Source organism: Streptomyces rishiriensis, from assembly GCF_030815485.1.
Classification (GTDB): domain Bacteria; phylum Actinomycetota; class Actinomycetes; order Streptomycetales; family Streptomycetaceae; genus Streptomyces; species Streptomyces rishiriensis_A.
In genome coordinates this window covers 283,820-340,455 of the sequence record NZ_JAUSWV010000002.1, presented here as the reverse complement: position 1 = coordinate 340,455, position 56,636 = coordinate 283,820, and the positions used below count along the sequence as shown (strand labels likewise).

The 56,636-nt window shown below is 70.5% G+C and carries 53 protein-coding genes and 1 pseudogene (2 of these 54 running past the window's edge); 37 read left to right on the top strand and 17 right to left on the bottom strand.

Annotated elements, in window-relative coordinates; translation table 11 throughout:
- Positions 1-409, top strand: partial view of a bis-aminopropyl spermidine synthase family protein gene (locus QF030_RS03825; RefSeq protein ID WP_307161218.1) — the final stretch only. 749 nt of this gene lie to the left of the window's left edge; the window shows 409 of its 1,158 coding nt (coding positions 750-1,158); the start codon falls outside the window, past its left edge; the stop codon is at positions 407-409.
- 209 nt (positions 410-618) lie between these two features.
- Here QF030_RS03825 and QF030_RS03820 read toward each other — a convergent pair whose 3' ends face one another.
- On the bottom strand, positions 619-1,689 hold the full coding sequence (locus tag QF030_RS03820; RefSeq protein ID WP_307161217.1) for a BtrH N-terminal domain-containing protein: 1,071 nt from the start codon (positions 1,687-1,689) through the stop codon (positions 619-621).
- A 192-nt stretch (positions 1,690-1,881) separates the two neighbouring features.
- Here QF030_RS03820 and QF030_RS03815 point away from each other — a divergent pair, with 192 nt between their 5' ends.
- On the top strand, positions 1,882-2,283 hold the full coding sequence (locus tag QF030_RS03815) for an S-adenosylmethionine decarboxylase family protein (RefSeq protein WP_307161216.1): 402 nt from the start codon (positions 1,882-1,884) through the stop codon (positions 2,281-2,283).
- 10 nt (positions 2,284-2,293) lie between these two features.
- Here the strand turns inward: QF030_RS03815 and QF030_RS03810 are convergent, their stop codons facing one another.
- Both QF030_RS03810 and QF030_RS03805 read right to left on the bottom strand, forming a co-directional pair.
- Positions 2,294-2,989: an alpha/beta fold hydrolase gene (locus QF030_RS03810; protein ID WP_307161215.1), complete on the bottom strand. Its 696-nt coding sequence runs from the start codon at positions 2,987-2,989 to the stop codon at positions 2,294-2,296.
- Positions 2,990-3,002: 13 nt separating this feature from the next.
- On the bottom strand, positions 3,003-4,076 hold the full coding sequence (locus QF030_RS03805) for a hypothetical protein (protein WP_307161214.1): 1,074 nt from the start codon (positions 4,074-4,076) through the stop codon (positions 3,003-3,005).
- A 119-nt stretch (positions 4,077-4,195) separates the two neighbouring features.
- On the opposite strand from QF030_RS03805, the gene QF030_RS03800 reads away from it, so the two are divergent.
- The 4 genes from QF030_RS03800 to QF030_RS03785 all read left to right on the top strand — a co-directional run bounded on the left by QF030_RS03800 (position 4,196) and on the right by QF030_RS03785 (position 8,326).
- Positions 4,196-4,840 carry a hypothetical protein gene (locus QF030_RS03800; protein WP_307161213.1) on the top strand — a complete coding sequence of 215 codons (645 nt, stop codon included), beginning with the start codon at positions 4,196-4,198 and terminating at the stop codon, positions 4,838-4,840.
- Entirely contained in the window at positions 4,837-5,583 is a 747-nt protein-coding gene (locus QF030_RS03795; RefSeq protein WP_307161212.1) for a 4'-phosphopantetheinyl transferase family protein, read from the top strand. The genes QF030_RS03800 and QF030_RS03795 overlap by 4 nt, the downstream gene beginning before the upstream one ends.
- Before the next feature lie 125 nt (positions 5,584-5,708).
- Complete coding sequence (locus QF030_RS03790) at positions 5,709-7,382, top strand: B12-binding domain-containing radical SAM protein (RefSeq protein WP_307161211.1); 1,674 nt, start codon at positions 5,709-5,711, stop codon at positions 7,380-7,382.
- Positions 7,379-8,326 (top strand): Gfo/Idh/MocA family protein, encoded by a 948-nt coding sequence (locus QF030_RS03785; RefSeq protein WP_307161210.1) that lies wholly within the window; start codon positions 7,379-7,381, stop codon positions 8,324-8,326. Before QF030_RS03790 ends, QF030_RS03785 begins: the two co-directional genes overlap by 4 nt.
- Here QF030_RS03785 and QF030_RS03780 read toward each other — a convergent pair.
- The gene (locus tag QF030_RS03780; protein WP_307161209.1) at positions 8,308-9,477 is read right to left on the bottom strand and encodes a radical SAM protein; all 1,170 of its coding nucleotides are present in this window, start codon (positions 9,475-9,477) and stop codon (positions 8,308-8,310) included. The genes QF030_RS03785 and QF030_RS03780 overlap by 19 nt on opposite strands.
- Before the next feature lie 233 nt (positions 9,478-9,710).
- Here QF030_RS03780 and QF030_RS03775 point away from each other — a divergent pair, with 233 nt between their 5' ends.
- The 16 genes from QF030_RS03775 (at position 9,711) to QF030_RS03700 (ending at position 27,284) form a co-directional block, all read left to right on the top strand.
- On the top strand, positions 9,711-10,757 hold the full coding sequence (locus QF030_RS03775; protein WP_307161208.1) for a 3-dehydroquinate synthase family protein: 1,047 nt from the start codon (positions 9,711-9,713) through the stop codon (positions 10,755-10,757).
- A gap of 8 nt (positions 10,758-10,765) precedes the next feature.
- Positions 10,766-11,617 (top strand): shikimate dehydrogenase family protein, encoded by an 852-nt coding sequence (locus QF030_RS03770; RefSeq protein WP_307161207.1) that lies wholly within the window; start codon positions 10,766-10,768, stop codon positions 11,615-11,617.
- Positions 11,614-12,765 (top strand): aromatic ring-hydroxylating oxygenase subunit alpha, encoded by a 1,152-nt coding sequence (locus tag QF030_RS03765; protein WP_307161206.1) that lies wholly within the window; start codon positions 11,614-11,616, stop codon positions 12,763-12,765. Before QF030_RS03770 ends, QF030_RS03765 begins: the two co-directional genes overlap by 4 nt.
- A gap of 94 nt (positions 12,766-12,859) precedes the next feature.
- The gene (locus tag QF030_RS03760) at positions 12,860-13,111 is read left to right on the top strand and encodes a phosphopantetheine-binding protein (RefSeq protein WP_020129798.1); all 252 of its coding nucleotides are present in this window, start codon (positions 12,860-12,862) and stop codon (positions 13,109-13,111) included.
- Positions 13,112-13,172: 61 nt separating this feature from the next.
- Complete coding sequence (locus QF030_RS03755) at positions 13,173-13,877, top strand: FkbM family methyltransferase (protein ID WP_307161205.1); 705 nt, start codon at positions 13,173-13,175, stop codon at positions 13,875-13,877.
- Between the two features lie 40 nt (positions 13,878-13,917).
- The gene (locus QF030_RS03750) at positions 13,918-15,645 is read left to right on the top strand and encodes a carbamoyltransferase family protein (protein WP_307161204.1); all 1,728 of its coding nucleotides are present in this window, start codon (positions 13,918-13,920) and stop codon (positions 15,643-15,645) included.
- A 22-nt stretch (positions 15,646-15,667) separates the two neighbouring features.
- On the top strand, positions 15,668-16,876 hold the full coding sequence (locus tag QF030_RS03745) for a DegT/DnrJ/EryC1/StrS family aminotransferase (RefSeq protein ID WP_307161203.1): 1,209 nt from the start codon (positions 15,668-15,670) through the stop codon (positions 16,874-16,876).
- A complete protein-coding gene (locus tag QF030_RS03740; RefSeq protein ID WP_307161202.1) occupies positions 16,876-17,946 on the top strand; it encodes a Gfo/Idh/MocA family protein in 1,071 nt (356 codons plus the stop codon). The genes QF030_RS03745 and QF030_RS03740 overlap by 1 nt, the downstream gene beginning before the upstream one ends.
- Complete coding sequence (locus QF030_RS03735) at positions 17,943-19,163, top strand: DegT/DnrJ/EryC1/StrS family aminotransferase (RefSeq protein WP_307161201.1); 1,221 nt, start codon at positions 17,943-17,945, stop codon at positions 19,161-19,163. Before QF030_RS03740 ends, QF030_RS03735 begins: the two co-directional genes overlap by 4 nt.
- On the top strand, positions 19,156-19,815 hold the full coding sequence (locus QF030_RS03730) for an HAD-IA family hydrolase (protein WP_307161200.1): 660 nt from the start codon (positions 19,156-19,158) through the stop codon (positions 19,813-19,815). Before QF030_RS03735 ends, QF030_RS03730 begins: the two co-directional genes overlap by 8 nt.
- A complete protein-coding gene (locus tag QF030_RS03725) occupies positions 19,812-20,285 on the top strand; it encodes a type II 3-dehydroquinate dehydratase (RefSeq protein WP_307161199.1) in 474 nt (157 codons plus the stop codon). The genes QF030_RS03730 and QF030_RS03725 overlap by 4 nt, the downstream gene beginning before the upstream one ends.
- Complete coding sequence (locus tag QF030_RS03720) at positions 20,282-22,429, top strand: AMP-binding protein (RefSeq protein WP_307161198.1); 2,148 nt, start codon at positions 20,282-20,284, stop codon at positions 22,427-22,429. The genes QF030_RS03725 and QF030_RS03720 overlap by 4 nt, the downstream gene beginning before the upstream one ends.
- A complete protein-coding gene (locus tag QF030_RS03715) occupies positions 22,426-23,391 on the top strand; it encodes an ROK family protein (RefSeq protein ID WP_307161197.1) in 966 nt (321 codons plus the stop codon). Before QF030_RS03720 ends, QF030_RS03715 begins: the two co-directional genes overlap by 4 nt.
- Entirely contained in the window at positions 23,388-24,260 is an 873-nt protein-coding gene (locus tag QF030_RS03710) for a glycosyltransferase family 2 protein (protein ID WP_307161196.1), read from the top strand. The genes QF030_RS03715 and QF030_RS03710 overlap by 4 nt, the downstream gene beginning before the upstream one ends.
- Complete coding sequence (locus QF030_RS03705; RefSeq protein ID WP_307161195.1) at positions 24,257-25,657, top strand: condensation domain-containing protein; 1,401 nt, start codon at positions 24,257-24,259, stop codon at positions 25,655-25,657. The genes QF030_RS03710 and QF030_RS03705 overlap by 4 nt, the downstream gene beginning before the upstream one ends.
- A gap of 328 nt (positions 25,658-25,985) precedes the next feature.
- Complete coding sequence (locus tag QF030_RS03700; protein WP_307161194.1) at positions 25,986-27,284, top strand: condensation domain-containing protein; 1,299 nt, start codon at positions 25,986-25,988, stop codon at positions 27,282-27,284.
- Between the two features lie 35 nt (positions 27,285-27,319).
- Here QF030_RS03700 and QF030_RS03695 read toward each other — a convergent pair whose 3' ends face one another.
- Positions 27,320-27,625, bottom strand: coding sequence for a phosphopantetheine-binding protein (locus QF030_RS03695; RefSeq protein WP_307161193.1), 306 nt, complete (start codon positions 27,623-27,625; stop codon positions 27,320-27,322).
- A 135-nt stretch (positions 27,626-27,760) separates the two neighbouring features.
- Here QF030_RS03695 and QF030_RS03690 point away from each other — a divergent pair, with 135 nt between their 5' ends.
- The gene (locus QF030_RS03690) at positions 27,761-29,167 is read left to right on the top strand and encodes a condensation domain-containing protein (protein ID WP_307161192.1); all 1,407 of its coding nucleotides are present in this window, start codon (positions 27,761-27,763) and stop codon (positions 29,165-29,167) included.
- Positions 29,168-29,173: 6 nt separating this feature from the next.
- Here the strand turns inward: QF030_RS03690 and QF030_RS03685 are convergent, their stop codons facing one another.
- Positions 29,174-29,374 carry a hypothetical protein gene (locus QF030_RS03685; RefSeq protein ID WP_307161191.1) on the bottom strand — a complete coding sequence of 67 codons (201 nt, stop codon included), beginning with the start codon at positions 29,372-29,374 and terminating at the stop codon, positions 29,174-29,176.
- 274 nt (positions 29,375-29,648) lie between these two features.
- On the opposite strand from QF030_RS03685, the gene QF030_RS03680 reads away from it, so the two are divergent.
- Together QF030_RS03680 and QF030_RS03675 are read left to right on the top strand one after the other, a co-directional pair.
- Complete coding sequence (locus QF030_RS03680) at positions 29,649-30,941, top strand: MFS transporter (RefSeq protein ID WP_307161190.1); 1,293 nt, start codon at positions 29,649-29,651, stop codon at positions 30,939-30,941.
- Between the two features lie 108 nt (positions 30,942-31,049).
- On the top strand, positions 31,050-34,325 hold the full coding sequence (locus tag QF030_RS03675) for an AMP-binding protein (RefSeq protein ID WP_307161189.1): 3,276 nt from the start codon (positions 31,050-31,052) through the stop codon (positions 34,323-34,325).
- Positions 34,326-34,964: 639 nt separating this feature from the next.
- Here QF030_RS03675 and QF030_RS03670 read toward each other — a convergent pair.
- Both QF030_RS03670 and QF030_RS03665 read right to left on the bottom strand, forming a co-directional pair.
- Complete coding sequence (locus QF030_RS03670; protein WP_307161188.1) at positions 34,965-35,258, bottom strand: DUF1330 domain-containing protein; 294 nt, start codon at positions 35,256-35,258, stop codon at positions 34,965-34,967.
- 646 nt (positions 35,259-35,904) lie between these two features.
- A complete protein-coding gene (locus tag QF030_RS03665) occupies positions 35,905-36,471 on the bottom strand; it encodes a TetR/AcrR family transcriptional regulator (protein ID WP_444875786.1) in 567 nt (188 codons plus the stop codon).
- 166 nt (positions 36,472-36,637) lie between these two features.
- On the opposite strand from QF030_RS03665, the gene QF030_RS03660 reads away from it, so the two are divergent.
- Genes QF030_RS03660 through QF030_RS03650 form a run of 3 tightly spaced genes read left to right on the top strand, consistent with a single transcriptional unit; the run spans position 36,638 to position 38,636 of the window.
- Positions 36,638-37,330 carry an NAD(P)-dependent oxidoreductase gene (locus QF030_RS03660; RefSeq protein ID WP_307161186.1) on the top strand — a complete coding sequence of 231 codons (693 nt, stop codon included), beginning with the start codon at positions 36,638-36,640 and terminating at the stop codon, positions 37,328-37,330.
- On the top strand, positions 37,327-37,731 hold the full coding sequence (locus QF030_RS03655; protein WP_307161185.1) for a pyridoxamine 5'-phosphate oxidase family protein: 405 nt from the start codon (positions 37,327-37,329) through the stop codon (positions 37,729-37,731). Before QF030_RS03660 ends, QF030_RS03655 begins: the two co-directional genes overlap by 4 nt.
- 32 nt (positions 37,732-37,763) lie before the next feature.
- Positions 37,764-38,636, top strand: coding sequence for a haloalkane dehalogenase (locus tag QF030_RS03650; RefSeq protein ID WP_307161184.1), 873 nt, complete (start codon positions 37,764-37,766; stop codon positions 38,634-38,636).
- Positions 38,637-38,743: 107 nt separating this feature from the next.
- Here QF030_RS03650 and QF030_RS03645 read toward each other — a convergent pair whose 3' ends face one another.
- Both QF030_RS03645 and QF030_RS03640 read right to left on the bottom strand, forming a co-directional pair.
- Entirely contained in the window at positions 38,744-39,397 is a 654-nt protein-coding gene (locus QF030_RS03645; protein ID WP_307161183.1) for a sensor domain-containing protein, read from the bottom strand.
- Between the two features lie 518 nt (positions 39,398-39,915).
- On the bottom strand, positions 39,916-40,902 hold the full coding sequence (locus tag QF030_RS03640) for an alpha/beta fold hydrolase (protein ID WP_307161182.1): 987 nt from the start codon (positions 40,900-40,902) through the stop codon (positions 39,916-39,918).
- Between the two features lie 139 nt (positions 40,903-41,041).
- On the opposite strand from QF030_RS03640, the gene QF030_RS03635 reads away from it, so the two are divergent.
- A complete protein-coding gene (locus QF030_RS03635) occupies positions 41,042-41,653 on the top strand; it encodes a helix-turn-helix domain-containing protein (RefSeq protein ID WP_307161181.1) in 612 nt (203 codons plus the stop codon).
- A 153-nt stretch (positions 41,654-41,806) separates the two neighbouring features.
- Here the strand turns inward: QF030_RS03635 and QF030_RS03630 are convergent, their stop codons facing one another.
- The 4 genes from QF030_RS03630 to QF030_RS03615 all read right to left on the bottom strand — a co-directional run bounded on the left by QF030_RS03630 (position 41,807) and on the right by QF030_RS03615 (position 45,153).
- Complete coding sequence (locus QF030_RS03630; RefSeq protein ID WP_307161180.1) at positions 41,807-42,157, bottom strand: MerR family transcriptional regulator; 351 nt, start codon at positions 42,155-42,157, stop codon at positions 41,807-41,809.
- A gap of 22 nt (positions 42,158-42,179) precedes the next feature.
- A complete protein-coding gene (locus QF030_RS03625; RefSeq protein ID WP_373428727.1) occupies positions 42,180-43,124 on the bottom strand; it encodes an aldo/keto reductase in 945 nt (314 codons plus the stop codon).
- Positions 43,125-43,432: 308 nt separating this feature from the next.
- On the bottom strand, positions 43,433-44,326 hold the full coding sequence (locus QF030_RS03620; RefSeq protein ID WP_307161178.1) for an MmyB family transcriptional regulator: 894 nt from the start codon (positions 44,324-44,326) through the stop codon (positions 43,433-43,435).
- A gap of 20 nt (positions 44,327-44,346) precedes the next feature.
- A complete protein-coding gene (locus QF030_RS03615) occupies positions 44,347-45,153 on the bottom strand; it encodes an SDR family oxidoreductase (protein ID WP_307161177.1) in 807 nt (268 codons plus the stop codon).
- Between the two features lie 738 nt (positions 45,154-45,891).
- On the opposite strand from QF030_RS03615, the gene QF030_RS03610 reads away from it, so the two are divergent.
- Entirely contained in the window at positions 45,892-46,767 is an 876-nt protein-coding gene (locus QF030_RS03610; protein ID WP_307161176.1) for a hypothetical protein, read from the top strand.
- Between the two features lie 450 nt (positions 46,768-47,217).
- Here QF030_RS03610 and QF030_RS03605 read toward each other — a convergent pair whose 3' ends face one another.
- Positions 47,218-48,432: an IS110 family transposase gene (locus tag QF030_RS03605; RefSeq protein ID WP_307161175.1), complete on the bottom strand. Its 1,215-nt coding sequence runs from the start codon at positions 48,430-48,432 to the stop codon at positions 47,218-47,220.
- A gap of 275 nt (positions 48,433-48,707) precedes the next feature.
- Here QF030_RS03605 and QF030_RS03600 point away from each other — a divergent pair, with 275 nt between their 5' ends.
- On the top strand, positions 48,708-49,388 hold the full coding sequence (locus QF030_RS03600; protein WP_307161174.1) for a DUF4241 domain-containing protein: 681 nt from the start codon (positions 48,708-48,710) through the stop codon (positions 49,386-49,388).
- A gap of 738 nt (positions 49,389-50,126) precedes the next feature.
- Here QF030_RS03600 and QF030_RS03595 read toward each other — a convergent pair.
- On the bottom strand, positions 50,127-51,887 hold the full coding sequence (locus tag QF030_RS03595) for a S8 family peptidase (RefSeq protein ID WP_307167456.1): 1,761 nt from the start codon (positions 51,885-51,887) through the stop codon (positions 50,127-50,129).
- A 550-nt stretch (positions 51,888-52,437) separates the two neighbouring features.
- On the opposite strand from QF030_RS03595, the gene QF030_RS03590 reads away from it, so the two are divergent.
- From QF030_RS03590 to QF030_RS40515, 4 genes and pseudogenes are all read left to right on the top strand, one after another.
- Positions 52,438-53,457 (top strand): hypothetical protein, encoded by a 1,020-nt coding sequence (locus QF030_RS03590; protein ID WP_307161173.1) that lies wholly within the window; start codon positions 52,438-52,440, stop codon positions 53,455-53,457.
- 313 nt (positions 53,458-53,770) lie between these two features.
- On the top strand, positions 53,771-54,181 hold the full coding sequence (locus QF030_RS03585) for a RidA family protein (protein ID WP_307161172.1): 411 nt from the start codon (positions 53,771-53,773) through the stop codon (positions 54,179-54,181).
- A gap of 404 nt (positions 54,182-54,585) precedes the next feature.
- On the top strand, positions 54,586-54,819 hold the full coding sequence (locus QF030_RS03580; protein WP_307161171.1) for a hypothetical protein: 234 nt from the start codon (positions 54,586-54,588) through the stop codon (positions 54,817-54,819).
- Positions 54,820-55,149: 330 nt separating this feature from the next.
- Positions 55,150-55,389 (top strand): annotated as a pseudogene (locus QF030_RS40515) (NUDIX hydrolase); the annotation flags it as partial.
- A gap of 64 nt (positions 55,390-55,453) precedes the next feature.
- Here QF030_RS40515 and QF030_RS03575 read toward each other — a convergent pair.
- Positions 55,454-55,645, bottom strand: coding sequence for a hypothetical protein (locus tag QF030_RS03575; protein WP_307161170.1), 192 nt, complete (start codon positions 55,643-55,645; stop codon positions 55,454-55,456).
- A 187-nt stretch (positions 55,646-55,832) separates the two neighbouring features.
- Between QF030_RS03575 and QF030_RS03570 the strand changes: the two genes are divergently transcribed.
- Both QF030_RS03570 and QF030_RS03565 read left to right on the top strand, forming a co-directional pair.
- On the top strand, positions 55,833-56,276 hold the full coding sequence (locus tag QF030_RS03570; protein WP_307161169.1) for an ester cyclase: 444 nt from the start codon (positions 55,833-55,835) through the stop codon (positions 56,274-56,276).
- A gap of 10 nt (positions 56,277-56,286) precedes the next feature.
- Positions 56,287-56,636, top strand: partial view of a LuxR C-terminal-related transcriptional regulator gene (locus tag QF030_RS03565; protein ID WP_307161168.1) — the start only. The gene runs 754 nt beyond the window's last position; only the first 350 of its 1,104 coding nucleotides appear in the window; it begins with the start codon at positions 56,287-56,289; the stop codon falls past the right edge of the window.

Below are 56,636 nucleotides of genomic sequence, written 5' to 3'. Positions count from 1 at the left end.
CAGTTTCGATCTCGACGTGTACCGGGCCGGCAGCGGTTCCGGCCAGGGCGGGGAGCCGGCGCAGCGGGAGGTGCTGCGGATGTTCGACCGGCTCGACTGCACCGTCACCGCTCTCCTGCCCGGCGACGACGGGCTGCTGGAGGACTCCGTCCTGGCGGACCTGGGCGAGGCCACCCGGGGCGCGGCGCGACACGCCGCCTCCCCGACGGAACTCGGGGCACGGCTGCGGAGACTGCTCGCCCAGCGGCCCGCCGGCGCCGATCTGTTGCTCTACCAGCCCGGATTCCCGCACGCGCAGCTCAGGCCCATCTCGCTCGCCCGGATCGAGACCGGCCCGGCGAGCAGGCGGCTGGCGAGCCGCTACCTCGGGTTCCTGCAGAGCGCGGTGCCGGCCGTGAGCGGCGGCTGAAAGCCGGTCAGGGGATCCCGGGACGCGCCGCCGTGAAGCTGGCGAGCGTGACGAGTGAACCGCGGGGACTCACTCCCTTCCGAAGCCGGCCGGTCATCGGGTGAGCACGGATTCCGCGGTGGCCCGCCGACGGTGTCGAGACGCGTCTGTCACACGGCGACTCCCGGCGGACCGAGAACATCAGGACCGTTCGACGCGGGGTCGGCGGATTATCGGCCCGACTCGGCGAGGGATTCCCGTAGTCTCGCGTTCCACTCCTTTTCCAGGGTCACCGTCTCGGTGATGAGATCGGCTATGCGCTGTACCGCCACTGATCCCTTGCGGAAGCGCAGGAAGAAGTAGTTCCGGGTCATTTCCCAGCGCCGGGAGAGGGCTTCCGCGTCGGCGGCCCGATCGGCCAGCAGCGGGAGGGCGCAGGTCTCGGCGGCGGCCCGCAGGAAGCGCGCGTTCAGGGCGCGCTGGCTGGCCAACTCACCGAACCAGGCGCTGACCTCGATCGTTCCCACGGGACTGAGCGAAGCGAACGCGTCCGGGGTGGCGCGCAGTGCGTCGGCGCACGCGGTCACCAGATCCGCGCCGGTGGAAAAGAGCGCGTTCCCTGCGACGGCGGAACGGAACCGATCCTGTTGCCTCTCCTCGCGTGTCTCCTTCCGTGCCGCCTTGTGTGCTTCCCCGCGTTCGAGCGGGCCGGCTTTCAGGACCACCGTGCGGTTCCGCCAATCCGGGTCGCCCCTGCGGGCCTCTCCGAGCGCGTCCGAGGACATGGCGGTGAGCAGCGTGCCGCTCTCCATGAAGCCGTCGAAGAGCGACCCCTGATAGCGGTCGACGATCCGCAACGCATCCGCCTTCTCCCCGCCGTTGCCGTCCCCGGGATGGATCACTATCCGGTGCGAATGATGCTGCTGGCCGTGGAAGGAGCTGTGGGGGACGTGGAAGGTGTCCACCCAGGCGATCACCGGATTCCCGTCCGACAGCTGGGCCCGAATGTATTCCTCGGCTCGTCGCGAGTCGGCGTGCTGAATATGGTCGGCGGCCAGGCCGTACCATTCGCTCAGGATCTCCTCGGGTGTCCGGCGGTGGATCCCGATCTGTTCCACGGGCCATTCGGATTCGACGGCGTCAGCCCTGCGATGGTATCCCCAGTGATCTCCCAGAACGCTCGGATCGTGACCGAGCCAGGCCGCAGTGATGCCGAAGGTCGCCGAAATGCAGTCAAGTGCCAGGAAATCCCGGTCCGCTGCGCTCTGCCGCTCCAAGAACTCCGCTCCTTCGTTGTCCATCGTCGTCCGCTGTGTTCCGGCCAATCCGACGTGACCTTCCGCGACCCCCTTGACGCAGGGCGCCCGCGAGCCCTAGAACGCGCCGGATGCTACGCTGCGCCCCGCCGGGCCGTCGGTGAACCGGTCTCGCCGACCTTCCACTTCGGCCGTCAGACCAGCACATACCTATCGGAAAGGAGACGGAGGCGAGCGTTGAGCGGCCTCCGGTTCCCCATGACCAACTCCAGCACTCCCGCCACCGAGGGAATAAACGTCAATGATCTGTGCTCGTACGCAGTCGACGTATGGGTGAGCGACCACAGCATCCTGACCGACGAACAGCGCCTCCTCAAGATCCTGCGCACGGCCGCCGAAAAGGGAAACGCCACGGTACTCGGCGAGTCCTCGCACATCTTCCCGAACGGCGCCGTCACCGCCATCCTCCTTCTCTCCGCCTCGCACCTGAGCATCCACACCTGGCCGGAATTCAGCCTCGCCAACATCGACCTGCTCGCGTACGGCCGCCTGAACGGCGAACGGATGATGCAGAGTGTCGAGTTGGGTCTCTCGCCCACGAGGATCAACGTGACGCGCATGCTGCGCGCGGTGCACTGACCCGCACCGTTCACAACCACCCCGACAGCGACGTGAGGAACGCGTCGAAGCTGTCCCGGTGGATCGCGTGCGTGGCGTCCGGCACGGTCCGCACCTCGAACCCCCGCCGTGTCAGCTCCGCCCGCATCTCCCCGCTCACCAGCGTGCTCGGCTCCGCAGCCTGGACGAGGGAGCGGACGAGCGGCTTCTCCGGGGTGTGATCGGCGGCACGGTACGCGGAGAGGGCGAGCGCCGACCTCTCGTCCCAGGCGTCCAGCGCCGCCAACTCGGCCGCGACCTCCCGCTCTCCCCACTGCGGGCGCAGACTCCTGATCAGCAGCCGAGGGGCGCGCTTGAAGAGGGTGAAGACGGCCGGGTCGAGGGTGCCGTCCGGGCCGCCGAGCCGCCAGGCGGGCTCCGAGTAGACGGCACGCTCCGGCTCCAGTTCCGCCACGGCGAGCGCCAGGGCCAGGGCGCCGAGCGAATGGCCCAGCGCCAGCTCCGGTCCGCGGGGCAGTGTCTCCAGCAGGTCCTGTGCGAACAGGTGCGGCGCGTACACACCCCGGCCGCTGGCGCCGTGACCGCGCAGGTCCACGGCGAGGACGCGATAGCCCCTGCCGGTCAGGACCGGGACCAGTTCGTGCCAGGTGTGGTGGTCGGCCATGAGGCCGTGGACGAGGACGGCGACGCGGTCGCCGGTGCCCCACTCCCGGGTGTGCAGTCGCATGCCGCGTCCGCCCTCACCCGGCCGTGGCGGCTTCCTCCGCCGCCGCGGCCGCCAACTCGCCGAAGACGTCGGCGGATTCCGGCAGCACCCACAGGCGTTCCGCCCACCCCGGCGCGCCGAGCTGCCGGCCGTGCCGGACGATCCGTTTGGAGACCGCCTCCAGCACCTGGAGCCGGTAGGGCCACAGCGCCTCCTGCTTGGTGCGTACCGCCGCCTCCGACGCCGGGATCAACACGGGGACCGGCGCGACCTGCTCGCGGCCGACCGCGAGGCGGCCGGCCTCGGCCGTGGCGTCCGCGAACAGCGAGTACGGCATGTCCTCGTAGAACCCGACCCGTTCGGGCTCCAGCGTCTTGCGGGCGATCAGCTCCAGCGCGGCCTGCCGGGTCAGGACGTGGTCGACATGCCCGCCCACGGCCAGCGGTACGAGCACCGGGCCACCGCCCGCCACCTCGGCGGCCAGGTCGGCGCTGACGCGCTCGAACAGCTCCGGCTCCGTCGCACGGGCCGCGTCCACGGCCTGCGGCCCGAGGAAGTAGCCGTCCCGCCAGGCGGCGCGGTCGGCGGCATCCACGTGACCGAGCACGGTCAGTTCCGCGCCCAGCACCCCGCACGCCACCTGCTCCTCTTCCAGCAGCAGGCGCGAGGCGAGCGCGGGACGGCTTCGATAGTGAGGGCGGCGCGTCCACGTCTCGTGCGAGAACACGTCCACCACCCGGCCGCCGAACCGGGCCAGCAGTGCTCCCAGGGCGAGTTGGGCATCGTCCGGGTGGGGAGACAGGAGGGTGAGGGCGCGTGACGGCTGCGAGCGGGGCCGCGGAGCGGCGACCACCAGACCCGCCGCATGCCATCCGGCGATCAACTCCCGTTCCCGGGAGGGCCAGGAGCGGTACGGGCGGGTGCCGTCGCACGCGTGCCACAGTTCCGCGGCCGACGAGGGGAACACGGCCGGATCGACCGGTTCGCCGAGGAACCGCACCTCGGCGCCGTCGAACTCGGTGTGCGGCAGCCGAATCGGCCGGTCGTCCGCCGAGAGTGCGTGCGTTGTGCGCCGGACCAAGGGGGCGGGGGAGGGGCGCTCTGGCATGCGCAGGAGTGTAGACCAAGGGCCGATCATGGAACTATGGGAAGGAGAAAGACAGTCAGAGCACGCGACAGGTCTGTGATCCACTCCGTGATCCGCACGCGACGAGAGGCTCGAACAGCATGTACGTACTCACCCGGGACCTTGCTGCGCCGGAAGCCGCCCGTCTGCGAGAGGCCTGTGAGCGCACCGGACTGCCGCTGAAGGAGCCTGCGGCGCAGGAACCGGGGGGGCTGGCCGCGCACGTCGCCGACGACCTCCTCGTCGCCTTCGTGGCCGCCGAGGCGGACGGCTCGGCTCCGCTCGAACTGCGCGAGATCACCCGCGAAGGCGCCTACGCGGTCCTCGTACAGCCGGCGCCGACCGCCAAGGGCACGCTGGCGGCGCTCCGTTCGGGCGCGGGCTTCGTCATGGCCGCACCGCTCGGCGTCGAACGCCTCGTGTCCTTCCTGACCTACCTGCGGGACGTCGCAGCCCCCGCGTCCGCCCAGATCCTCGACCTGGACGAGACGGGCGTGCTCACCACTCCGTCCGCGTCCGTGCGGCTGTCGGACGCCGAGGCCAAGGCGCTGCGCGCGCTCTCCGACCGCCGGGCCGTCATCGTCCCGCGGCCCGACCTGCTGCGGCTGACCGGCGAGGACCCGCGGGACGTCATCGAGTCGCTGCGGGCCCGGTTCCGGGAGGTCGGCTCGGGCGCCCAGATCCTCAAGGTGCCGCACATGGGGTTCCGGCTCGTCGGGGAAGTGCGGCTGAAGGCCGGCGCGTGACAGCGGCGGACCGCCCGCCGCGCCCGGTTCAGGTGTGGTGGGCCCGCCTGGCCGACACGCACCCGGAACTGGTGGGACTGCTCGATCCCGTGGAACTCGGCCGCTACGAGGCCACGGCCGACCCCGACAACAGGCGCCGCTTCCTCGCAGGCTGCGCGGTCAGCCGGCTGGTGCTCGGCGAACTGCTGGGCGTGCGGCCCGCCGACGTGCCCCTGCGGCGCGTGTGTCCGCGCTGCGGCGGGCCGCACGGCAAGGTCACGCTCGACGTACCGACCGGGAGCGCCCACGCGGACGTCCGCTTCTCCGTCTCGCACAGCGGGGACGTGATCGGGCTCGCCGTCTGCCGTGGCGCGGACGTCGGGCTCGACGTCGAGGACGGCGTCGGCGCCGATGTGGAGAAGGTGGCCCCCCGTGTCCTCGCCGACACGGAGCTGGCCGCTCTGCAAGCCCGCCCGCCCGCCGAACGGCCGGCGGCCTTTCTGCGCTACTGGACGCGCAAGGAGTCCGTCCTGAAGGCGATCGGCGTCGGCTTGCGTGTTCCGCTGCGCCGACTGGAGGTGTCGGATCCCAAGCTCCCACCGGCCGTGTTGAGGTGGCCGGAAAAGATGGATGCCTGCCAAGAAGTGCGCATGGCGGATACGGTGGTTGGCACGACGCACCCCGCGTCAGTCTCGGTGACGGGAACAACCGAAGTGACACTCGTACGGCACGACACGTCGGCGATGATCCGGGCGTGGCGGTAACTCCGTTTATTCTGCATCGACTTCTTTTACGGACCACGGGGAAGGGTTAGGGTCAGATGTCGGACGTCGTGCTGTTGACCCCGCGTGAGATAGCCACGGGGGCACTCAGCCTGAACAATCAGAACGTGACCGTCACCGACGAGGAGTATGTCCAACTCGACCCGGCGCTGCGGATTTTCTACGAGAAGGTCCGGGAGAATCTGGGCCTCGCCTGCATCACAGGATATCTGCGCAATGCCGGACACTCCGTCACATCCCTGAATCTGCACGGCCGTACGCCCAGCGATGAGGCCATCATCGAGCTCATCCGCCGTGAGCGCCCCCGTTTCATCGGTATCAGCATCATGTACGACCTGCACATCATCGATGCCATCCGGCTGATCCGGTGTGCGCGGATCGCCGACCCGGACGTCTTCATCGCCATCGGCGGCGCGTTCTGCACCTACAACGCGAAACTCATCGCCGAGCGGGTACCCGAGGCCGACTGCGTCACCTTCGGCGAGGGCGAGCTGACGGTCGTGGGGATCATGGACCGGCTGACCGCCGGGACCGACTGGCGGGAGACGCCCGGGCTGTTCTACCGCGACGGCGACCGGGTGCGCAGCAGCGGTATGCCCGTGCTGCCGGACCTCGCAAACCTCGTCTGGCCGGCCCGTGACGTGCTGCAGTACCACAAGGCGGCGGGCATCGCGACGCCCGTGGCCTCCACGTTCACCAGCCGGGGCTGCCACGCCAAGTGCACTTTCTGCTATGCGCCCCGCCAGCCCGGAGTGGTGGACGGCTTCTGGCGGATGCGACCGCCCGGTGACGTCGTCGACGAGATCGACTACCTGCAAAGGGAGTTCGGGACCCGTTTCATCTGGTTCAACGACGACAACTTCGGTGGGGCGTTCGGCGACGGCTTCGCGCACGCCGTCGAGTTCGCCGAGACCGTCCTCAGCCGTGGTCTGAAGTTTCAGTTCCACTGTGAGTTCCGGGTCGACTCCGGGCTGATCGACCACGAGGCTCTCGACCTGCTGCACCGGGCGGGACTCTCGTCCGCGCTGCTGGGCATCGAGTCCGGGTCGCCCGGCATGCTGCGGCGGTTCAAGAAGGGCACCACGGTGGCCTACAACCTGGACGCGGCCCGCATGTTCAAGCGCAAGGGCCTCGGCCTCGACCCGGGCTGGATCATGATCGAGCCGAAGACCACCATCGACGAACTCTGGGAGAACCTCGAGTTCATCGTGGCCGCTCGGATCCACGAGGCGGACAACCCGTTCTTCCTGATCAACCGCGCCATCGCGCTGCGCGGCACCGAGATGTACGACAAGATCGAGGAGCCGCTGCCGCTGGCCGACATCGAGGGTCTGGAGGGCGACGCCTACGAGATCCTGCGCACCGCTCGCCGTGACTACCGCGTGCCGGACCCCCGCGTCGAGGCCCTGTGGAGCGCGTGGAGCGAGGTCGGCGAGGAGATCAGCGACCGCAAGGAGAACGTCCTGCCGTTCATCGCCCAGAAGATCGCCCTGGGCGCCCGCCGGCTACGAGGGACGGAGCACAATCCGCGCGCCTTCCTCAGTCGGCTGCGGGCCTGGCGCAACGGGCTGCCGGAGCTGTTCCTCGCCTTCATGAACCATGGACTCGTCCTCGCCGAGACCGACCCGCCCGACCTCGCCGGCCGGCTCACCGCCGATCTGCGGGACCTGGTGGCCGACTACGACGCCGAGCACCTCGGTGAGTCCTTCAAGGAATTCGGCGAGCGGGTGGAGCGCGTCTGCGGCGCCGAGGCCCTCGTCGCGGCGGGAGTGGCCCGATGACCCTGCGCTACGGAGTGGTCGGCTGTGGGCGCGTCTTCCAGCGCTATCACCTGCCCGTCGTCACCGACCACGAGGACTACACCCTCGTCGCCGCCTGCGACACCGACGCCGACAGCGCGCGCTCGGTCCTCGGTGCGGCGGCCGACGGCATCCTGGTCACCACCAGCCTGGAGGAGTTCCTCACGGTCGGCAGGCCGGACGTGGTGGCGGTGTGCACCCCCAACGACGCCCACACCGAGCCCGTGCTCGCGGCCCTCGCGGCCGGGGCGCACGTCCTGTGCGAAAAGCCGCTGGCCGCCGATCTGGCGGAAGCGCGCCGGCTGGCCCGGGCGGCCGGCGCCGACCGGCTCGCGGTCAACCTGCCCTACCGCTTCCACGAGCTGGTGCCGGCGTTCCTGAAGGCGCTGCCCGAGGGCCCCTGTGAGATCACCTTGACCTTCACCACCGCCGGCCAGCGGCTGTGGCGGCCTGTGACGAACTGGTACGGCGACGCGGCGCGGGCCGGCGGCGGGGCACTGGTCGACCTCGGCGCGCACGCCCTGGATCTGCTGATCACCGTCTTCGGACGGCCCCGCCCGGTCTCCTGCCGGGTCGACGCGGCAGGTGTGGAGGAGCGGGTCGTCGCCGACCTGGAGTTCCCGGCAGGTCACGCGAAGCTGCGCATCGATCGCCGCAGCCGGGTCATGGGCCTCACCCTGGAGGCCACCGCCGCCAGTGGCGAGAGCACCGTGCTGGACCTGCGTCGCGGCGAGGTGCGCAGCGCCGCGGGCACGGTCACGGCCGAGGACCGGCGGCCCGAGCTGGCGGCGATCCGCGGCTTCCTCGACACGGTGGCGGGCCGGGCCCGGGGCCGCACGGTGGCCCCGGCGCAGGCGCTGGAGGTGCAGGAACTCATCGCGGCGCTGTACGCCGACGCCGAGTGCGATCAGGAGCTGACGCTCTGAGCGACGCCCTGTCCGGTTGCGGGGGAGTCGGATATGACCGGCCGGAACGTCTCCTTCAGCTCCCGCAGCCGGGCGCGTGAGCGCTCACCCGAGTACAGGTGCGTCGCGCCGATCTCCTCTTCCGTGATCCGGTCCAGGAAGAACAGGTTGATGACGTCGGACGGCGTGGCGCAGGTCTTGCAGAAGCTGAACCGCGGCCGGTCGTGCATGAACAGGTCGTAGTGCTGGTGCGAGCCGTACTGGTCGAGCAGCAGCTTCCGGTCCTGCGCCAGGTTGCCCATCGGTTTGACCCAGGCGTGCGGGCATGCGGAGACGTCGCCCTGGCCGAAGAGCTGGGCCATGGTCGCCGTGACGAAACAGCCGAGGGTGCGCACGTTCGTCTTCAGCTGTTCGGCCATGTGCTCGACGTAGGCGCGCGGCGGCAGGACGTCCGCGAACTCGTCGTAGCGCTCCACCAGCGGCATCAGGTGATTGCCGGGCGGCGGGCCCATGCGCTCCGCGGTGTCGCCGCGCACGGGGAAGAAGTACAGCGTGGTGCTGCCCGCGACCTCGTCGCGCAGGTACTGGGCGAACTCCAGCTGGCCCGCGTAGTTGGCGTCGGTGAGCACCGACTGGATGTCGATGCGCAGCCCGGCCCCGGCCGCCGCGTGGAGACTGCGCATGATGACGTCGTGCAGTTTGGCCTGCTTCGGGGGCAGACGGTGCCGGTTCAGCTCCAGGGTGTGTCCGTCCAGGGAGATGTTCAGCTGGACGTTGCCCATCGCGGCGAGGGCCTCGATGCGCCGTTCGTTGAGGAACACGCCGTTGGTGATGACCTGGACGGTCTCGTAGCGGCGGCTGGCCTCCTGGACGAACTCGGTGGACCCCTTCAGCCAGAAGAACTCACCGCCGGAGAGCCGCAGAATGGGCGCGTCCACGTGCTCGTGGTACATGTCCAGTATCTCGTGCCAGTCCTGACGGCGATCGGTGGTGAGCCGCAGCCGTGCGTCCGGCACGTTCATGAGGAGGTTGTACTCCTCGGTGAGGCAGTAGGAACAGCGCATTTGGCAGAGCTGTTCCTCGATGACCATGTCGTTCATCAGGAAGGGGAGTCGACCGCCTTCTGCCGCCGAGGCGGTGAGTGCGGCACGAAACTTTTCCTTAAGGCGCATGAAAGTCCCCGTTTTGCGGTCGGCTTGGGATTTACGGCCAGGTCGCTCGACGGGTCAACCCTAACTGTTCGTCAACCATGTAGCCATAGGACCCAGTTGCGGCTCCATGAGCGCGCAACATTCTGTACATGTGCGGATCCGGCGGTCTACACGATCCGGGGGTGGACCTTGATCGGCACCGTTGGCTAGCATGCCGTCGGTGAGGGCCGGACAGCCACGGGGGCACTGAAGGCATGAGCGCAATCCGCCGTATCGACGTCACGCTGAAAGACCACGACTACGCCGTCCATGTCGGATCCGGCGCCCGCCGACTGCTGCCGGCCGTTCTGAAGGAACTGGGCGTCGGCCGCGTCGCCCTGGTGAGCGCCGTACCGGAGGGGGAACTCCCCGATCCCGGTGTGCCGTTCACGGTCGTGCCGGTGGCCGACGGCGAGCGGCTCAAGACGCTCGCGTCGGTCGAGTCGTACTGCCGCGCCTTCGTCGCTGCCGGGCTGACCCGGTCCGACGCCGTGGTCGCCTGCGGTGGCGGCACGACGACGGACACCGTCGGCCTGGCCGCCGCCCTCTACCACCGCGGCATCAAGGTCGTGCACCTGCCGACCACGCTGCTCGCCCAGGTCGACGCGAGCGTCGGCGGCAAGACCGCGGTCAATCTGCCTGAGGGCAAGAACCTGGTCGGCGCCTACTGGCAGCCCAGCGCGGTGCTCTGCGACACGGACTTCCTGCACACCCTGCCCCGACGCGAACTGCTCAGCGGCTACGGGGAGATAGCCCGCTGCGCGTTCATCGGCGCCGGCGATCTGCGCGGGCTCGACCTGACCGAGCAGATCGTGGCGAGTGTGACGCTGAAGGCGTCGGTCGTCGCCCTCGACGAACGCGACCGGGGTCCGCGCCACATCCTCAACTACGGCCACACCCTCGGGCACGCCATCGAGCGTGCCACCGACTACGCCTGGCGACACGGCGAGGCGGTCGCGGTCGGCACCGTGTTCGCCGGGCTGCTCGCCGGCCGGCTGGGCCGCGTCGACCAGGACCGGGTGGCCGAGCACCGGGAGATGGTGGAGAGCTTCGGACTGCCCACCTGGCTGCCCTCCGGCGTGCCCGTGGCGACCCTCGTGGAGCTGATGCGGCGCGACAAGAAGGGGCAGGACGCCGATGCCGGACTGACGTTCGTCCTGGACGGCCCCCGTGGGGTCGAACTGGTGCCCGGGGTCGACGAGCACCTGGTCTCCTCCGTCCTGGCGGACCTGCCTTCGGGCGCCGCCCCCACCTCGGCCTGAGGAGCGCCATGCCCGACGCCCCGCCCGGCCCGAGCGCCATCTCGGGCACGACCCGGCTCTACGTGGTCCTGGGCGACCCGGTGGCCCAGGTGCGCGCCCCCGGCCTGCTGAACGAGTTGTTCGCCCGTACCGCGCGGGACGCCGTGCTGGTCCCCGTGCATGTCGGCCCCGACGGCCTCGCGGAGGTGATGTGCGGACTGCGCCGGATGCGCAACCTCGACGGGATCCTCGTCACCGTGCCGCACAAGATCGAGGTGTGCCGGTACGCCGACCTGCTGGGCCCGGCCGCCGAAGTGGCCGGTAGCGCCAACGCCCTGCGCAGGAACCCCGACGGGACCTGGCTCGCCGACAACTTCGACGGCGCCGGCTTCGTCCACGGGCTGCGCGACAACGGCCACGACCCCGCGGGCGCGACCGTCGTCCTGGCCGGGGCCGGCGGCGCCGGACGGGCCGTCGCCGCGGCCCTGCTCACCGCCGGTGTCGCCCGGCTGCGGCTGTACGACCCCGACGCGATCCGCCGGGAGGACGTGCTCGCCCGGCTGGACGCACGCTGGCCGGGTCGCGTGGTGGTCGGCTCCGAGGGCGACTTCGACGGTGACGGCGCCGACATCGCGGTGAACGCGACCCCGCTGGGTATGCGTCCAGGTGACCCGCTGCCCTTCGACCTCGCACGTCTGCCGCGTACCTGCGCGGTCGCCGACATCATCATGAAGCCGGCCGAGACCGCCCTGCTCAAGGCCGCCCGGGAGAGCGGACGGCCCGTGGTGTACGGCCGCCACATGCTCGACAGCCAGGTGCTTCTCTACGAGAAGTTCTTCGCACTGCACGCACCGCAACGAAACGGGAGGTGGGAGCCGTGATCGACCATGCCCAGGCCGTGGCCCTGGCGCAGCGGGCCCTGGCGCACCTGGAGGCCGGCACGACGGACCAGGCCGAGGACGTGCTGCGGGTCCCCGTCACGGAATACCTCGACCCGGACCGGTGGCGGCGAGAGATCGACGTCGTCTTCAAACGGGTCCCGCTCGCGCTCGCGCTCTCCGTCGAACTCCCGGGCGCCGGCTCCTACAAGGCCCTGGACGCGCTGGGCACCCCGGTCCTGCTCACCCGAGGACAGGACGGCGTCGTACGGGCGTTCCTCAACGTCTGCCGCCACCGCGGCGCCCAGCTGTGCCCGGCCGGAACCGGCACCCGGCACCGCTTCCGCTGCCCCTACCACGCCTGGGTGTACGACGACCAGGGCGGCCTCGTCGCCGTGCACAAGCCCGGCACCTTCGGGGACGTCGACACCGCCGAACTGGGGCTGCGCCCCCTGCCCGTCGTGGAGAGCCTCGGCTTCGTATGGGTGTGTCTCACCCCCGGCGCCACGATCGACCTGGACGCCTGGCTCGGGGAGTACGCGCGGGAGCTGGAGCGGCTCGAACTCGACAAGTGGCACGTCTACGAGCAGCGCGAACTGCCCGGACCCGGCTGGAAAGTCGCCTTCGACGGCTACCTGGAGAGCTACCACATCCAGGCACTGCACCGCACCACGTTCGCCCCGACGTCCACCTCCAACCTGATGGTGGTGGACTCCTTCGGGCCGCACCAGCGGATCCTGTACCCGGTCAAGTCGCTCCGGACGCTGCGGGACGTCCCGGTCGAGGACTGGGACCCCGCTCCGCACTGCGGCACGGTCTACACGGTCTTCCCCAACGTGTCGATCGCCGGCACCTGGGAAGGACACGGAGTCGTCTCCCAGATCATGCCCGGCCCGGGCGTGGACCGGAGCAGCACCGTGCAGACCATCCTGACGCGCGTGCCCCCGGTCACCGAGGAGGACCGGCGCTACACGGCGGAGTTCAGCGAACTCGTCGAAAGGGGTGTGGCGGACGAGGACTATCGCACCGGATTTGACGTACAGGCAGCTTTGTCCTCCGGGGCGAATACGCACTTTGTGTTCGGACGCAACGAGTTGGCGTTGCAGCATCACCATCGCTGGCTGGACCGTCTGCTTGCAGGATCCAACTAGGCGCCGACTGAGATGTTTTGAGTCTTAGTCAGGATGGACAGCCTCTGACCCACCGGATAGATTGTCACTCGTCCGAACGAATGAAAGGCTGTCTGTGAACCGCGACGAAGTGCTCCAGGAGATCCACCAAATCGCCAAGGAGTTTGCCGCCTCCAGTGGTCGCACGGTGAATGAGAACAGCAGCAACTTCCTCGAAGCCTATGGATTCACCTCGTTGGACGCGCTGGAGTTCCTGCTTCTCCTCGAGGAGCGGTTCGGTGTGACGTTCGAGGACGAGGACCTCACCGAGGACACGCTCACGTCCGAGGACCGGCTGGCCGACTACGTCGTCGAACGCCTCGGCTGAGTACCGGGAGCCCCGCCATATGACACCCCCCAAGCTGACGGAAGTCGCTGAGGGATTCTCCGTGCACGCCGTCAGTGCGCTGGACGCGCGCTTTCTGTACCGCGAGATGTTCGAAGGCGGAACCTACGCCGGTATTTCCCTTCCGGACGAGCCGTTCGTCATCGACGTCGGGGCGAACATCGGGCTCTTCACGCTGTTCGTGAAGCAGCGGCGGCCCAAGGCGCGCATCGTGGCCTTCGAGCCGCTGCCGGAACTCGTCGCGGCCCTGCACGCCAACGTGGCGGAGTTCGGCCTCCACGACGTGTCCGTGCACGAGACGGCCCTCGGGAGCGAGGAAGTCGCCGGCGTGTCCTTCCGCTACTATCCGCTGCTCCCCAGCAGTTCGACGCTGTACCCGCAGGATCAGGGTCAGCTGAAGGAATTGCTGGGCAGGAGCTTTCCGCCGCGGGTCGTGGAGCGGATGTTTCAGGGACGCGAGACCACCGTCACCGTCGAACGGCTCTCCCGCCACATCGGCACCGACCGACCCGTAGATCTGCTGAAGATCGACGCGGTGGGCTCCGAACTGGAGATCCTGCGGGGTGTCGACGCAGAACTGCGCCCTCTGCTGCGCAATGTGTTCATCGACGTCCAGGACGTGCACGGCCGGGTCGCCGAACTCTGTGCGTATCTGAGGCAGATGGGCCTGGAGCCCAGCGTTCTGAAACCGCCGATGGCGGACGGAGAGGACACGCTGAACCACCTGATCCACGCCGTGCGGCCGTGACACAAGGAATCCTGCGAGCTCAAAGAGGGGGAACACAGGGATGCTGACGCTCGGCCTGGGCGGGTCCAACCACGACTTCGCCGCCTGTCTCGTCTCCGACGGCGTCATCGCCGCCGGGATCGAGGAGGAGCGGGTACGCCGGGTCAAGTACTCGGTCGGAGTCAACTCGCTGTTCAACCAGTCGTGGCGGTACTGCCTCGACATGGCGCAGGCACGCCTCGCGGACGTCGACGTCATCGTCGCCGACGACACGCTGTTGGCACCCGCGTACTTTCCCTTCCGTAAGCGCATCCACCTGATACGCCATCACATGGCCCACGCTGCCAGCGCTTTCTTCCCGTCACCCTTCGAACGGGCCGCCATTCTCGTGGTCGACGGAGCGGGCAGCCTGATCGACGACCAGGGCGTGGAGACCCTCACGACCGCCGTCGGCGAGGGCACCACCATCACCGAGCTGTCCAAGGTGCTCGGCACCAACTGGTCCACCGACGGCCTCAGCGCCCTTCGGGTCTACCAGGCCGGTGACAGCGACCACTCCCTCGGCTACATGTACAAAGCGGTCAGCAAGGCCATCGGCTTCGTCCTGTACGAGAACGAGTACGAGGGCCGCCACTGGTACCTGTCCGAAGACGGCAAGACGATGGGCCTCGCGCCCTACGGAACTCCGCGCTACTGCAAGGAGTTCCGCGAGTACCTCACGCTGCTGCCCGACGGCCGCTACGAACTGCACCTGAAGAACGGCGGACTGCTCGACTTCATCGAGCGCGCCCTCGAAGGCTACGAGGGCGACGAGCGCTTCGCCCGAGCCGCCGATCTGGCCTACGCGGCCCAGGACACACTGGAGGAGACCCTCCTGCACGTCGCCCGCCGGCTCCACGCGGACACCGGGCTCACCGACCTGTGCCTGGCCGGCGGAGTCGCGCTGAACTGCGTGGCCAACGGCCGGCTGCTGCGCGAGACCCCCTTCGAGAACGTCTTCGTGCAACCCGCCGCGGGCGACGGCGGCTGCGCCGTCGGCAACGCCTACTACGGCTACCACGTCATCGCCGGCCGGCCCCGTGAAAAGCCCGCCCGTACCGCCCAGCGCCACGCCTATCTGGGCCGGACCTACGAGGACAGCGAGGTGCGGGCCGCGCTCGACGCCTGCGGACTGCCCTACCGCAAAGTGGACGAGCCGTCCCGGATCGGGGCCGAACTGCTCGCGCAGGGCAAGCTGCTGGGCTGGTTCACCGGCGGGTCGGAGTTCGGGCCGCGTGCCCTGGGCCACCGCAGCATCCTGGCCGATCCCCGGCGCGCCGAGATGAAGGACATCATCAACGCCCGCGTCAAGCACCGCGAGCCGTTCCGGCCCTTCGCCCCGGCGGTGCTGCGCGAGCACGCGGCCGACTACTTCGACCTGGACATCGAGTCGCCGTACATGCTGATCGTGGCCCCGGTCCGGGCCGAGAAGCAGAGCGAGGTCCCGGCCATCGTGCACGTCGACGGCACCGCCCGGGTGCAGACCGTGACAGCCGAGGACAACGGCGCGTACCACCGGCTGATCGCGCACTTCCACCGGTTGACCGGAGTTCCGGTGGTGCTCAACACATCGTTCAACGACAACGGTCAGCCGATCGTCGAGACCCCGCAGCAGGCCCTCGAGTTCTACGGCGGCAGCCGGCTGGACTGGATGATCATCGAAAACTACGTGGTGGCGCACTCGGCCGACGACCTGGACGCTTTGGCGACCTCCCTGTCGTCGGCGACCGGCAGCCCCGCCACCTACTGAGACCGACTGAGAGGGACGCACTGTGGCTCTGGCACTCGACGGTGGGAATCCGGTCCGCCGCCACGACTTTCCGGCCTGGCCGTACCACGACGACACCGAACGCGCGGCGCTCCTCCGCGCGGTCGACCAGGGCCAGTGGTGGCGAGTCGGCGGCTCAGAGACCACCTCGTTCGAGGCGGAGTTCGGCGAATACCACGGCGGCACGACGCTCGCCGTCACCAACGGCACCCACGCCCTGGAACTCGGCCTCGAACTGCTGGGCCTGAAGCCGGGCGACGAGGTGATCGTGCCCGCCTTTACGTTCATCTCCACCTCCATCGCGGTACAGCGCGCGGGCGGCGTCCCGGTCCCGGTCGACGTGGACCCCGTGACGTACTGCCTCGACCCGCAGACGCTGGAAGCGGTCCGCACACCACGGACGCGCGTCGTCATCCCCGTGCACATGGCCGGGCACGTCGCCGACATGGACGCCATCGGCGCCTGGGCCGCCCGGCACGACGTCGTCGTCTTCCAGGACGCCGCGCACGCACACGGCGCCGTCTGGTCCGGCCGGCGCATCGGCGACTTCGGCACACTCGCCGCGTTCAGCTTCCAGAACGGCAAGCTGATGACGGCCGGCGAGGGCGGGGCGCTGCTCATGCCGTCGCAGGAGTGGTTCGACGAGGCGTTCGCCCGGCACAGCTGCGGCCGGCCCCTCGGCGACACGCACTACGAGCACCGCACCCCGTCCTCCAACTACCGCATGACGGAGTTCGCCGGGGCTGTCCTGCGCGCCCAGCTCGGACGGCTCGCCGAGCAGAACGCACGCCGCGAGAGCCGCTGGAAGACGCTGTCCGCGGCGCTGCGCGAGATACCCGGCGTGGTCCCGCAGGGCCGCGATCCGCGCTGTGACCTCAACCCGCACTACATGGCCATGGCCGCCCTCGACCCCGCGGCGCACCCCGGGACCGACCGTGACCTGGTGGTCAGGGCGCTGGTCGCCGAGGGCATCCCCGCTTTCGTCAACTACCCGCCGGTCTACCGCACCCAGGCCCACGAGGCGCTGCGCGGCAACGGACTGCCGGACACGGCCGAGCTCGCCGAGCGCAACCCGGTCAGCGAACATCTGGGCGCGCACGGCTTCTGGCTGCACCACCGGGTGCTGCTCGGCACGGACGCCGACTGCGCCGACGTCGCGGAGGCCGTGGCCAAGGTGCTGACCGAGCTGGCGGGGAAGAAGCGTTCCGGTTGATGAGGGTCGCCGTCATCGGGCTGGGCTGGGTGGCCCGCGAGGTATGGCTGCCCCGGCTGGTCAAGCACCCGGACTTCGACGTCGTCGCCGTGGTGGAGCCGCGGCCCGAGGCCGCCGAGCGGGCCGCCGCCCTGATGGGCGGGGCGCGGGTGTACGGCGGCTACGAGGAGCTCGGGCCGCGCGAGGCCGACCTCGTGTTCGTCCTCACCCCCAACCACACGCACGGAGCCCTCGCGGGCCACTTTCTGCGCCAGGGCCTCGCCGTGTTTCTGGAGAAGCCCACCGGCACCGACTTCGGCCACCTGCGGCTCCTCGAAGACGCCGCCCGCGACGGCGGGGGGCGGCTGCTGCTGTCCACCGCCGCCCGCCACCGCGCGGACGTGGGGGAGCTGGCGCGTCTCGTCGCCGACGGGGCGCTCGGCACGCCCCGCCACGCCGAGCTGAGCTGGGTGCGCTCCCGGGGCATTCCCGGCAGCGACTGGTTCGCCCGCCGGGAGACGGCCGGCGGCGGAGTCCTGGTCGACCTGGGCTGGCACGTCATCGATGTCCTGCACCACCTGTGGGGCGCCTCCGGCGTGCGCCACGCCACCGCCCTCGCCTCCAGCGACTTCCTCACCCGCGCGGGCTGGGGCGCGGACTGGCACACCGGCACGGCCGGCCTCCAGAATGCCGACGTGGAGGACCAGCTCACCGCCCTGGTGGCCACCGAGCGATACGGAATGCACCTGCGCTTCGCCTGGGCCTCGCACGAGGCGGTCGACCGCACCCGGCTGGTGCTGCACGGCACCGCGGGCACCGCCGAGCTGACCACCACGTTCGGCTTCAGTCCCCGACGCGTGAGCGAACCGACGCTCACACTCCGACAGGAGGGCGGAGAGCGCCGAGTGCCGCTGCCCCCGGCCGGCGTCGGCGACGAGTACGACCAGCAACTCGACGCGCTGGCCGGCGAACTGGCCCGGCCCGATGCCACGGACCGGGCCCTGCGAGAGGCCCGCGAAGCCCTGGCCGTCGTCGAGGCCTGTTACCGCGCCACGTCCGCCCGCTGGACAGCACCGGAGACGAATTCATGACTGCATCCCTGTCCGAGCCCACGGCGCTGCGCTACGAACCGCTGCGCGGCCTCGCCCTGTGGGGCCAGGAGGAGAAGGCCGCCGCACTGGACGTGCTGGAGAGCCGCTCCCTGTTCCGCTACTACGGCCCCGCGCTGCAGCGCCGCGTCGAGCGGTTCGAGGAGCGGTTCGCCGCCCTGCACCAGGCACCCCACGCGGTCGGCGTGTCCTCCGGCACCGCCGCCCTGACCTGCGCCCTGATCGGCCTGGGGATACCCGAGGGCGGTGAGGTCATCGTGCCGTCGGCCACCTTCATCGGCTGCGTCAACGCCATCGTGGCCGCGCGCGGCATCCCCGTCTTCGCCGACATCGACGACTCGCTCACCCTCGACCCGACGGCGTGGGAGAAGCTCGTGACCGCGCGGACCTTCGCGGTCATGCCCGTCCACCTGAACAACGCCGCCGCCGACATGGACCCCATCCTGGCCGTCGCCCGTGAGCACGGCATCCGGGTCCTGGAGGACGCCGCCCAGGCCTGCGGCGTCAGCTACCGGGGGCGCCCGGTGGGCTCGATCGGTGACGCGGGGGCCTTCAGCTTCCAATTGGAGAAGAACATCACCGCCGGCGAGGGCGGCGCCGTCGTCACGACGGACCCCGACGTCCACGACCGCGTGGTCCGCTACCAGGACCAGGGCGGGCAGTTCACCACCTCACGCAGCGGCGAGCGCGGCGGGGCGGCAGGTGAGGCCTTCCTCGGCGCCAACCTGCGGATGACCGAGATCGCCGGCGCCCTGCTGTCCGTACAGCTGGAACGGCTCGCGCCGATGCTGCGACGGCTGCGCGACATCGCCCGGACCGTCCGCGCGGACCTCGCCGACCTGGAGCTCGAGTGGCGGCGGCTGCCGGACGAGGAGGGCAGCGGCGGCGATCTCACGGTCCTGCTGGACGACCGCATGGCCGCCCGCCGGTTCCTCACCGTGCTCACCGCGGCCGGCATCCCCGCGGCCACGCTCTATTCGGGCCGCCTGGTCCAGCAGAACCCCGCCGTCCGCGCCGGCCGCACCCCCTGGGGCGTCGCCTGGGACGCCACGGCGCGGCTGCGCGCCAGCGAGGCCGTGCTGGGCCGGTCCGTCACGGTCGGACTCGGCGCGACCATGACGGACGAGGACGTCGCCCACCTGGTGGCGAGCATGCGGTCGGCGGCCGAAGCCGTCCGAAAGGGAGCGAACCGTGAGTGACCTCTGGCCGCGGGCCGTCGTCCTGGACCTGGACGGCGTTCTCATCGACAGCATCCACGTGATGCGCAGGGCTTTCCAGCGGGCGTACGACCTCACGGTCGGCGACGGCGAGGCACCCTTCGAGGAGTACCTGACCCACCTCGGGCGGCACATGCCCGACACCCTGGCCATCATGGGCCTGCCCGCCGGGATGTACGACCCGTTCGTCGTCGAGAGCCGCAAGCTGGTCCACGAGATCGAGCCGTGCCCCGGCGCCGCGGAGCTGCTCGCCGGACTGCGCGAGGCCGGCGTTCCGACCGCCGTCGCCACCGGCAAGACCCATGGCCGTGCCGTGGAGGCACTGGCGGCAACCGGCCTGCTGGACCTGGTGGACGCGGTGTGCGGCAGCGACGAGGTGGCGCACGGCAAGCCGGCCCCCGACATCGTCCTGCTCGCCCTGGAGAAGATCGGCGCCGCCGCCGAGGGCGCCGTCATGGTCGGCGACTCCGTGCTGGACCTGCGGGCCGGCCGCGCGGCCGGCACCCGCACGGCCGCGGGACTCTGGGGCCAGGGCGACCGGGAGGAACTGCTCGCCCACCAGCCCGAACTGGTGGCCGGCTCGTGCGCCGAGCTGGCCGCCCTGCTGCACCGCCGTGAAGGGACCCCCGCGTGACCATCGCCCCGACCTCCCGTGACCTGCTGCTGCTCAACGGCCCCAATCTGGGCACGCTCGGCACGCGCGAACCCGGGATCTACGGCACTACCACCCTCGCCGAGGTGGAGGAGTCGGTGGCCAAGCTGCTGGCCCGCGCCGGGTACGGGCTGCGCAGCGAACAACACGACGGCGAGGGCGAGTTGATCCGTGCCCTGCACAAGCACCGGGACACCGCCGCCGCGATCGTCAATCCGGGCGCGCTGATGATCGCCGGCTGGAGCCTGCGCGACGCCCTCGCCGACTACCCGGCGCCCTGGGCCGAGGTGCACATCTCCAACGTCTGGGCCCGCGAGTCCTTCCGGCACAACTCCGTCGTCTCGCCCCTCGCCGTGGGCGTCATCGCGGGCTTCGGCACGCACGGGTACGAACTCGCCGCCGAGGCACTGCTGCGGCGGCTGGAGACGGCGGCGCAGGGTACGGCGAAGTGACCGCCGCGGACCTGTGGGAGGCCTTCTCCCGGGCGGACCTGAACCCGGACGCACTCGCGCTCGGCGACCTGACCCGCCGGGCGGCTGTCGTACGGGTGACCGAGCTGGCCGAACGGCTGCGCGCACAAGGCGTACGGTCCGCGGAACCCGTCGGACTCCAGGGGCCCAACCAGCCGGAATGGGTGCTGGGCCTGCTCGCGCTGACGGCGGTGGGCGCCTGCCCCCTGCTGCTGCCCGCGGACTCCCCACCGGCGGAGACCCGCAGGCTGCTGAGGACCGCCGGGGCGCGCCGGACGCTGGTGACGGACCCGGGCGAGGCGGACCGGACGGTGCTGCGGGCGCAGGACGGCGGCGCGGGCCACGGGCTCGTCGGTGACGGGATCACCGCGGCCGACGCGGACTCGGCTCCGGCCGCCCACGCCCCGGGCACGGTTCTGCTGGTCTCCTCCGGGTCGACCGGGACGCCCAAGCTCGTGGCACGGTCGCCGCGTTCCGTGCTCGACGAGGGCGTGCGCTACCACCACGCCGGACTGGCGCGGCCCGACGACTGCGTACTGCTGCCGCTGCCGCTGAGCCACGCCTACCCCCTCGGCTGGCTGGCCGGCGCGCTGGTGGCCGGGGCGCACGTGGACCCGGTTCCGCCGCGTGCCGTCGGCGCCGTGCACAGCCGGCTGCGCGAGCGGGCGACGGTCCTGGTCACCGTGCCCGGGCTGGCCCGGGTCCTGGTGCGCCGCCGGGCTCTGACCGACGACGCTCCGTTCCCCGCGCTGCGCCGGGTGATGGCCGGCGCCGGATACGTCGACGCCGAGCTGGACGCGCTGTGGACCCGCGCCGTCGGCGTGGGAGTCTCCCGCAACTTCGGCTCCAGCGAGACGGGCTCCGTGCTGTGGGGAGACCCCGGACTGCCGTCGGGAGCCGTCGGCCGTCCGATGCCCGGCGTCCGGGTCGACCTGCTGGACCCCGACGGCACGCCTCTGCCGGGCCAGGGCGCGGTCCAGGGAGAACTCGCCGTCGTCCTGGAGGACGGCTCGGCCCACCGCCTGCACGACCTCGCCGATCGCGATGAGCACGGCGTTCACCGCATCCTGGGCAGAGCCCGGCTCGGAGTGGTCCGGCGGGGGGCCCGCTGGGTCTCCACGATGGAGGTGGAGTCGGTGCTCCGGGCGGCTCCCGGCGTCGCCGACGTCTCGGTCACGGCCACGGGTCCGGACGACTCGGACGATCAGGGGCTCACCGTCGAGTACGTGCCCGCCGACGCCGAACTGGCCGCCCCGTCACGGGTGCAGGCCTACGCCCGCGCCGAACTGGCCGCGTACAAGGTGCCCGACAGCTTCCAACCGCGCTACCGGCTGCGCCGCTCCGCCGTCGGCAAGGCGCAGGCGGCCCCCGTGTACCGCCTCGCGCGCGCCGCCCGCCCCGGTACCACGGCCGACCAGGTCCTGGCGGCGGCCCTCACCGAACTCGGCCTGCCCCCGCGTCTGGCCGACGGCGGCACCGCCGCCGACCTGGCCGGGACGGCGGGGCTGCGCGCGGACATGCTGTCGCCGGTGTTGGACACCGCCTGCGCGCTGGGGCTGCTGGTCACGGACTCCGCCTCGGCGGGTGCGCCGGACGCTTGGGCGTATTCCCCGGACGTCGTGCCGGCCGGCCGGGCGCTGGCCGCCCGGGTGCGCGGCGAAGCGGCGGGCGAGCGCCCGACGCTGCCGGCCGCGCTCGCCGGACCCCCGGCGCCGGAGAAGGCCCTGCGCGGGAGTATCGAGGGGCTGCTGGCCGAGACCGCCGTCGACGGTGCGCTCCTGGAGATCGGCGACGGCGGTGCCCTACCGGCGGCCGACGCCGAGTACGGCGCCTGCGTGGTCCTCGGCGGTGTCCACGGCCCGGCCGCCCGACTCGGCTCACTCGCCGCACTGCTGAGGCCGAAGGGGCTGCTCGTGGTCGCTGACGCCTTCGTCCCCGACCCGCTCGCCCTCACCGGCGACATGAGCCGTACGACGGCCGTCCGCTGGCTCGTCGACGGACACCTCCACTGGTGGACGACGCAGGAGCTGCGGGCAGGGCTGGAGGCCGTGGGGCTGCGGGTGGAGGAGAGCCGTGGTGCCGAGCAGGCGCCGTACGCGATCCTCGTCGCCCGGAAGCCGTCGTGACCGGCACCCGCCCGCGCACGCGTCCCGGCACGGCGGACGGCGTCCTCGCGGTGGACGTCGGAGGCACCAAGCTCGCCCTGCGCGCGGTCGCCGCAGGCGCGGCCGTGTACGAGCGCACCGTTCTGTGGCCCGTCGGCGGTGACGCGGGAGGCGAGTCGGAGCTGCTTGAGGCGTCCGTCGCCGAGGCGGTCGGCGCGCTGGGGGGAGCCCCCGTCCGGATCGGCGTGGCGGCGGCGCCCAATGTCGGCGCCGACGGATCCGTGGTGAGCTGGCCCAATCGGCCCGACTGGGTGGGCCGTTCGCTGAGCGCCCCCTTCGCGGGCAGCGGCGCCGAGGTCCTGTTCGGCGACGACGCGACGCTCGCCGGGCTGGCGGAGGCCCGTTCCACGGGCAGTCGGGACCTGGTCTACCTGGGCATCGGCACGGGCGTCGGTGGCGGGCTGGTCAGCGGTGGCCGACTGCTGACCGGCGCCTGGGGCACGGCGGGCGAGCTGGGCCACCTGGTGGTCGATCCGCAGGGCCCGCGCTGCCGGTGCGGCACACGCGGCTGTCTTCAGGCCGTGGTCTCGGCCGAGGCGCTGGCCGCTCACGCCACCGCGACACGTGGGCTTCCCACGACGACCGCCGAGCTGGTGGCGGGTGTGGACCGCGCCGAACCGTGGGCGGAGCGCACCCTCGACCACGCGGCCGACTCGATCGCCCGCGCGCTACGGGTCCTCGTGGAGCTCGTCCAGCCCGCGCACGTACGCATCGGAGGCGGCCTCGGAGCCGCACTCGCGCCCCTTCCCCGCAGGGTTGCGCGACGCCTGTCCGCGACGGCCCGCCCGGGCCGTCCCCTCCCCGAGGTCGGTCCGGCCGTCCATGGTGCGCATTCCTCCCTCGCCGGCGCCGCCCTGCTCGCCGCCCACGGCACGAGCCTGCTCGGCGGGGCGGACCTGTTCCATGAGGGGAGCCCGTCATGACCCGGCCGACGGTCAGCGTGGTCATCCCGACCCGCGACAAGGCGGACAGCCTGCGGCTCGTCCTGGCGTGCCTGGCCCGTCAGGTGTGCCCGGAGCCCCACGAGATCGTGGTCGTCGACGACGGCTGCACCGACGGCACCGCGGACATCCTGGCGGCGGCCGCCGCACAGCTGCCCCTGCACACCGTGCCGGGACCGCGGGCGGGCCGCGCCGCCGCACGCAACGCCGGGGCGGCCGTGGCGCGCGGCGGTCTGCTGATCTTCCTGGACGACGACATCCTGCTCCCGCCGCCCGCCCTGGCGGCCCATGTCGCCGAGCACACCGGCCTCGAGCCCTCCTGCGTCCACGGACCGGTCCGCGAACTCCCCGCCGCCCGTCGTCTGTTGGCGGCCGCAGGGGACGAACTCCTCCCCGATCCGCACGCGGCGGCGACGAGCGGCCGGTTCGGGCGCACGGTGGCGAACGCCCTGGAAACCCTGGTGACGGGCATGGCCACGGGCGAACTGGAACCGGTGGCACCCTGGTTGACCTGCATCGGAGCCAACACCTCCATGCCGTACGGACTGTGGGAGCGATCCGGAGGCTACGACGAGACGTTCGGGACGACATGGGGGTGCGAGGACCTCGAACTCGGCCTGCGCCTGTGGTCGTCGGGCGCCGGGATGCGCCTCGCCCCCGCCGCACCGGGCGTGCACCTCACCCACGAACGCGCCGACCGCTGGGAACAGCACACGGTGAACCTCACCCGGTTCACCGAGAAGCACCCCGTGCCCGCCGTACGGGCCCTGCCGGAGCTGCTCGGTCCCTCGGGAAGCTGCCGCCGGTACGTCACGGCCGTACGGACTTCGGAAGAGAGCGCCCGCCCATGAACCACCAAGTCGGCACCCGTCCTCCCTCGGGCGGGCTCGCCCCGCTGCCGCTGTTCTCCCGCCAGGACTGGTGCTGGGAGTGGACCCGCAGCTACACAGGTGACTCCACGCCGATCGAGTCGTCCGAGACCCTGCTGTTCCAGGGGCCGCTCGACACGGGAGCACTGCGGGACACGCTGGCCGAGATCGGTACCCGGCACGAGGCGCTGCGCCTGCACCTCGTGGCAGGCGCCGGGCCGGACCCGTCCGCGGTCTGGCCCGGACAGGGGCTGCGGCCCGAGCCGGGGCCGCTGGACACCGTACGGGCCGCACCGCGGGACCGTGCGGCGGAGGTGACGCGGGTCCTCTCACGGCCTCTCGACCTGACGGACCGTATGACGCGCACGACCCTGGTGCGCACGGCAGAGGAGGAGCACGTCCTCGTCGCGCAGTTCCACCATCTGATCTTCGACAGCGCGTCCCACCGCCTCTTCCGGGACCTGCTGGCCCACGGCTACCGCGAGCGCGTCGCACCGGACCATGGCTCCGCCAGGCGCCCCGGCGAGCCCGCCAGTTACACCGGCCTGATCAGCCGGGAGCTGGTACCCGAGGTGCGCTCCTCGGTGCGCGGGCGGGCAGCCGCCCTCGCCGGGGAGCTGCGGGCCTACGGGGCGGCGGATCCGCTGGCGGGCGACGCCGGGGCGGTCGTCGCCGAGGCGGAGTTCGGTTCCCTGCCGCTGGCGCTCACGGCCGAGCGGACCCGGCTGTTGCTGCGGCGCTCGCGCGCCGAGCGCGTCACGCTCCACACCGTCCTGCTGGCTGCCCTCGGTCACGCCGTCGCCACGGCGTACGAGCGGGACCGCCTGGTGTGCTCCGTGTACACGCACGGGCGGACCTCCGCGAGCGCCCGCGAGACGCTCGGCCTGTTCAGTACCGTGGTCCCGGTGCCGGTCGACACGGAGCACCGGTCCCTGCCGGAGTTCCTCAAGGCCGTCCACGGCAGCGTCCGGCGGGCCTCGGACTCCGCCGACCTGCCCTTCAGCGAGATCGCCTCCCGCGTCCTGGACCGCCCGCCGGGCGACGGGGCCTACTACCGCAGCGCTCTGACCCACCTGGAACTGCGGCTGAGCGGGGTCACCGGCTGGCTGCCGGAGGAGCCGAACCCGGTTTCGGCGTTGCCGTCCGGGCTAGCCGTGACCCCGCAGGATCTGTATCCCGAGCACCCGCTCCCGGTCTTCGCCGGCCCCGAGCAGGCGCTGGCGTGCGCCAGCACCCTCTTCGCCGACCTGGAGATGGTCGACGGGGCACTCACCGGCTCTCTGTGGTACGAGAAGCACTATCACGACGCCACAAGGGTGGCACGGGTGGGCGAGATATTCCTGCACTTCATAGAGCGATTGAGCGAGGACGGCGTTTAGTGATGTGCCGTCAGAAACCGTGGTCGTGATCCACGTTGAAGAGATCTGACGGATATCCGGGACCGACACGGCTTTGTGGCAAGTCTTATTGACGGGAGATCACTTCGCCTGGAAGCATTCCCCTGCCACCGGCCGGTGGCAGGGGAACTCTCCTGCGAAGATGGGAAGTCGACATGATCAAGGTCAACTCTGTAAGCCTCGCTCTCATCAATCTCGAGCAGCTCCGCCGTCAGGCCGCGGCCGAGGCGAAGTAGGACCACCGACAGGTGCCGTACGGGAGTCATGACTTCCCGTACGGCACTCGTCGCATCTTCGGGCGAGGGAGCGCATGGACCGGGCGAGTGGATGTGCGTACACCATGGAATTGAGCCGTCAGCAACAACGGCTCTGGGAAGTGGAATGCGTGGTTCGAGGAAGTGCGCTGCTGCACACCGGCATTGCGCTGCGCCTCGACGGAATGCTCGACGAGAAAAGGCTTTCCCACGCCGTGACGTCCGTATTTCGGCGACATGAACTGCTCAACACGGGCTTCCACGCGGACGGCGAGACGCTGACCCTCGGCCCGGCCACGCACCACGAGCCGCGCGTCCTGCACCTCCCGCACCTGGCTGCCGACCAGGCCGGGCACCTCGCCGAGGTACGCCGAGCGGCGGCCGCGGCCCATGCGGAGGTCTTTCCCCTTGCCGGCGAGCCCTTGGCACGCGCCCATCTGACGCTTCTCGGCGACGGCAGCGGCGTCCTGCTCCTCACCTTCCACCGGCTCGTGATGGACCTGTTCTCCCTGCACCAAGTGGTGACGGACCTTCAGGAGGCGTACCGGCGCGGGCCGGACGAGCCACTCGCGCCGGCGGACCGGTACTCCGCACTCCTGGCGGCACGCGAGCACCGCAGGTCCGCCGACTGGGAGTTCTGGCGTACGGAGCTGTCCGGCTTCCCCACGCCGTGGATCGGCGAACGGCGGCCGGAGCCGGGCTGGCTGCCCGACGGCGCCGAACTGCGCGTTCCCCTCGACCCCGCCCTGTCCGGCCTGATCCAGGCGAACGCCCGCGCCGCGCGCTGCACGCCCACGGTGTACGTCACCGCCGTAGCGGCCCAACGGGTGCTGGAACGCTCCGGGGCCGCCGACCTGGTCCTCGGCACCATGTCCGCGAACCGCATGGACTCCGACGCGGTGGGCCCGCTCGCCCAGGCGGTCCTCGTCCGCGTCGGCCCCTCGGCCCCGCGCGGCGACCAGGGTGTGCTCGCCCAGGTGCGGCGCGGGCTGCGCGAGGGAATGGCGCACCAGGGAGTGGAGTTCGAGGAGATCGTCGATCTGCTCACGGACGGGATGGGCGTCGCGCGCGACGACCTGGCCCCGCTGAGCGTGAGCGTGACAGCGGACTCCTGGCAGAGTTCCGTGGCCGGGCTCGCCTTCACCCTCTTCGACCTGGATGACGACCAGGCCGATGGGGAGAGCGAGGGCACCGCCGGGCCGGTGGTCCGCCCGTCCCAGCTGGACCTTGAGTTCAACCTGTCGGGACCACAGCCGCAGTTGGTCCTCACCTACGACCGCCGGTGCTTCGGCGCGCAGTGGTGCGAACGGTTCGCGGCCGACCTGCTGACCGACCTGGAGGCCGGCGGCGGCTGATCCGACCCCCGGCCCGGCCGGCCACCGTCACTCGGTCAGGCCGACCCGCCACGTGTGCGGTCGATCGACTCCAGCCCCAGCCGTCGTACGTCCCCGAAGCGCGCCTCGTCGAGCAGCGCGGTCATCAGCGTGACGTCCAAGTCCTCGACGTCCGGAGCGGACTCGGCGGCCTGCGAGGCGATCCGGGCCGCGTCGATCGAGGTGCCTCCGGCGTCGTAGAAGTCCGAGTCCTCCTCCGGGAGGGAGCCGAGCACAGCGTGCCATGCCTGCGCGAGGGCCGCCGCGAGACCGTCAAGTCCCTTCGGATCCTGCCGCGTTGCCGAGGTGTCCACATCCGCCATGGCAGGAACATAACGCACCGCGCTCACCCCCATCCGGAGTTTTACAGTTGTGTGGCATGACCGCTCTGACGAGGGGCTATGCCCTGCGCCGAGGGTAGCGTCGACAGCGTTACGGCGTCTTCTTCAAGGCAGGTCATGACGGCGACATCCCATGAGCCGGATCAAGGACTTCCCCTCTCCTCGCGTCAGGAGTGGTGCTGGGAGTGGGAGAGGTGTTACGACGAGCTCTACCCCAAGGCCGTCTCCCTCGACTGCTCGACCACCCTCCGCATGCGAGGCGCCCTGGACGTCGGCGCGTTACGCGACGCGCTCGCCGAAGTCGCGCTGCGTCATGACGCGTTGCGGCTGCGGCTGCTCGACACCGGGACGCCGATCGAGCAGATGGTCCGACCGCGGCAGGCACTGCGTCCGGAGCCGTTCCCCCTGGAGACCATGGACCTGGGCGACGCACTGCGCCGACGGGAACTGCACGAGATCCTCCTCGACCTGACCACACGGCCCTTCGAGGTCACCGACTGGCTGTCCCGGGCCACCCTGCTGCGGCTGGCCGCCGACGACCACGTCCTGCTGACCAGTTTCCACCACCTGGTCTTCGACGAGCCGAGCCATCAGGTCTATCTTCGCGACCTCGCCGACCTCTACAACCGCCGCGTGGCCGCGCCCGTCGCCGACGGAGGCCGAACACCCTTCTCCTACGTGGACTTCGTGCGCACCGAGAACACACCTCGAGCCCGCCTCGACACCGCGTCCCGGATGGCGGGCTGGGCGGACCGGCTGCGCGCCCACGGCTCCGGGGACCTCCTGCCGGGCCGGGCCGACGGGTTCCTCCCGCTCCAGCACCACTACGAAAGCGTCCCCCTGGACCTGTCGGCCGAAGAGTCCCGGCGGCTGCTGCGCGCGGCCCGCGCCGAGCGTGTCTCCCTGTACGCGCTGCTCGCTGCGGCGCTGGCCCGGACACTGGGCGGCTTCTACGGCCGTGAGCGGCTGATCCTCTCCACGCCCTCGCACGGCCGCGTGCGCCCCGAGACCCGCTCCGCCCTGGGCCTGTTCTCCAACATGATCCAGGTGCCGGTGGACCTGGGGCAGAGCCCACCGAGCGGACTGTTCCGGCAGGTCGACGGCGTCCTCAGGGACGCCTCGGCGGTCGTCGATCTGCCGTTCGGCCGGCTCGCCGAGGCCGTCCTGGGCCGCCAGGGCGACGCGGCCTTCTACCGCCACGCCCTGGCACACGCGGAGTTGCGCCTGTACGGGGTGACCGGCTGGATCGTCGACCGACGGGAACACGAGATACCGATGCACGGACTGCGCACCAGCCTCGCCCCCTACTACCAGGATTTCTCCCGGCTCACATACGCGACACCGCAGTCCTCGCTGGCCGCCGCGGCCACTCTCTCGGTCAGCCTCACCATGGAGGCGGGCGGGCTGACCGGCGCGCTGCGCTACGAGACGACGTATCACGGACGCCGTACGGCCGAGGCACTGGCGAACGGCTTCCGGGGACGTCTGACGGACCTGGCGCGGGTCGGGGCCCGAAGGCCGTGAATCCGGTCAGGTCCGGGTCGGGTCAGGGGAGCGCCGTGCGGGGGACTCCCGGCCCGGTCCCTCCGCGAGGACCTCGTACCGGCGCCACTCCTCCACCGTGGCGGGCGCGTCGGGACCCGACCCGCAGACGACGTACCGGTGCGGGGTCATGACGAATCGGTGCCCGGGCAGGGCGACGGGGACCGGTTCGGTTTCGTGTCGTTGCATCGGCCGGCCGGCTCCTCGGTCGCTCGGGTCGTACAGGACAGCTGCCGGGGTTCGGTCGCGTCGCGCCAACTGCCTTATCGGAGACGGCCGGAAGACAGTGCTGTGAAGATTCCCGAGGACCGGTGATCACCCGATCGAACTCACATATTCTGTCCGGCGTCGCGTTCGGATACACAGGGCACTGCGTGGCGCGGTCGCGCCGGGCAGGCCGAGAGAGGAGCGGACGGGTGAGTCACGCACGCGGTCCGGAAACGGACCCGACGGGGGACATGCGATGACCAACGGTCTGGCGGCTCGACTACCTCTGGACCTACTGCGCGAGCGGAACCTGCGACGGCTGTTCTGCGCGCAGGCCGCCTCGGTCCTGGGCAGCAGCATGATGCCCATCGCGCTGTCCTTCGCCGTGCTGGAGCACGGCGGCGGGGCGAGCGGGGTCGGCCTGGTGCTGGGCGCGCAGACCGCGCCCCTGATCGTGTTCCTGCTGGCGGGCGGTGTGCTGGCGGACCGGTGGGGCCGTCGGGTCACCATGATCGGCAGCGACCTCACCCGCGCGGCCATCGAAATCGCCGTCGTGGTCATCCTGTTGACCGTCGGCATGCCGCTGGGCGGCTTCGTCGCCTTCGCCGCGGCGCTCTCCGTGGCAGCCGCGTTCTTCCACCCCGCCTTCCACGGGTTCGTCCCCGAGGTCGTCTCCGGCAAACGCCTCCAGGAGGCCAACGCCCTCGGCTCCACGTTCAATTCGATCGGCTCGCTGCTGGGACCCGCCGTCGCCGGCGCGCTGGTGGCCTGGACCGAGCCGGCCTGGGTCATCGCCATCGACGCGGCCACCTTCCTGGCCAGCGCGCTCTTCCTGGCCGGAGTGCGCACCTCGTCGTCCGCCACGAAGTCCGGCCGCGAGGACGAGAGCTTCTTCCAGCAACTGCGGCACGGGTGGCGGGAGTTCAGCTCACGTACCTGGCTGTGGTCGCTGCTCGCCTACACGTCGCTGGCGTCCACCTTCGTCCTGGGGCCCGTGATGGTGCTGGGCATCGCCTTCGTCGGCGGCAAGGAGAACGGTGCCGCCCAATGGGGCACGGTCATGGCCGCGCAGGGAGTCGGCTCACTCCTCGGCGGATTCGCGGGAATGCGGGTGCGCTTCCGCAGGCCACTGCTGGCGTCCGTCTTCTGCACCTTCGGCCTGGGAGCCTTCGCCGGTCTCCTCGCCGTGCGCGCGCCCGTCTACGTCCTGGTCCTGGGCTCGCTGCTGTCCGGCGCGGGATTCGCGCTGCTGCACATCCTCTGGACGAGCAGCCTGCAGGCCGATGTGCCGGCCGATGCGATGTCCCGCGTCAGCGCGTACGACGGTGTGGCGACCGTGCTCTCCATGACCGTGGGCTACTGGTGGGCGGCCCCGACCGCGGACCGGGTCGGAGCAGCGCCGTTGCTCTGGTTCGGCGTGGTGTGGACCGTGGCGAGCGCCGCCGTGATGATCACGCTGCCGCAGATCCGCCGGTCCGCGTCGGCAACGGAGAAGGACGAGGACGGCGGGATCACCCCGGAGGCTCGGGAACCCTCCGCGACGCGTTGAGAGGTGTGAGAGGCGATCGGGATCGTCGGATTCGTCTCGGCCGCCTCGGGGGAGTGGGCCGCCGCGGCCCTCCGGCGTGAGCGGCATCGCTCCGCCGTGCGATCCCCGATGTCTTCGCCGTGGTCTCCCGACGTGGCATGTCCTCGGGCGGGAGCCGTCCGACGCCAAGGAACGAAAGGGAAGTCGATGCCTCATCCCGCTCTTTCGATCATCACCGGAGACGTGAGCCCCGTTCCGGGCGATGTGTACGCCATGTTCCGCGCGCAGGCCGAACGCCATCCTGCGCGGACAGCGGTCCGGCAGGGCGTCGAGGCGCGCACCTATCGCGAACTGCGCGCTGGCGCAGAGCGGTTGGCCGGCCGGCTGTACCGTCGAGGGGTAGGACCCGGTACGCCGGTCGCTGTGTACATGGAGCGTGGCGTCCACGCGGTGGTTGCCCTGCTGGCCGTCCTGCGGCTCGGAGCCACGTATGTGCCGCTCGACGTTCACCACCCGCTGGAGCGTTCCCGGGCCGCCCTGTGTGCCGCCGACGCGACCTGCGTACTCGCTTGCGGGGATGCGCCGTTCGAAGAGGCCGAAGCCGTCGATGTGCTCCGTCCCGAACCGGGGGAGGAGGTCCCCGCCGGCGCACCGTTGCCCGTCCCCGACGATCCGGCCTACATCCTGTTCACGTCGGGGTCGACCGGCGTGCCCAAGGGGGCCCGGCTTCCCTACCGTGCTCTGTCGAACCTGGTCTCCTGGCTGCGTCGCAAGGCGAGTGTGGGCGTGGGGGACCGAACGGTCCAGTTCTCCCGGGTGAGCTTCGACGTGTTTCTCACGGAGGTGCTCGGCACTCTGACCACCGGCGGTGAGCTGCTCGTGCTCGACGAGTCCCGCCGGGCGGACGTCGAATACCTCCTGCGATTCTGCGAGGACCGGCAGGCACAGCGGTTACACCTGCCGTTCGCTGCGCTCCGTCCCTTCGCCGAGTGGGCGGAGTACAAGAGGGCCTCGCTGCCGAGTCTCGTGGAGATATCCACGGCCGGTGAACAGCCTTATGTCACCACCGCGTTGGAGCGACTCCTGAGCGCCGGCGGGCGGTCGATCCGGCTCACGAACCAGTACGGACCCACGGAGACCCACGTGGTCACGGAGGCGATCCTCACCGGCGATCCGGCCGGCTGGCCGCGTACGCCGACCGCCGGAGTCGCCCTTCACAACACCGTCGTCGCCCTGCTGGACCCCGCGGGCGCCGTCGTACCGCTGGGTGACGAGGGCGAGGTGAGCGTCGTCGGAGCGCCGGTGGGGCTCGGGTATCTGGGGCCGGTGCCCGCAGCGCCGGGGGCGGGTTTCGGCCCTGTCGAAGCGCTGGGTGGACGCTGGGGCTACCGCACTGGCGATCTGGGCCGGATCGAGGGCGGCGAACTGGTCCTGCGCGGTCGGATCGACGACCAGGTGAAGATCAGCGGCCACCGCGTGGAGCCCGGCGAGATCGAGATCCTCGCCGACCGTGCCGCGAGCCTCGCCGAAGTCGCCGCCGTGGCCGTGGACACGCCCGGCGGTACGCGGACCATGGCGCTCTTCGTGGTACCGGCGCCCGGCGCCACCGTGGACCCGAACGCTCTGCGCGGCGCACTCGCCCGCCACCTGCCGGAGGCCGTGGTACCCAGCCGTGTCGTCCTGTGCGATGCGCTGCCCCGCACCAGCACGGGCAAGATCGACCGCAGAAGCCTGGCCGAACGCCCCGCCGACCGGGCCGTCCCGGTCGTCCTGTCGGCCCCGGAGCCCGAACTGCCCGCTGACGAAGCGCGGATCGCGGGTCGCCTGGCCGCGGTGCTGGGCCTGGATCGGGCTCTGGCGACGGATTCCCTGCTCTCCCTGGGCGGCAGCTCGTTGCAGGCGATGACCCTGATGACCGAGCTGGCGGCCGAGTTCGGCAGCACGCCCTCGATGGACCGGCTGCTGGGCGGCGCGACCGTCTCCGATCTGGCCGGGCAGCTGCGGGCGGGCGGTTGGGAGGAGTCCGACGAGCACCGCCCGCCGCACGAGGCGACCCACTCCGTCCCGCCCGTCCCGTCCGTCCCAGCGGAGCCCGCCGTCCCGCCCGTCCCAGCCGACCCCAGTGTCCTGGGCGTCCCCGCCGTCCCCTCCGTGTCCGCCGGGGCGTCCGGGAAGAAACCGACGCCGTTGCTCCCCGCGTCGATCGTGCAGTCCGAGATCTGGCTGGCCGGCCGGCTCGGCGACCCGACGGCGTACACCGTCACGATCGCCCTCGACATCGCCGGCAGGCTGGACCGCGCACGCCTGCGCCACGCCCTGCGGCGCACCATCGCCCGGCATCCGGCTCTGCGTTCACTCCTGAAGCGCAAGCGCGACCGTATCTTCGTCCACCGTCCGCAGGACTGGCTCACCCCGTTCGAGTACGAAGTCGTCGGCGGGGCGGAGACGCGGACCGCCGCGGAAACAAGTGAAAGAGCCTTCGCCGACCGGCCGTTCGACGTGGGAACGGATCTGCCGATCCGCGCGGCCCTGCTGCGCGGCCCGAGCCAGGACCGGTTGGTGGTCGCCTTCCACCAGCACGCGGTGGACGCCGCGGGCATACAGACGGTCATCGACGATCTGGCCCACTGGTACCGCACCCCGGACGGCGCCCGGGAAGGAGCGACGGACGAGGCTCCGGACGCAGGGACACCCGGTCCGGGCCCGGCGGACGCCGCCACACTGGCGTACTGGAGATCGGCCCTCGCGCGTGTCACCCCGGCCCATACGACCTGGCTGCGGCGCGAGGGCGGCTCTCCCTCCGGCCGGCCGGTCCACCGGCGCCTGGAGCTTCCGTACGAGCTGCTGCACCCGCACCGGAGCGCACCCACGAACGGCACGGTCACCCGGTTCGCGAGGATCATCGGTACCTTCGCGCATGCCGCGCACGCTGTCGGAGCGCCCGAGGAGTTCCTCACCGGTGTCGTGACTACGCGCCGCGTCCCAGGAGCCTCTCCCGCCGTGGGCTGCCACTTGGGCCTCCTGCCGATCCTGCTGCGGCCGGCTGCCGGGCTCTCCGACACGGTGACCGCCGTACACGCCGCCATGGCGGCGGCGCTGTCCCACCGGCAGATCTCCTCTGGCGAGCTGTCCTCCCTCCTGCCGAAGGGCCCGGTCCTCACCACGACGTTCGGACTCGACGACGCGGAGCAACGAGAGGTCGACTTCGCGGGCACCCGTGCAACGACCCGCTACGTACCCGCGCGTTCTCTCCAGTTCCCCTTCGCTCTCACCCCGTGGACGAGCCCGCTGGGGACCGCGGGGCTGGACGCGGTGTTCGACGACGGCCTCTACCTGCCGCACACCGTCGACACCCTGTTCAAGGAATGGACCCGCCTCCTGGGCCACTCCGCACAACGGATCTGACCGCATGTCGGAGTGGTCGGTCGGCAAACGCGTCACTGCCCGCATCCCTCCGCCCGACGCCGCGGTAGCGACACCACGGCCCGCAGTCCTCCCCTCAGCCGCCTGGACGGAAGGTGTGGCGTGCTCGTCAGGCGGACACCATCACGCTCAGCAGCAGCAGGAGCGTCACCGGCACAAGCGTGATCACCACTGCCGCTCCGGCCGTCAGAATGCGGAACGTTCTGAATGAGCGGCGGTGGGGCAGAGCCCAGGCCGAGCGAACAGCGCCAGGACCCAGCAGAGCGCTGCTCGTATTGACCCCGGCCCGCCTCCGCCCGGCTCGCGCTGTACTCCAGGGCGAGGACCGGCAGGCCGAGCGCGGATGCCACGAGGGGGATCCTCCACCAGGTCGGGTGGCCTGCTCGGGGCTGAGGCGCGGCATTCTGCGTCGTCATAAAAGCCATTGCGTCAGCGCCGACCGCCGCGGGCATCGGGAAACGTACTCATGCACACGGCGCGTTGAGCTGAGTAGGGGCCCAGCTCGAGGGCATCACCGCCGATGCCACTGGCCTGACGCTGTTCGCGACGGTGCGGCGCGCTGACGAGCGGGGGCGATCCCCGCAGTCGGCTTCGTGTTCGTCGCCGACGCCGCTTCGATCGTCAGTCGAGACCTTCGATGATGCGGAAGTCGCGCTCGACGCCGTCAGCAAGTGCGGCCAGCGCCTCCTGGTAGGCCGCACTCGCATGTGCGGCGACCGCCTGTTCGAAGCTGTCGAACTCGATCAGGACGGTGCGCTCGGCGATTCCGGCGTCGTGTGCGACGACCCGGCCGCCGCGAGCGAGCGGCCGTCCGCCCGCGGCCCGGACGGCTGGAGCAGCCAGCTTGTTGTAGGCAGCCAGCTTCTCGGGGTCCGCAATGGTGCGGTAGGCGCTGACCCAGTAACCCTTGGCCACGGTACCTCCTGTGTTCGGAATTGATACTCATAAGCATGCTCGGATTCATGGCCGGCGCGCTGTGGGTCAGCGAGCCGACGGAGGCGGAGTCGAAGTCGGACGGCTTCGATCCTCGGTTTCAGGTTCGACTCGACCGGCCCAGGCCCGGCACACCGACTGGGGCTGTGATCGGATCGGTCTCGGGTGAGCGTCGGCGGGCGAGGGCGAGGGCGAGGGCGAGGGCGGCCATCGTCGTGATCGCCATCGCGGCGACGCCGACCAGCGCCGCGGTCGTGTAGGCCTCGTCGTTCGGGAAGAGGCGGCCCGTGGCGGTGCCGGCGGCCGGGACCAGACCGCCGATGGCGCGGCATGGCGCTGCACCTGCGCGGCCAGGAGTTGAGCCTGCGAGAGATCGCGGCCCGGCTGGCAATCACCAAGGGCGCCCGGGAGGGGTAGCACCCCCCCCGGGTGACCGTCGTGAGAATGCTGCGCGAGCACGACGAACAGACGGCCCCATACGGAGCCCGGCGTGGCGCTGGAGGCTGCTGAGAGCATCGCAGGGCGGCGGTCAGCGGACAGCTGGTGTTGAGGGCGGGACGGGTGGCCGTGAGACGGGCGGCCTCGGCCTTCATCAGCTTCCCTCACCGGATTGGAGGCGCTGAGGTGGTCAAGGCCGGACGGCGCCGGCACCGGAGGCCGGCGAGCCTCGACGGCCCGCTCTGGCGGCTTCCGCAATGCGCGGCCGAGGGGTCAGCGCCGCGCACAGCGCCGGCACGAGGATGTGGCGGGTCTCGGCCGGGGTGAGGGCTGCGGGGGTGGGGAGGGGATTGAGGTAGCGCGTGTAGATGAGGCCGCCGAGGATCGTCACCACGGCCGTGGCGCGGGCGGTTGCGTCCCGGCCGCCGAGAAATTCAACAAGCCGGGCCAGCAGCTCGTGTTCCAGATATTCGCGGATCACCTCGGCAGCCTCGTCGCCCTGGGTGGTGAGCTGTCGGAAGTCGGCGTTCTCCCACAGGTCCGTCACCGCGTCGATCAGGCGGTCGGGGAGGGTGGCCGGGTCACCGCCGAGGACGTCGTCCACTGCCAGCGCATTGGCGCACTGGAACTGCATCACGTCCGCGAACAGGCCCTTCTTCGAGCCGAAGTGATACGCGATCAGCGCCGGGTCGACCCCGGCGGCCCCGGCCACCGCGCGCAGGGTGGTGCGCCGGTAGCCGCGCTCCAGGAACAGCATGCGGGCCGCCGAGACGAGCGACTCGCGGGTCGGCGGGTTGCCGCGGGGGCGGCCTCGGATGCGGGCGGGGGCAGGGGCGGCGTTATTCATCAGCGTTGAGCCTGCGTTTCGTGATCGGCACAGTCAAGGGCGTTCCGCACACCACTCGAAGGGATGCCCCGACATCATGCGTATCGCAGTCTTCGGCGCCAACGGACCGACCGGCCGCCACCTCACCGACCAGGCCCTCGCAGCCGGCCACGAGGTCGTCGCCGTAACCCGGCGCCCTGGCTCCCTCCCCGCGCGGCCCGGCCTCACCGTGGCCGTCGCCGACGCCACCGACCCGGCGGCCGTCGACGCCGCGCTCGGTGGGACGGACGCCGTCCTCTCCTCGCTGGGCACGCGCTTCAGCAAGGAGACCATCACCATGTACTCGGCGAGCGCCACCGCAATCACCGGGGCCATGGCCCGCCACGGCATCAAGCGGCTGCTCGCCGTCAGCTCCAGCATCGCCGACCCGAACTGGCGGCCCACCGGCGCGCACTTCTTCAACCATGTGCTCGACCCGCTGGTGAACCGACGCCTCGGCCACACCCTCCACGAGGACATGCGCCGTATGGAGACCGTGATCCGTCAGACGAACCTCGACTGGACCCTGGTCCGGCCCTCGGGCCTCTTCGAACACCCCGCCGTCACGGACTACGACACCGCCGAGACCAGCGCCGACGGCGTCTTCACCGCCCGGGTCGACCTCGCCGCGAGCATGCTGCGCGAACTGGAGGAACGGCGGTACATCCGCACGGCCATGGGCGTCATCACCACCACCGTGAAGCCGAACATCGCCAAGCTGATCTGGAACGAGGGCGTGAAGAAGAAGTGAACCGGACGGCCACCGAACTTCCGGACGCAACGCGGGCGTTCCTCACGCGCCCCCGCACGGCCACCCTCACCACCCTCCGCCCCGACGGCACCCCGCACGTCACCCCCGTCCGCTTCACCTTCGACGCGTCCACCAGTCTGGCCCGGGTGACCACCAGGGCCAGGACCCGCAAGGCCCGCAACGTGGCGGCGGGAGGCCTGGCAGCCCGTGTCGTGCTCTGCCAGGCGGAGGGCTTCAGCTGGGTCACCCTCGAAGGCCGGGCCGCCGTCACCGAAGACCCCGAAAGCCTGGCCGAGGCGGTCCGCCGCTACACCGCCCGCTACCGCGCGGCCCCGCCCGCTCCACCGGACCTGGTCGCCATCGAGATCGCCGTCGAACGCATCCTGAGCCTCAACCTGTGAACCCCCCGTACTGAAAGCGACGTGACACCGCGATGCCCACCCTCCCCGTCCTCGACTCCACCCTCCACTACCGCGAGTCCGGCGATCCCGACGGACTGCCGTTCGTCTTCCTCCACGGCAACCCCACCTCCTCCTACCTGTGGCGCAACGTCCTGCCGGGCGTGGCCGCGCCCGGCCGCCGCCTTCTGGCCCCCGACCTCATCGGCATGGGCGACTCCGGCAAGCCCGACCTCGCCTACTCCTTCGACGACCACGCCCGCTACCTCGACGCCTGGTTCGACGCCCTCGGCCTTGCCGAGGCCGTCCTCGTCGGCCACGACTGGGGCGGTGCGCTCGCCTTCGACCGCGCCGCCCGCCTGCCGGGCAGCGTCCGGGGCCTCGCCTTCACCGAGACGATCATCAAGCCGCTGGTCGGCGACGAATTCCCGGCGGCCGGGCGAGAGCTGTTCACCCTCCTGCGTACCCCCGGGGTGGGTGAGGAGATGATCCTGGAGAAGTCGCTGTTCATCGAGGGGCTCCCGGACACGCTCGCCACCCCGCTCGACCCCGCTGACCTGGAGGTCTACCGCCGCCCGTTCCCGACCCCGCACAGCCGCCGCCCAGTACTGGCGTGGACGCGCATGATGCCGTTGGACGCCGAGCCCGCTGACCTCGTGGCCCGCGTCGAACGCTACGACGCCTGGCTGGCCGCCAGCCCCGAAGTCCCCAAGCTCCTCACCGCATTCGAACCGGGCCCGGGCGCAATGACCGACCAAAAGGCCGTGACCTGGTGCGAGGAGCACATAGCGGGCCTGGAGGTCTCCCGCCACGGCCTGGCCGGCCACCACTCCCCGGAGGACCGGCCCGAGGAACTGGCCGCGGCGATCACCGCCTGGGCCGACCGCCACGGGCTGGCGCGCCAGTAGGCGTCCTCGATCTCGGCGGTGCCGGTCCCGCCCAGGGGCGAGGCTGCTCGTGGGGTTCAGGAAGCCGCCGCAGCCCACGAGGAGCTGGGTCTGCACCCAGCCCATGGCTACGCGGCCCGGTCGGTCAGCAGGGCGCGGGCCAGCCCGGTCTGCAGGGCGGCCAGCCCGCGGACCACCGGTACCGCGGTGGCCAACATGAACACCCCCATGGCGGTGTTGAAGCCGATGTCGGCCGCCCGCGAGGAGTTGTCGAATATCAGCTCCACCAGTCCCTGGTCGTCCGGCCCCTGCGGCAGGGACCACGACCAGGTGCCGTAGAACAGCTCGCCGACACCGCCGAGGGTCCATGTCAGCGCCACACTGAACGTAGTGATCTGGAGCGGGAAGGCGACGACCAGATGGACCAGGTCGCGCCAGGACTGCGGTTCGCGCACCGCGCGCAGCGCCCCGTCCCATCCCGTGCCGACCGGCCGGAGGTGCTGCGACGGCAACGGGCTGCCCGTGACAGCCGTCACCCGCCGGCGTTCCATGTCGGCCAGGGCCCGGGCCGCGCGCAGGGTCCCGGCCAGGATCGGCAGTCCGATCCAGACCACGAGAGTGGACACCCCGAGGGCGAATCCGGTCACCGCGACGGCGAACGCCGCCACCCCCAGGGGCAGTCCGGACAGCAGATACCCCATCTCTCGGCGGAACCGGTGGGCAACGGGCCCGGTCTCGGTGGACGCCGGCGGCACGGTGCGGAGTGAAGCGGTCTCAGTCATGGCACCACGGTCTCGGTTTCGCGCGGCCGCGCCCAGCCTGCTACCTGGCCAGCGAGGGGTAGGGCTTGCCCCACCCCCAAGGGTCCGGACCGGGACCGGTGATGGCACCGAGGCAGACACCCACTGAGTGTGACTGACCCTCACCCCCGAGACAGCCCAAAGCCATCAGCCCGGGGCGAACCCGCGTTCGCGAGGCTCAGACCGACATCGAGGCCGGCACGACGCCGGGCAAGCACGTGGTGCTGCTCGACGACTGAGAAACACACCCATCCGCGCCGGTCGGAGCCGACTGGCTGCACGAAGGGAACTGTCATGGGCGGCAACAAGGAAGAACCAGCAAGACCAAGGGAGTTGTGACTGAGCACTTCATTTGGCGAGTGAGCGCGTGAGTGGCGACTTGAGCGGGCTGCGCCGACGGCTGGAAACACTCGGCCAGAGGCAAGGTGGCTGGCGTGTGGGAACGCCGTATCGCCTATGTGAGTGGGGTGCCCGGGGCTGGGTGCCCGGGCGTGTCTGGTTCAGCCCTGGAGGGCGGTGAGCCAGTCGGTCAGCAGGCGGTTGACCTCGTCGGGGCGTTCCTGCTGGATCCAGTGGCCGCAGCCTTCCAGCAGGTGGGAGGCGGACAGGGCGGGGAGGGTGGTGGGGTAGGCGTTGATGGCGTCGGCCATCCAGGTGGTGGAGGCGTCCAGGGTGCCGCCGATGAACAGGGACGGCTGCTTGATCGGAGCCCCGCGGTGGGGGGCCAGGTCCTCCCAGTCACGGTCCATGTTGCGGTAGCGGTTGAGGGCGCCGGTCAGGCCCGTGTGCTCGAACTCCGCGGCGTAGACGTCGAGGTCGTCCTCGCTCAGCCAGGCGGGAAGCGGGCCGGCGGGAAAGCGGTCGCGCAGCCGCCCGCCGTGGGTGACGAAGTGCGGGTCGGGCCGGCCCTGGGCGGGCATGGTGTCGGCGGACAGTGCGGCGTAGAAGCCGGCGAGCCAGCCCCGGACGTCGGGCTCGATCTCCGCCTCGGCGCGGCCGGGCTCCTGGAAGTAGGAGACGTAGAACTCGTGCTCCGGGCCGCCGATCCGGCCGAAGACATCGGTGGGGCGGGGACCGCCCGGCGGCGCGTAGGGGACGCTCAGCAGGCCGACGGCGCGGAAGACCTCGGGGTGGAGCAGGGCGGAGAAGGCGGCGATGTCGGAGCCCCAGTCGTGGCCGACGACCACCGCGCTCTCCTCGCCGAGGGCGCGCACCGCGGCGACGTTGTCCTGCACCAGGTCGAGCATCCGGTAGGCGTCGGTCGCGGCGGGCTTGGAGGAGCGGCCGTAGCCGCGCACGTCGATCGCCACCGCCCGATAGCCGGCGGCGGCGAGGGCCGGGAGCTGGCGGCGCCAGGAGTACCAGGACTCGGGGAAGCCGTGCACGAGCAGGACGAGCGGGCCGGTGCCCTGCTCGACCAGGTGCAAGCGGCCGGCCGGGGCCTCGACGGTGCGGTGGCGGAGCTCGGCGGTCGGCTCGGGCTGCATGGATTCTCCTCGGTTCGCGGGCAGACACGGCTACCCGTCGATCATGCGGCGCGGAGGCCTCCCGCCGCCATCAGCGTTGCCAATCTGGCAAGATCGCAGGTAGGGCGGTTGAGCGGTGCGGCTGGAAGGAGCGGGAACCGTGGCAGGCGAGGACCTCGACGGCATACTGGCGGCGATGGGGCCCAGGCTGCGAGCCGTGCGTGAGCAGCACGGCGCCACGCTCGCCGGTACCAGTTGCGCGACCGGCATCTCGCCGAGCACGCTGTCGCGGATCGAGACCGGCCGGCGCAAGCCCACCCTGGAGGTGCTGCTGCGGCTGGCGAAGGAGTACGGCGTCTCCCTGGACGAGCTGGCCGGTACCGCACCCGTCCCGGTGGCCGAGCCGCGCACCTCGGCGCCGCTGAGTTTCGGCGACGACAAGGCGGTGCTGCCGCTGACCCGGTACGTCGGTGGCTTGCACGCCCACAAGCACGTACTGCCCGGCGTCGAGGATCCGCCCGCGCGGCCCCGGCAGGTCTCTCACGAGGGCTACGAGTGGCTGTGCGTTCTGTACGGGCGGCTGTGGCTCGCGCTCGGCAACCAGGATCTTGTCCTGGCCGCCGGGGACGTCGCCGAGTTCGACACCCGCACCCCGCACGGGGTGGCGAACGCCGGTCCCGGCGGGCCGGTCGAGTACCTGATCCTGTTCGGGCCGCAGGGCGAACGACTGCGGCCGCGGACCTCGCCGGCTCCCGGTCCCGGGGTCCGGTAGCCCGGTGACCGATCCAGACCCGGTACCGCTCAGCGTCGCGCAGCGGCCGCAGGTACCGGGCATCTTCGGCAGCGCCCCAACCGACATCGACAACAAGGCTCACCCATACCCTGCTCAACTCGCCAAACCGAGTGCCGAGGGGGCCCTCTGCGCTCAGCTGTAGTAGGCGATTTTGTCGTCGAGGACCTCCATGGCCCGGGACAGCGCCGCGACTCGCTGTTCCAGGGCGGCACGGCGCTCGCGGAGGAAGGCGACCCGGTCCTGCGCAGAATGGTCGGCGCGCAGGATGGCGACGAATCCCCGCAGGTCCGCGATGCCGAGGCCGGCCTCACGAAAGCACGTGACCAGACCGATCCAGAAGACGTCGTCCTCGGTGTACTGCCTGTGTCCGCCGACGGAGCGTTTGATCGGGCCGATCAGCCCTTCGCGCTCGTAGTAGCGCAGCGTGTCGAGGGAGACGCCGGTGCGGTCGGCAACTGCCGCCGGAGTGAGGAAGGTGGTCACGGGGTTCCCTTTCCGACCGCTGCTACCGCGCTTCGGCGAAGCGCGCCAGGTGCTCGTCATCGAGCTGCACACGGCGTGCGGCGAGTGCCTCCTCGATCTGCTCCACCCGGCTCGCACCGACGATGGGGTCGATCCCCTGCCGTATCAGCCACGCGAGGACGACCTGGTTCTTCGTGGCCGACAGCTCGCCGGCCATGTCCTCAAGGACCGAGAGCACCCGGGCAGTGCCCGGATGATCATAAGTCTGCGGAAGCGGCTTGTCCGCGCGCACGTAGGAACCCCACATCAGCGAGGTGTACGACCACACGCTGAGCCGCTCCGACCGCGCGAAGTCCAGGTCCTCATCGGCGAGCAGGCGATGACCCGCCTCCGCGAGAAGGGTGAGGGGGCGCGGCTGGACCAATGAGTGACGCAACTGCAAGGCCGACCAAGGTTCCACGCCCTGCTCCCGGGCCAGCGACCGGGCGCGCTCGACGCGCCAGGCGGCATGATTGGCCGCCCCGACCCGCCGAGCCGCTCCCTTCGCGACCAGCGCGCCGAAAGCACCGACGGTCTCCTCCAGCGGCACGGTGCGGTCTTCGGCGTGGGCCCAGAGCAGATCGACGTGATCGACTCCGAGACGCCCCAGGCTCTCCTCGACGCCGGTCTGCACGGCACGGGCGGAAAGGCCTTCGGCGCTCTGCGGCCAGGAGTGCGGGACGAGCGGATTCTGTCGGACCTTCGTCGCGATCCGCACCGCGTCGCGCGCGCCGGGGCGGGCACGGAGCCACGCTCCAATGACCCGCTCGCTGGCGCCGCCGACGCCGCTCGGATCGGCCCAGAAGGAGTAGCAGTTCGCGGTGTCGAGCCAGACACCGCCGCCGGCGACGAAGGAGTCGAGGATCGCGAAAGCGTCGTCCGGGCCGACTCGGGTGCCGAAGTCCATCGTGCCGAGGACGAACTGGGGGCCGGTGATGTTGAGGTCCATGCCCACCATCCTCGGATCTGGTGCGCACTCCAGATCAAGTGCTGTTGCAGAGATACATCGCCCGGCCTCCGGCGGTCGGCGCCGCGTGTGGCGGACGCACGAGACGACGCCCCACGGACGGCGATCCCGTCGAGCGGCCCGCCGCACGGGTCACGCGGGGAGACCCGCGGGTTGTCACCGACGGCGTGGTGGGTAGCTGTCGATTGCCTTGGCCAGGTGCTCGGCGTGGTCTTCGAGTAGGGGCTGCATCATCTGCGATTGTCGCCCCACGTCATGGTCCGCCCACTAGTACGGCTGAAGGGGTCGGACTATCCGTTGTGTGCTTCGATCTCGGTCGCCAGCGTCTGTTGGGTGGCCGCCCACGACGCCAGGAGCGCCAAATTGTCAGCGGTCGGCGTGCCCGCGGGTGCGGTGTAGACGATGAAGTGCAAGCCGGGTTCGGCGGGCAGTTCCAGGGACTCCACATCCAAGTCGAGTCGGCCCACGATCGGATGGCGCACACGCTTGCGGCCGGACCGGTGCAGCCGCACGTCCTGAGATGCCCACCGCTGCCGAAATAGCTCACTGCACGTTGACAGTTCGCCGACTAGGGCGATCAGCTCCTCGTCATGCGGATTGCGGCCGGCTTCCATGCGTAGCTTCGCGGCCACGTCACCGGCAATTCGGTCGTAGTCGACAAAGAAATCTCTGGCCACCTCGGGGTTCAGATAGACGAACCGCGCTGTGTTAGCGGGCCGTCGCGGGCCGGCCAGCACCGGTGAATACAGCGCACGACCGAGTTGATTCATGGCGAGCACGTCATAACGGGCGTTACCGATCCAGGCCGGCGCATCGGAGATCGCGTCGAGCACCTGTCGCAACGTCGAGCGCACCGTCACGGCAGGCCTGCGCCGGCGTGGGCCGCTGGGCGCCCCGGATTGACGCGCGAGATGGAACAGGTGGTCACGCTCGGCCTCGTCGAGTTGCAAGGCAGCGGCCAACGCCTCGAGCACGCCATCGGAAGCACCGGCGAGGCTGCCGCGCTCCATGCGCACGTAGTAGTCGACCGATACCCCCGCCAGCAGCGCTACCTCCTCGCGGCGCAGACCTTTGACCCGGCGGTTGCCGCCGTAAGCGGCCAGGCCCGTCTGCTCGGGTGTGATGCGGGCGCGACGCGAGCTGAGGAACTCCCGTATCTGGGTGCGTAGATCCATCGTGGCCATCCCCTCACCGTAAGCCCGATCTAAGGGGTACCCGATGCGGTCGTCGCGGTGCCGCCGTCTACCGGGATGATGGTGCCCGTGAGGTAGGACCCAGCCCGGCTGGCGAGAAACACGGCGATACCCGCCATGTCGTCGTCGCGGCCGAGCCGGCGCAGAGGGGCCGCCGCAGCGATCGTGTCGCCGATGGCGTCGAGCGTGGACGCCATCATCTGCGACGGGAACACTCCCGGTGCTACCGCGTTCACCGTGACGTGCTGTGGGCCCAGCTCTCTGGCAAGCACTCTGGTGAGTTGATGGAGTGCCGCTTTGCCGCTGGCGTACGAGTAGTTGGGCGCCTGGGCGACGTGGATGGCGGCGATACTGCCGATGTTGATGATCCGCGCGGGATCATCGGCGGTGCCCGCCTTGCGAAGTGCGGGGAGCAGCGCCTGCACCAGCCAGAACGGCGACTTGAGGTTGAGGTCGATCACTGCGTCCCAGGCCTCGTCCGGGAACGTCTCCAGCGGCTCGCGCCACATGGCTCCCGCGTTGTTGACGAGGATGTCCAACCGTTCCGAGTCAGCCTTGACAAGATCAGCGAGGCGCTGACACTCGTCGTGCCTGGACAGGTCGGCGGGGATTGCCTGAACGTCGCCGAATTCGGACAGCAGACGCTGTGCCTCCGCGCACCTGTCTGCCTTGCGTGAGCTGATGACGACGCGGGCGCCCGCCTGGAGAAGGCCGCGCGCTATCATCATCCCAATTCCCCTGGTGCCGCCAGTGACAAGGGCGTACTTCCCACGCAGATCGAAAAGTTCTGTGTGAGTGGTGCATTGATTGTCCGCCATTGGTCTCCGTCCCTTCTGTCGTGGAAAAATGGGCCGACATGGTCGCGGATTCGAGGCAGCTGATTGAACTGATGGGGTAAAGCTGCAGTGCGTGTCCATGGAGCGTTGTCGGCGCTTTCGACTCAACCAGGTTGACAGGCGTCTTGGACGTCTGGGAGACCCTGGTGATACAGGTACTGTGAGAGCCCCCTTGCCTGGTGCGCTGACCCACTGAGACACCTTGGGTCTGAGACACCAGTACAGATCACCTAATCCCGTCCAGGCCGGTGTCGTCGGGCAGGTGCGCGGCTGCTGCCCGGATCTCCGGGAAGGAGGCTTGTCATGTCGGTACCCCGGCGGAGCGCAGGAGTACACGGTCGTTCTGCGTAGCGGGCGAACTGGGCGCGGTAGCCGTCCCACTTCGGTTCCGCGGGCCAGCCGGGCGGCAGGGCCGGGGTCGGCGGTCGGGGTAGGCAGCACGGGCTGGGGCAGGTGTCACGTCACCGGGGATCTCTTCCACCAGATGGGCCATGCCGTCTCGGTGTGCCACGAACGGCCGGGCGGCCGCGGGTCTCGGCAGTCAGGCGCGTGTGCTGGTGTGGCGAACAGTCGGCCCCCACCCCTGCAGGACCGAGGTCATGCACCACCGGCAGAGGGGACTGCCGCCGTGGCCGTACGTATGGGTCTCGTGCTGACTCTCGAGAAGGTACGGCTCGCTGTAACCTTACGAACTCCCTTGCACGGTCCTACCTTTGAGTCATGGAAACTCAGCATCCCGGCCCGCTGGCGGAAGTTGTGTCACCCGTGACAGCCGGATGGCGGTTGCTGTTCGTGCCCAGCCGGTTCCGCGAGCTGGCCGTCGCGCTCGGCGGGAGCATCATGGTCCCGTCGATGGTCGCAGCCCCACTTCTGCTGGCCGCTCTGGTGGCCGCCGTGGTCTCGGGGAGCTCATTCCTCTGGGGCAGTTTCTGGGTCCTACTGGCGCTCACGGTCGTCGCAGTGGTCCTGCTCACCGTGGCCATGATGTACGTCACGGTCTCCATGACGGTGCGGTGGGTCGAGCTCCGCCCCCTGGGGACTCCGGCCCAGGTCGTGATCGCCCGCTTTCTGCGTTCGTCGACCATGGCGATGGCTGATCTGCAGCGAGTCGTCGTCATCGACCGACTCAGTCTGGGGCAGCGACAGTCGATCAAGGTGGTGTTGCATACCGGCAGCGAGACGGTGGAGTGCGAACCGGCGACGTCCGCACCGCTCTCTCGGGTCGACGCACAGGCGCTGACCGCCTGGTTGACCGAACAACTCGGCCGCGCCCAGGTGGCGGTGGAGCGTCAGACGGAGGTCAAGCGCGACTTCCTGCGTCCGGACGAGTGGTGGACCCCGTCCCGCACCGCCGAGCTGTGGCGGGTACCTCTCGGCGAGGTCGACGGCATAGCCGCCCAGCGCGGCGTCGAAACCTATGGGTACACGCCCCGGGCCGCCGCGATGTACAGCCCTGGCACTTCGGTCACCGTCTACGACCCGGGCCGGGCCTACGAGGTCGCCGAAGAACTCCGTGCGGAACGAGCCGCAGCCCAGGCCGCCGAAAACACGGCAGCCCCCGGCCCGGCCGAGGACGACGCAACGGATTCCCGCTGACTCGATCGGTCCGGTCCTGCCCTGGCTCGGGGACATGCACTCGATGAGCGGGCGGATGGCATCGCCTGCGTGGTGGCCCGCGGTGGTGTCCGCGTGCCCGGCGCGGGCGGTCATCGGACGCGTCCACACGGCACGCTGGTCAGCGGCAGAGCCGACACCCTTGTGGAGGGAGCCGGCCCTGGTGCAGCTCCTGCGCCAACACGAGCCTGCGTTGTCCTGCCGGCGACAGCTGGTGGGAGCCGGAGCCGTAGCAATCTGTCCGCGCAGGATCCCCCAGACCGATCTTCCCCTGATCCCTGGCGGCCCGCCCGGATGTTGGAGTGGTCCACCAGCTCCGGGAGTGGGTCCACCAACTCCGGGACCTTGCCTGCATGCCGTCACCGTCATCACCCAGAGCCGGTGTTCCCGCGATGCAGCGCAGGGGCGCGGGCGATGATGCTCCTATTGCTGTCAAGCGGCTCGGAGCCAGTCGCGGTAGGCGTGAGCGAGGTCGTCGTCCCTGCTGAGTCCCCTTTCGAGTCTGGAGATGGTGGTGGGCCAGACGCCGAAGTGCTGGGCGACGGTGGTGAGGGTGATGTTCTTGGCCTGCCGCAGAGGCCGTAGGTCGGCTATGCCTGGAATGTTGAGCGTGGTGGTGAGACAGCGGAACATCTCCCGAGTGATGGCCCGCTTCAACATCCGGATAATCTCTTTCTTCGTCCGTCCGGCGGCGACTTGCCGTGTGACGTAGGCGCGAGTTCGGACGTCGCCGGACATACGGACCAGGGCGATGCGGTAGAGCGCGGAGTTGGCGGTCCGGTCCCCGCCCCTGGAGAGGCGGTGGCGGTTGGTTCGGCCGCTGGATGCGGGGACCGGGGCGGCTCCGCACAGAGCCGCGAAGGACGCCTCGGTTCGCATCCGTTCGGGATTGCCGCCCGCGGTGATCAGCAGCTGCGCGGCGGTGTCGGGGCCGACACCGTAGGTCGCCCGCAGGCCGGGGTTGTGTGTGGTGACTTCGGCATCCAGGGCCCGCGTCAGCGTCTCGTGCTCGGCAGTGAGTTCCTTGACGCGGCGGGCGAGGCTTTTCAGCGCGGTCAGGACAGCGGTGTGCAGGGCGTCGCCGGCCGGTCGCAGCCGAGCCAGGGCCTCGGTGCGGTCGGTGCCCTTGAGCTGCCCGTACTTCGAGCGGATCGCCTCCGGAGCGGTGACGAGGACCTGGCCGATCTGGTTGAGCGCGGCGGTGCGGGCCTTGACGGCCGAGCGGGCGGTGTTGTGCAAGGCGCGTATCCCACCGACCGTGTCGTCCTTGGGGGAACTGGTGGCGCGTCCGGACAGGGCGGCGCGTGCGGCGGCGTAGGCGTCGATGGGGTCGGACTTGCCGGTGCGGCGACGTTCGGCCTTGTCGGGGCGGTTGACCTCGATGACCTGGTGTCCGTGAGAGCGGGCAGTCCGGGTGAAGCCGGCCCCGTAGGACGAGGTGCCTTCCACCCCGACCGCGATCACCCGCCCGTGGGCGGTCAGGAAGGCCAGGGCCGCCGCGTATCCGGCGGTGGTGGTGGCGAACTCCGCGTCGGCGAGATGGCCTCCGTTGTCGCTGATGACAGCGACGTGGACGGTGTCGGTGTGGGAGTCGACCCCGCCGAACACATCCTGGTCCACGATGTCCGCCGCACCCTCTGATGTCATGCTGATACAGCCTTCCCAGCCGAAGGTAGGCGCCGGCCGGGTGGCGCAGACAGGACATTGAAGGGGCTTCTGACCAAGCTCCTATCAGGTCATGTTCCGCCCGGCCGGGGCCATGAGAACAGATCCCGGCGGCCGGACAGAACAACGCGAAGACAGTCCAGCAGGGCGTCAGTCAGTGCCCGGGTCACGACCACCGGAACCCGAGTATCAGCATCAATGTCAGTGCCTGCTTCTAGGATCCATCGAACACGCACCGGTTCACGGAGGTTCCTCGCATGCCCATCACCGCGCCCGACTACTCCCGGTACTTCATCGACGGGAGTTCCTTCGCTTGCGGAAGCGACCTGACCGGGACGCTGACCGTGGTGCGCGTGGGCGAACTCTCCCTTTCCTCGGGTCAGGTGGTGGCGTGTGACCCGTTCGTGTACCTGGGCAGTGGGGACGTACAACCGTTCACGGTCGCGGTGGAGCCCGGCCGTTACGCCGTGGACGCTGCCGTCGCCACGCTGGTTCGTCCAGGCGCGGAGTCGGGGCCCCACCCGCACACGCGCGTCGCGGCTGTCCGGCTGGTGATACGTGACGTGGAGGTGGCCGGGTGGGAGCTTGCGCTGCTGCCCGGGCAGGATCCGGCGGAACTGGGTGACGAGCAGTACTTCGGCTACGGCGTGGACGCGGGTACCGGTTGCTTCTACGACGCCTCGGCCGAGAACGCTTTTCCGGGGACGGAGGACGAGGAAGGGGCGGTGTGGGCGGCCATGGAATCTGTCGGGCACGGACCCGACGTCTTCATGGCCCAGGGCGAAGGCGGCCACAACCTCGCCGGGTTCACGTCCGGGTGGGGCGACGGCGCATATCCGACCTGGATCGGCCGCGCGGCGGACGGCAGCGTCGCCTGCTTCCTCACCGACTTCTTCGTCATACCCCACTCGGCCGAGGCCGACGCGCTGGCTTCGTAGCCCGCGAGGCGGCGAAGGTCTGCGCCGCACGGCGGGTCCATCGGTCGAACACGGCGGTCCTACCGGAGTGCTCTTTCCAGTGCCCCCGAACTGCCGCCCGGCAGTCGGGACACCGCGCCCAGTGTCACCCGCTGGACCCAAGAGCACGATGAAGAGATTGCGGGTGGGTCAGGCCTTCTACGCGGAGGCCGAAGAAGCCGCCGCCCTGACGGCCGCCGCCTTGGCCGACGGGTTCGCCGGCAGACCGGCGAGTCGCGGGGCAGCGTGCACTCGCCCGTCATCACGCTGCGAACGGCAGTGGAGAACCAGGCCACATACGTGTGGGGGACCTCGCCGTTCGGCCGGAGCGTCCTCATCCGCCTCCGCGGTCCGGGCCGGTATGGCGCCCGCCGCTCGAGTCGGCCCGCCGCTCGAACCGGCCGGCACTCCTCGGAGCCACGGCGCGCGCGACTGTGTCCGCGCTGACCGTGCGGTCAGCGCGGACACGGCCCTGCAGCTCCTCAGGGAGGCGCACGGTGAGGTGGACACCGGCCCCAGGCCGTCCGCGGCCTTCCTGGACGCCTCCGGCATGGTGGTCCCGACCGCGGCGTACACCGCCGTCGAGGTCCATATGGCCTCTGCCGCCCAGCAGTTCGCAACCCTGGCCGAACAGACCGCAGCTCGCCTTGTCCGCGGCCGCGAGCGGAGAGCTGTCGCCGGCGCAGTGCGTGCTGTACGCGGGCGTTGCCGGGCCCTGCGCTAGAAGGTCAGGTTCCAGGCGTCGATCTTGCCTGTGTCGGAGGCGGCGTTGTCGTTGACGCGCAGCTTCCAGGTGCCGTTCCCGAGCTCCGAGGAGGCGTTCACGGTGTAGGTCTGGGCGATGTTGTCGGCGCTGCCGCCGGCGTGGTTGTGCAGCGTGTAGACGGTGCCGTCCGGCGCCACCAGGTCGACCTTCAGGTCACCGATGTAGGTGTGCTTGATGTCCACACCCACCTTGAGGGTGGCCGGGGCGTTGCCGGTCACGCCGGTCACGGCGATCGGGCTCTCCACGGTCGCGTTGTCGTTGACGGCGAAGTCCGCGAGGTTCTCGAAGTACTTGCCGGGCGGCGGGGTGGTCCCGACGGCCTTGAGGGCGTCGACCTGTCCTTCGCCGAAGAACGAGTTGCTGGCCGTCGTGCCCGTGCAGCGGCTGTCCGAGGGGCAGGCGATGTCGTTGGCCTGGGCGGCCAGCTTGGCCCGGATCTGCGCCGGGGTGATACCCGGGTCGGCGCTGGCGATGAGTGCCGCCACGCCGACCACGTGCGGGGTGGCCATCGAGGTGCCGCTCTTGCTGCCGTAGCCGCCGCCGGGGACGGTGGAGTACACGTTGCTGCCCGGCGCCGCGACGTCGATGACGCCCTGCCCGTAGTTGGAGAACGAGGCCTTGGTGACGCCCGTGCCGTTGGCCGCGACCGTGACCACGCCCGGCAACTCGGTCGGGATGTCGAGGCAGGCGTTGGTGATGGTGCGGGTGACCGGCGTCGAGTCGTTCGGGCTCGCGGAGTCGGTCGTCTTGTGGGCGAGGTCGTAGTTCTCGTTGCCCGCCGCGGCGATCTGGAGGGAGCCCTTGCCCTCGGCGTACTCCTGGGCGCGCTTGACACCCTCGATGATGGCGGCCTGGTCGATGTTGTCCGGGCAGTTGAACTGCCACGGGTCCGTGTAGTAGCTGTTGTTGGTGACCTTGAAGCCGTGGTCACCGGCCCAGACGAAGCCGCAGATGGTGTTCTCGGCGAAGAAGAAGGAGTTGCCCGGCTCGGCGACCCGGACCGCGGAGATCCTCACCCCGGGGGCCACGCCGACGACGCCCTTGCCGTTCTTGGCCGCGGCGATGGTGCCCGCTACATGGGTGCCGTGCGTGTCGACGTCCCGCCAGGCGCCGGCACGGGTGTCGGGCTTGCCGTAGGCGCAGGAGACCGAGTCGGCCGCGTCGAAGTTGGGCGCCAGGTCCTGGTGCCGGTCGTCCACACCGGTGTCCAGGATGCCGACCTTGACGGAGGCGGAGCCCGGGTTCACGGCCCAGGCCTGGTCGGCCTTGATCTGGCTCATGTCGGCCCGGACCGGTTCTCCGGCCGGGGTCGAGGCCTGGGCCGGATCGGCCGGGAGCGCCGGGTTGTAGGCGTCGGCCGGGACGTCCGAGGTGCGCGTGGCGCCGACCTGCTGCACGCCGGCGACGCCGCGCATGGTGGCGGCGAATCCGCTGGACGCCGAATGGGCGACGATCACGCCGATGGCGTCGAAGTTCGAGAAGACGGTGCCGCCGTTGGCCGCGATCGCGGAGCGGACCGCCGAACTGTCACCGGGGGCGGTGATCACGAGGTAGGCACGCGTGCCGGCCACCCAGGTCGCGTTCCGGGAAGCCGGTACGGCGGCCGGAGCGTGGGCCTTGGCGGCCGGCGCGGTGGAGGAGGCGACGGGGAGCGTGCCCGCGAGGGCACCCGGGGCGCCGAACGCGAGGGCGGCGCCGAGCGTGGCCGCCAGCACCAGCGTGCGTCTGGGGCGGCTGGATATGTGGGGTATCAATGCGTCCTCCGGAGACGGCCCGGCCGTGCTGAGGGCACCGGCCGGGCCGTACGAAACGAGTGGTGGATGCAAGATGTCAGGTTCATGCTCCCGTACGGAAGTACCTTTCCGCGCACGGACGTCATAGGGGCATGGCTGAAAAGAGACGCACTCCGGGCAGCCGGGCCCGGGGTTGATCGCGTCCTGGAGTTGTGGGGACGCGATCAACCGCGCTCTCGTCGACATCCGGCACGAAGGCCGCCAGACAGACCAGTTGCCCTGCCCCGCTCAGCCCAGTGATCCCTGCCCCCGGACAAGTGGCCGAGCACAATAGCAGGCTTCGGTAGGGTGACCGGCCTGGCCTCAACGGGCGACGGGTCTGCGGCCGCGCGAACCGCATGCGAGGTCACTAGCCGCCTCCGTCCCCGGGCGCTACTCGCTCCCGGAGTCACGGCTTGTCTGGTGAAGCAGTCGCGGCGTGTCGCGAACATGGCGACAATGTCAGGGCTGAGATGACACACGGGGGTGTCGAGTGGACCAGAATGACTTGGCGGCGATGGCCGCTCAGGCCCTGTTCTCCGTCCTGGGGGGCGCGGCCAGCACAGCGGCATCGCAGTTCACGCAGGACAGGTTGAACCGCTCCGCTCGCGGTCGCGCGGCTCTGGACGGCTTGAACGCCTCTCCTGGTGATCCCGCTGCCCAGCGTGATGTCCAGGCCGCCCTTACTGACGAAATCAGCGGCGACTCCGAGTTCGCTGATCGGCTCGCCGTACTTCTGCATGCACCCGTACAGCAGACCACCGGAAGCGTGGTCATCACGGGCAGTCGGGTGAGGCACAACCAGATAGCACTGGGCCCTTTGACGATCAACAACACGCCCGGCACACGGGCCTTCCTCGCCTTCGCAGTTGCGCTGCTGCTTGTCCTGGTTGTGCTCGGCGCGTACGGCGGCGTGCAGATCATCACCGCCGACGACGAGCCGAAAGCCCAGCCTCAGGCGACTGGGAGCCTGGAAGGAGGAGAGCCGACGCCACGGGACAGCGACGGTGGCGAAGGCAGGACCGACGGCCCAAGGGTAATGACAGCCGCAGAGGCCGACGCAGCCCTGCCCACTATCGAGGACATGCCGCCTGACTGGGGGGTTTTCGACGACGACCGCCACCTGTACTACACAGACCACGAGTTGAAGGACTGCTACGCGGACGGGACGATGTTCGATACCGACGCGGAAGACGGGGACGGCATCCGCCCTTACGCCTGGTTCCGAATCTACGCCTGCTCATCACCGGCCCGGGCCGCTGCTGCGTTCGACGAGTTCGGCCCGACGAGCAAGGTGACAGCGATCCTTCTACCGTCGCTTGGCGATGAGAGGACAGCGTGGACATACGGCGGAGACAGCGAATCGGCTACGTCGTTGGTCCGTATGGGAACAGTCGTTCTCAAGCTGGACTACGCGTTTGGCGTGCGGCTGCAGCCGGCGCATCAGGATCGGATCAAACAGTGGAGCCGCATGGCCGCAGAACGCGTCCAGCGCACCCTCGCCAGCACGTGACGGACAGCGCCACACACCGAGCCAGCCGCGTTTCATCACTACCGAGTTGGGAGCCGCAGGCGAGCTAAGTGGCTGCAATCCAGCTGCCTGGCAGGGGCGCCCAGCCGGGACACCGTCGGCCGCGTCATCAGCGCCCCATCTCGGCCGCCCAGCCAGGCCGATGCGGTGGCCGTTGCGACGGTCCTGGCCCGCCGGGCCGCCGGGGGAGTGATGTGCCGCCTCGGCTTGTTCTGTGACCTCGTGTCGCGACGGCTGGTCGCGCCATGGGGCAAATTGGGATGCTTTTCTGCGGCAGGCTCGTCAGACTCGCGGGATGGCTGCGAAGATCACCCGCTTCAACCCCGACCAGTTACATGAGACGCCGGGCTATCACCACATCACCGTTGTGGAGCCCGGCCGAACGGCTTACCTGGCGGGGCAGTGCCCGCTCGATCAGTGCGGCTCCCTCGTTGGGCCGGATGCCCTCGAGATGCAAGTCGACCAGGTCGTTGCGAACGCAGTTGCCGCCCTCGCGGCGGTGAATGCCCAGCCACATCACGTGGTGCGTTCGGTGATCTACGTGCGGAGCGACGACAGGGAGGACTTGGGCATCGTGTGGGGCCGGCTTACCGCTTCCGTCCTCGGACCGGCATTCACGTCCGCCAGCACGCTCTTGGGGGTTGCGCAGTTGGGCTTCGCTGGGCAGCTGGTCGAGGTGGACCTCACCGCCGCGCTGCCCGACTGAACGGTGCCTGACCCCGGTGCCGGGTCGAAATGTTCACGAGCTTCGAGCTTCGACAGCACCGTCCCTCCCGTGATCGGTAGCCTGCTCGGTGCGGAGGGGCAGCGGAGTGAATGCGTGCCGCCAGCGATGCCTCCCGTTCTCGTGAACGAGACGGTGAACAACCGCTGTCGAGTCTCGTAGACATAGCCAGTAGCCGGCGGGCCGAGGGTGGAGGTGCTGACAATCACCTTGCGATCGATCAAGCTGCCGGGCTCCTCGGAGGGCCCCGGGTGGCGGCCGGACCGACGCCACGGTGTTCGCAGCTTCTTTCACTCGGGCCACGTCAGCCGCAGTGGTTCCCACGGCACCCCCTGACTACTTTGGCGGGCTCGCCGGGCGGGCTGAGCAGGGGCACGCTGGGAGGCGTGAGCAGCGCGCCGATCGTCGTACACCCGCCCTCCCGCACGGGCGGCCGGAGAGCCACCGTCAACTCCCAGGGCCAGGACGAGATCTTCGGCACCGCCTACAGCGATCACCATCTGGTGGTGTTCCTCGAGGGCTCGGGCATCCAAGATCCCGACAGCATCCTGGACGACGACCCGGCGGATCGAGTGGCGCGGCGGCCGCGCCCACCAGTGGAGTGCTGCCTGAGTGCCTGACGCTGTCGGGGGCCTTGGAATCGGGGTGACCGGCCCAGGTTTCGCACAGAGGCAGAGCGGCAGTGCGCTCAAGCGGCGGGCTTTCGAAGGCGATGGGCTGGGAAGCATCCGAACGTGGCCAGCTCCGAGGACAGACCGCTCGCAACCGATGACCCTGGCAACGCCTTGCTCGCGTTCACGTGGGAAGACCAGGCAACGCCGCCGGGAGATGCGCCACTGCCGGCAGCGCTCGTCGCCCTCTGGTGTGCGGGCCGGGTCCTCATGGTCTTCGATCGGTACCGTCAGTCCTGGGAACTTCCTGGCGGGCGCATCGAGTAAGGTGAATCGCCTCGTCAGGCAGCTCTGTGCGAACTGTTGGAGGAGAGCGGGCAGGAGCCTGACGGACCGTTGCGGCTCGTCGGCTATGCCAAATTTGTACTGGCACCCGACCAGCGAGTCGAATACCTGGCCGTGTTCGCAGGTCACTGTGCCGGAGCCCGCGACTTTCAGGCCAACGAGGAGACCGCAGCGGTTCACTGGTGGGATCTTCTCGAAGCACTCCCAGGGCATGTTCAGCGCATGGACGCCTAATCTCGCCGAGCTCGCGCGCTGCCCAGCAGTTCGCCCCACCCGGGCTGAGTGGCCGACGCTCCGCCTACGGCGTCTGCGGGTGCAGCCAGCCGACCCGGTGCTCGGGATCGCGCACGGGGTGCGACACAGCCGCGGCGGGTCCGTGCTGGAGGAGGCCGGTCATCGGCGCGGCCGGCAGCGCTGTCGGCCTTGAAGAAGGCAGTCCCACCAGCTCCGCGTCCAGCAGCCTGTCCGTCCGCGGCTCGTCCGTCGTCAAGACGGCATTCACGCCAGCAGCCGCTCGGACGTCAACCGGCAATCCGGCGAGCGCGGCCAGGCGCTCCCTCTCGTCCAGGCCGTCGTTGCAGCACTGCCCGCATGTTGACCGCTGCGCGCCCGGCAGGGGTAGAAAACCCCAGATTCCTGGGGTACCCAGGTGCCTGCCGCGGTCGAACACTGAGGTCATGAACACCTCGGAGAACATCCTCGTCAAGAACAAGGAAACCGTGCGCGCCTTCATCGACGCACTTTTCACCAAGGGCGACCTCGGCGCGATCGACGACTACCTTGCTGCGGACTTCGTCGACCACGACCCTCCACTGAACGGCCCCCCCGACCGCACGGGCATGCGCTCCGCCGGCGCGCTGTTCCGGGAGGCCTGCCCGGACTGGCACAGCGAGCCATACCTGATGATCGCCGAGGGCGACCTGGTCGTCGAGTGCTTCACCGCGGCCGGCACCCAGCGCGGCGACCTGTTCGGAGCGCCGGCCCCGGCCGAGGGCCGAACCGTGGTCCTGCGCGGAATCAACGTCTTCCGGGTCCAGGGCGAACGCATCGTCGAACGGTGGGGCCGGCTCGACGAACTCGGCGTCCTGGAGCAACTGGGCATCGTCCCGGCACCGGCGTAACGTCGAAGTCATGGCAGGAGCGACGGCCGCGGCGGCGCGCCTGGAGCACCGGACGTCGGCCCTCCTGGCCCTGTGCCGGGCCGGGCTGGACGCGGGAGCGCTGCGCTCGGGCTTCCTTTCGCGACTGCGCATGATCGTCCCGGTGGACGCGGCGTTCTTTGCCACCGTCGACCCGGCGACCCTGTTGTTCACCTCCGCGGTGGCGGAGGACCCGCTCGGTACGGCGACGTCGCTGTTCCTGGAGAACGAATTCGGGCGTCGGGACGTGAACAAGTTCGCCGCTCTGGCCGAGTCGCAGCATCCGGTCTCCTCCCTGGACCAGGCCACTAGCGGCGATCGAGCCACCAGTCCGCGCTACCG

What these genes read in the sequence shown, in the direction of transcription:
- QF030_RS03820 (WP_307161217.1), bottom strand. Translation starts at nt 1,689, where the DNA reads ATGGACAACGAAGGAGCGGAGTTCTTGGAGCGGCAGAGCGCAGCGGAC.
- QF030_RS03810 (WP_307161215.1), bottom strand. Translation starts at nt 2,989, where the DNA reads ATGCGACTGCACACCCGGGAGTGGGGCACCGGCGACCGCGTCGCCGTC.
- QF030_RS03805 (WP_307161214.1), bottom strand. Translation starts at nt 4,076, where the DNA reads ATGCCAGAGCGCCCCTCCCCCGCCCCCTTGGTCCGGCGCACAACGCAC.
- QF030_RS03800 (WP_307161213.1), top strand. Translation starts at nt 4,196, where the DNA reads ATGTACGTACTCACCCGGGACCTTGCTGCGCCGGAAGCCGCCCGTCTG.
- QF030_RS03785 (WP_307161210.1), top strand. Translation starts at nt 7,379, where the DNA reads ATGACCCTGCGCTACGGAGTGGTCGGCTGTGGGCGCGTCTTCCAGCGC.
- QF030_RS03780 (WP_307161209.1), bottom strand. Translation starts at nt 9,477, where the DNA reads ATGCGCCTTAAGGAAAAGTTTCGTGCCGCACTCACCGCCTCGGCGGCA.
- QF030_RS03775 (WP_307161208.1), top strand. Translation starts at nt 9,711, where the DNA reads ATGAGCGCAATCCGCCGTATCGACGTCACGCTGAAAGACCACGACTAC.
- QF030_RS03770 (WP_307161207.1), top strand. Translation starts at nt 10,766, where the DNA reads ATGCCCGACGCCCCGCCCGGCCCGAGCGCCATCTCGGGCACGACCCGG.
- QF030_RS03750 (WP_307161204.1), top strand. Translation starts at nt 13,918, where the DNA reads ATGCTGACGCTCGGCCTGGGCGGGTCCAACCACGACTTCGCCGCCTGT.
- QF030_RS03740 (WP_307161202.1), top strand. Translation starts at nt 16,876, where the DNA reads ATGAGGGTCGCCGTCATCGGGCTGGGCTGGGTGGCCCGCGAGGTATGG.
- QF030_RS03735 (WP_307161201.1), top strand. Translation starts at nt 17,943, where the DNA reads ATGACTGCATCCCTGTCCGAGCCCACGGCGCTGCGCTACGAACCGCTG.
- QF030_RS03710 (WP_307161196.1), top strand. Translation starts at nt 23,388, where the DNA reads ATGACCCGGCCGACGGTCAGCGTGGTCATCCCGACCCGCGACAAGGCG.
- QF030_RS03705 (WP_307161195.1), top strand. Translation starts at nt 24,257, where the DNA reads ATGAACCACCAAGTCGGCACCCGTCCTCCCTCGGGCGGGCTCGCCCCG.
- QF030_RS03700 (WP_307161194.1), top strand. Translation starts at nt 25,986, where the DNA reads ATGGACCGGGCGAGTGGATGTGCGTACACCATGGAATTGAGCCGTCAG.
- QF030_RS03695 (WP_307161193.1), bottom strand. Translation starts at nt 27,625, where the DNA reads ATGGCGGATGTGGACACCTCGGCAACGCGGCAGGATCCGAAGGGACTT.
- QF030_RS03690 (WP_307161192.1), top strand. Translation starts at nt 27,761, where the DNA reads ATGACGGCGACATCCCATGAGCCGGATCAAGGACTTCCCCTCTCCTCG.
- QF030_RS03685 (WP_307161191.1), bottom strand. Translation starts at nt 29,374, where the DNA reads ATGCAACGACACGAAACCGAACCGGTCCCCGTCGCCCTGCCCGGGCAC.
- QF030_RS03680 (WP_307161190.1), top strand. Translation starts at nt 29,649, where the DNA reads ATGACCAACGGTCTGGCGGCTCGACTACCTCTGGACCTACTGCGCGAG.
- QF030_RS03675 (WP_307161189.1), top strand. Translation starts at nt 31,050, where the DNA reads ATGTCTTCGCCGTGGTCTCCCGACGTGGCATGTCCTCGGGCGGGAGCC.
- QF030_RS03665 (WP_444875786.1), bottom strand. Translation starts at nt 36,471, where the DNA reads ATGCTGTTCCTGGAGCGCGGCTACCGGCGCACCACCCTGCGCGCGGTG.
- QF030_RS03660 (WP_307161186.1), top strand. Translation starts at nt 36,638, where the DNA reads ATGCGTATCGCAGTCTTCGGCGCCAACGGACCGACCGGCCGCCACCTC.
- QF030_RS03650 (WP_307161184.1), top strand. Translation starts at nt 37,764, where the DNA reads ATGCCCACCCTCCCCGTCCTCGACTCCACCCTCCACTACCGCGAGTCC.
- QF030_RS03645 (WP_307161183.1), bottom strand. Translation starts at nt 39,397, where the DNA reads ATGACTGAGACCGCTTCACTCCGCACCGTGCCGCCGGCGTCCACCGAG.
- QF030_RS03640 (WP_307161182.1), bottom strand. Translation starts at nt 40,902, where the DNA reads ATGCAGCCCGAGCCGACCGCCGAGCTCCGCCACCGCACCGTCGAGGCC.
- QF030_RS03625 (WP_373428727.1), bottom strand. Translation starts at nt 43,124, where the DNA reads ATGGACCTCAACATCACCGGCCCCCAGTTCGTCCTCGGCACGATGGAC.
- QF030_RS03620 (WP_307161178.1), bottom strand. Translation starts at nt 44,326, where the DNA reads ATGGCCACGATGGATCTACGCACCCAGATACGGGAGTTCCTCAGCTCG.
- QF030_RS03615 (WP_307161177.1), bottom strand. Translation starts at nt 45,153, where the DNA reads ATGGCGGACAATCAATGCACCACTCACACAGAACTTTTCGATCTGCGT.
- QF030_RS03610 (WP_307161176.1), top strand. Translation starts at nt 45,892, where the DNA reads ATGGAAACTCAGCATCCCGGCCCGCTGGCGGAAGTTGTGTCACCCGTG.
- QF030_RS03605 (WP_307161175.1), bottom strand. Translation starts at nt 48,432, where the DNA reads ATGACATCAGAGGGTGCGGCGGACATCGTGGACCAGGATGTGTTCGGC.
- QF030_RS03600 (WP_307161174.1), top strand. Translation starts at nt 48,708, where the DNA reads ATGCCCATCACCGCGCCCGACTACTCCCGGTACTTCATCGACGGGAGT.
- QF030_RS03585 (WP_307161172.1), top strand. Translation starts at nt 53,771, where the DNA reads ATGGCTGCGAAGATCACCCGCTTCAACCCCGACCAGTTACATGAGACG.
- QF030_RS03570 (WP_307161169.1), top strand. Translation starts at nt 55,833, where the DNA reads ATGAACACCTCGGAGAACATCCTCGTCAAGAACAAGGAAACCGTGCGC.